Below are 55874 nucleotides of genomic sequence, written 5' to 3'. Positions count from 1 at the left end.
GACGGCCTCGAGGAACTCGGCATAGCCCCAAGGGCCGCCAACATCCTCGGGCGGGCAGCGCCCCACGGCGTCGATGAGGAGCGGGTATGTCAGACCGGGCACGGCATCGGTGATGCGCTCGATCTTGACCGTGTGTTCCCAACCATCCCCGAAGTCGTAGAGGTACCGAAGGGTCTTCGCGCCGGTGTCCTCGATGACGTCCAGGAGACGCGCCTTGCGAGCGTCGAGGGGGCCTTCGCCCCAGTCCGGGTCGGGAATGCCCCAGCCCACATCGCGGGCACGGATCTCGTAGAGATGGCTGTTGGTCCAGCCCATGGCGGCCTGGAGCACAAGGTGTAGGCGATCGAGCCGGATCGTCAGCGGCACCTCGACCCGGCGCAGGACCGCGGGCTTGACCTCATCAAGGGTGATCTTGAGCCGCGCGATGCTGTTGGTGGTCATGCCGCCGCCTTTCGTCGCTCTATCTCCCTGGCCCAGTTCCAGGGCAGCAGCCCATCCAGCCTCGAGACGGGATGGTCGGCAATCCTGGCCAGGACATCGGCGAGCCAGGCGTGCGGGTCGATGTCGTTCAGCTTCGCCGTGGTGATGAGCGAGATCATCACGGCAGCCCGCTCGCCGCCGCGGTCACTGCCAGCGAACAGCCAAGCCTTTCGGCCGAGGGCGATGCCGCGGAGGGCGCGTTCCGCTGCGTTATTGGTCAGGCAAACCCGGCCGTCGCCAAGGAACCCGGTGAACGCCTCCCAGCGCTTGAGGGCGTAGTCCAGCGCCTTGGCCAGATCGTTGTGGCGCGACAGCCTTCCCCTGGTCTCCAGCATCCAGGCATGGAGGTCGGCGACCAGCGGGGCCACCACGGCGGTGCGATGGGCCAGGCGCTCCGCGGCCGGTCGCCCGTTCACCTCGCGCTCGGCCTCGAACACGCGGTCGATGCGCCGCACGGCCTCGGCCGCGAGAGGCGCGCGAGCGACCTCGGCCAGCTCGAAGGCCTTCCGGCGGAAATGCGCCCAACACGCCGCCTCCGTGATCGGTCCCGGCTTGCGGTCGGGCCGGTAGAGCTCGCCGAACCCAGCATAGGCGTCCGCCTGCAGGATGCCCGCGTAGGAGGCCAGGTGGCGCCTGGGGTGCTCGGCCGTGCGGTCGCGGGAGAAATGGAACAAGGCCGCGGGCGGAGCCGGTCCGGCAAAGGGCCGGTCGTCGCGGACATAGGTCCAGAGGCGGGCCGTGACCGTTTTGCCGCGGGCGAGCAGGGGCACGGTGGTGTCGTCCCCGTGCAGGCGCTCGGCGGCCAGGACATGGGCCCCGATGAGGGCGTGGAGGGGCGAGAGGACCGCGGCCGCGGTGCTGACCCAGTCGGCCAGGGTGGAGACGCTCAGCTCCACCCCCTCCTGAGAGTAGGTCTCGCTCTGGCGGTTCAGCGGCAGGTGCTGGCCGTACTTGGCCTCCAGCACCATGGCCAGCAGGTTCGGCCCCGCGCGCCCACGGGCGATCGGGTGGAACGGCGCGGGCGGCTGGGTGATGGTCTCGCAGGCCCGGCAGCTGAACCGCTCGCGCACGGTCTGGACCACCTTCCAGGACCGAGGCACCACCTCCAGGGTCTCGGTGACGTCCTCACCCAGCTTGGACAGCTTGCCCCCGCAGCAGGGGCAGGCAGAGGGCGAGGGCACCACCACCCGCTCGCGCGGCAGGTGGGCGGGCAGAGGGCCCCGGACCGGCTTGCGCGGTGGTGCCCCGGGCTGCCGCTCCCCGCCCTGGCCCTCGGTCCGGGTCGCCTCCTCGGCCATGGTCGCGACGAGGTCGCCGAGTTCCAGCTCCAGCTGGTCGATGAGCTTGCGGCCGCGCTCGGAGGAGGCGCCGAACTTGTCGTGCCGCAGCTTGGCGATGACCAGCTTGAGGTGCGCGATCATCGCCTCGGCGGCGATGCGCGCCTCGCGCTCCGCGGCAAGGGCCACGCGGAGCGCCTCGACATCATCGGCAGGGTCCGGCGCGGCCGTCATGGAGGGAGTGAATCAGACGGCGAAACCCACCGCCAGCACAATCACCCCTGTCCTGACAGGATCAGCCCGCGACCTGCGGCCGGTAGGTGTGCTGCGGGTTCCTCCAGTCGATCCCGTCCAGCATGTAGGCCAGCTGAGAGGAGGAGATGGCGACCGCGCCATCCGCGGGGGCAGGCCACAGGAAGCGTCCCCGCTCCAATCGCTTGGCGTAGAGCGACATGCCGAGCCCATCGTGCCAGACGATTTTGAGAAGGTCGCCGCGCTTGCCGCGAAAAACGTAGAGATCCCCAGCATGCGGGTCACGCCCGAGCGCCTCCTGCACCTGCAGCGCTAGCCCGTTCATGCCACGGCGCATATCGGTGTGACCAACGGCAAGCCAGACCCGAACACCCGATGGAACCGGGATCATCGCCGAAGCACCCCCAGCACGCGCCGCAGCGCCGCCGCGTCCACGTCAGTCCCCACCCGCACACAGGTGCCATCCGGCAGCGCGATCTCGATCTGTGGGTTCGTCGCCATCCCGGGCGCCACAGGCTCGGGCAGCACAGGGCCACTCACCTGTACCGGAAGAAACATCGGCTCCGGCGCGCCACGCACCGCCAGCCGACCCTGGCGCAACTGACGCCGCCAGTACCATAGCAGCCCACGGCTGATGTCGTGTCGCCGCGCCACCTCCGACGTCCGCGCTCCAGGCTGTGCCGCCTCGGCCAGCACGCGAAGCTTGTCCTCGGCACGCCAGCGACGCCGCCGCTCAACCCCGGTGATGATCTCCATCCCGCCCCGTCCTTTGCGTCGCCCTTATGAGCGTCACTAAGGTCAGCGAACATCACCCCTCAAAAAAGGCGGTACTCGGCGGATAGGTACGGCGATTTTCGCGGTCCTGCGGGTGCTTCCGCTCCGGCTACTGAACCAGGCACTGGAGCGAGCCAGCTATCTTGCCGCGCATGACCTGCTGACCGGCTTGCCCAACCGCGGGCTGTTCACCGACCGGCTTCGGCAGGCGTTGGCGCTTGCGCGTCGTGACGCCGAGCCGCTTGCCGTTCTTTGTCTCGACCTGGACCGCTTCAAGGAGGTCAACGACACGCTGGGCCATGCTGCCGGTGACCGCCTGCTCCAGGAGGTCGCGAAACGGCTGTCCGCGGTTGTGCGGGAGAGTGACACGCTGGCGCGACTGGGAGGAGACGAGTTCGCTATCATCCAGCCTAAGGCGCGCCAACCGGAAGCGGCCGATGCCCTCGCCCGTCGTCTCATCGCTGCTCTGGAAGCGCCGGTCGACTTGGGCGGTGATTGGGCAAGTGTCGGGGTCAGCATTGGGATCGCCATGGTCGATCAGAGTGGGTCCGCTGATCTGACCCAGTTGATGCGCGACGCCGATCTTGCCCTCTACCAGGCCAAAGAAGGTGGCCGCGGCGGTTACCGCTTCTTCTCGCCCGAGATGAACCGGAAGCTGCTGGAGCGGCGAGCGCTGGAGGCTGATCTGCGCGTCGCCCTCGCTCGGGGCGACTTTCGCCTTGCCTATCAGCCGCAGGTGAACCTTGAGAGCGGTGCCGTGATGGGGGCTGAGGCGCTCCTGCGGTGGGAAAGGCCAGGCGTCGGCAACATGCCGCCCGATCGCTTTATCTCCGTGGCCGAGGAGACTGGGCTGATCGGGCCCATCGGCACCTGGGCGCTGCAGGAGGCTTGCCGGGAAGCGATGACCTGGCCTGACCACCTCACCATCGCCGTCAACGTGTCCCCTGTTCAGTTCCGTCAAGCCGGCCTGTTCGAGGCTGTCGTCTCGGCCCTGGAAAGCAGCGGCTTGGCTCCTGAGCGCCTCGAGGTGGAGATCACCGAAGGTGTGTTGCTGAACGACACCGATGAGACGCTGGCGACACTGCGACGGCTGCGGAGCTTGGGTGTGAAGATCGCGATGGACGATTTCGGCACCGGCTACTCCAGCCTCGGCTACCTGCAAAAGTTTCCCTTCGACAAGGTCAAGATTGATCGCTCCTTTGTCCGCCACCTTGGGGACGATCGCAGCGCCGAGGCCATCGTGCGTGCGGTGGTGGGCATGAGCCATGCTCTTGGTGTGCACACCATTGCCGAAGGAGTGGAGACCGCCATACAGGCGGACATGCTGCGCCAGAAAGGGTGTGAGGAGGTTCAGGGCTATATGTACGGCAAGCCGATGCCGGCGGAGGCATTCACCGAGATGCTGGTCCGTTCTGCTGAAACCGCCCGCCTGTAGAGGTGGGCCTGCGGAGCATGACGCGCAACATGGGCATGTAGGTGAGCATCTCGTCAGTCCTCTTGAGGTGCTCGTAGGCCTTGGCTTTGCGCCAGCTGCGTCCGATCCAGGCAAACGTTCGTTCCACCACCCACCTGTGCGGCAACACGTTGAAGCTTTGCGGAACCTCGAGTGGCAACTGACCTGGAGCAACCCAGACGCCTTGCAGCCCGGTCCACCAGTGCCTCACGATGGAGAGCTTTCAGCCGAGCATGGAAGCTAGCCAGTTGGTTAGATCGCCCGCAGACCGCCGCAGAAAGGTTTCTGGAACCAGCGGCGCTTCATGCTGCCGGTGTTCGAGCCGCCCAGGATGGAGGCGAGTGGCCTGAAGGCCATTCCGCATCTCGGGTTGGACAAGGTGCTCACGACGCTGCTAGGCGACAAGCTGTGACCGGCGAGGCCCTCAGCCCCGTCCTGCTTGAACCACCGGGCGAGGAGCCGCCCATGATGGTCACCAGCCTGGCACCAGAGGCGGGCGGGGCGTTGCCACCCGCCGCGGGCCTGCTGGACGGGGCGGCGGATCTGCTGCCCCTCCTGGCGCCGGCGTTGCTGGACCGGAGGGCATGCCGGGAGGGCGCGTCGACCACGGCTGGGCTCCTGGCCTGCTGCGCTCCTGGCCTGCTGCGCACAGGGCGGTACCCAGGGCTCGCTGAACCCGATGGCCGCTGGCTTGACCGTGCTGCTGCTGGGATGGCTGGTGCTCTCAGCGGTGGGCTTCGTCGGGGACCAGTTCGCCCGCTCGGCTACGCTGAGCTGGATCACGGTGCTGGTCTTTGGTGCCGGGCTGCTGGCGGTGCTCTGGAGAGTCTGGCGGGAGGTGCGCTCCTTCCAGCAGCTACGCAAGGTTGACGCGCTTCGCGCCCTCCTTTCCCAGGACGACGCACCGGTGGCGCCCGCACGGGCTGTGGCGCTGGCGCGGCTGGGCTTCCTGCACCACTTGCCCGACCTGAACGTGGCGCACAAAGCAGTCGCCGCCGCACCGGATGAACTGAACCGCCCCGGGTTTGTCGGAGGCCCCAACTGTTGAGAAGATGGGGCTATGACAAAGAAGACGTCCAACCGGTTTTCGCCTGAGGTACGGCAGCGGGCTGTGCGGATGGTGCTGGAGCATGGGGGCGACCATGCCTCCCAGTGGGCCGCAATCGGCTCGATCGCGGCCAAGATGGGCTGTACGGCCGAGACGCTCCGGAAGTGGGTGCGGCAGGCTGAGCGCGACGCGGGTCAACGACCTGGCGCGGCGAGCGAGGAGCGGGAGCGCATCAAGGCACTGGAGCGCGAGATCCGCGAGTTGCGCCAGGCAAACGAGATCCTGCGGAAGGCATCGGCGTATTTTGCGATGGCGGAGCTCGACCGCCGACCGAAGCCATGATCGCCTTCATCGACGATCAACGCGAGGTCTACGGTGTCGAGCCGATCTGCGGGATCCTGCGGATCGCACCGTCGACCTATCATGCCCATGTCGTGCGACGGGCCGATCCGGCGCGGGCCTCGCCTCGAGCTCGGCGGGACCTGGTGCTCATGGAGAGGATCCGGCAGGTGCATGCGGCCAACTTTGGGGTTTACGGCGCCCGCAAGGTTTGGCGGCAGCTTGGCCGGGAAGGCACCGTGGTGGCCCGCTGCACGGTGGAACGCCTGGGCGGATAGGCCTGCGCGGCGCTGTCCGCGGCAAGGAGACCAGGACGACCATCGCCGACAAAGCCTTGCCTTGCCCGGCTGACAAGGTGAACCGGCAGTTCCGGGCGCCGCAGCCGAACGCTCTATGGGTATCCGATTTCACCTATGTGGCGACCTGGCAGGGCTTTGTGTATGTGGCCTTTGTCATCGATGTCTTCGCCCGCCGCATCGTGGGCTGGCGGGTGTCGAGGACGGCGCATGCCGACTTCGTCCTCGATGCTCTCGAGCAGGCGCTGCATGACCGTCGTCCGCTGAAGGGCGGTCTCATTCACCATAGCGATCGGGGCAGTCAATACGTTGCGATTCGGTACACAGAGCGGCTACTCGAAGCCGGGATTGAGCCCTCCGTCGGTAGCATCGGTGATTCCTACGACAATGCGCTGGCCGAGACGATTAACGGCCTGTTCAAGACTGAGGTGATCCGCCGACGCGGCCCTTGGCGCAACATGGAGGCTGTCGAGTTTGCAACTCTCGAATGGGTGGACTGGTTCAACAACCGCCGCCTCCTCGAGCCGATCGGCAACATCCCGCCGGCCGAGGCCGAAGCGCGCTACTATGCCGCCCAGCAGGATGTTGCGCTGGCGGCCTGACTCAAGTTCACCAGCCTCCGGCGAACCCGGGGCGGTTCAGAACCCGAAACACCTCGTGCTTGTCCGAGTAAAAAGCAAGCGGCTTGCCGTGTGCCTCCAGGTAGGCCCGCACCGCCACGAAGTAGGAGAACGCCGACTCGCTCGGCACAAACCGCAGCAGCAGAAGGCGGCTGGTGGCGTCGTCCACAAACGCCAGCAAGGTGCAGACGGAGCTGCGATCCTCGAACTAGGCATGCTCGGAGCCGTCGATCTGAACCAGCTCGCCGAGGCACTCGCGCCGACGCCGCGGCTGGTGCGGTGAGGGCAGGCGGGCACGCCGCTCCAGCCACAGCCCATCCGCGACCATCCAGCTCCGCAGCGTTTCCCGCGACGCCTTGCAGCCATGGCGTTCCGCAGGCTTCTCGGCCGCAAGCGTCGGACCGAAGTCGCTGTAGTGCTCTCGCACCAAGCTCATGGCGAGCTGCCGCACCGCGTCGGGCAGACGCCGGTTGCTCGGCGTGCCACGCCGTTTAGAAACCAGGCTTGCGGCACCAGCTTCCCGTATGCCTCGCAGCAAGCGGAATACCTGCCGGCGCGACCGATTCAGCAGAGTACAGGCATCAGCCACCCACGGCCGGCCGGATTGTACACCTAGTAGCACCTCAAGTTGGTCGAACTCGTGTCTGCCCATCGTCACAACCGCCACAGCCAGCCTCCCACGGCAGAACTGCCGGGCAGGGTGCCATCTCTATCTGGCACAGGAGTAACAGCTTAATATTGCGCTTACATACATTGTTATTCACCATTAGAGAAGTCCCAGTTTGTCACGGACAGAGATGTCACAAGGCTGGTTCCGAGCCGCATCAGGTGACCCCAAACATGTGATTCGGCTGTGCCGTTCTTCTCGGAGCCCGACTGCTGCGTGTCTTGGGCGGCATCTGCGCCTGCAGCACCTGGCAGAACTCCAGTGCTTCGGTGAGACGCTTGTTTTCCACGACGTCGCCCTGGGTTGCCCGGGTGATCCGATCGAACGTCCGGTAGGGCAGGGACCTCCCCTGGCATCGGACCTCAACCCGTCCGTCCGGGAAGTCGTATACGGTCACCTTCTGCCGTGGCAGTGCCCGTGTCACCTCGTTCGGCTCCAGCAGAAACATCACACGGTCATACTGCACCGTCAGTGCGTAGGTCACCGTCCGCTCCACTCGCCAAGCGAAACTGTCGCCAAGGTTATCCTGCGGCGCCAAGGGTCGGTGTTGGTCCTTGGCAACCCGCGCCGGCTTGCCGAAGCGCGCGTTGTAGGCTGCCATGAAGTCAGGCAGCCAAGCGTTGCCACGCTCTGGATCACTGATCCCAGCCAGTCGTAATTCCTTCACCAACCGGTCCTGCAGCGTCTTGTGCGCCCGTTCCACACGGCCCTTCGCCTGCGGTGCATTCGCGCACAGGATGTCGATGTTCAACTCGTGCATCGCACGGCCGAATTGCGTCATGCCGTCGCCCCCGGCAGCATCGGTTTTGGCCAGGCGGAATACGGAGTGCTTGTCGCTGTAAAAGGCAATCGGCTTTCCATGCGTCTCCAGGTACTCCCGCGCGGCCTGGAAGTAGGCAAAGGCACTCTCACTGGGCGCAAACCTCAGGTGCATCAGTCGACTGGTCGCGTCGTCCACAAATACCAGCAGCGTGCAGGGAGGGCCTCGGTCCTCGAACCAGTGGTGCTCGCAACCATCAACCTGCACCAATTCCCCCAAACAATCCCGGCAGCTCCGAGGCTGGTGGACCCGCTTGCCGCGATCCCGCCGCTTAACCCAAAGCCCCTCGGCCACCATCCATTGCCGCAACGTTTCGACGCCGATTGGCATACCGTGCAACTCAGCCAGCTTCTCGGCCGCCAGGGTCGGCCCGAAGTCGGCATAGTGCGCCCGGACCAAGCTCAACACCGTTCCGCGGAAGACGCTCCCGTGCGCCCGGTTGCTCGGCCTGCCACGCCGCCGAGAAATGAGCCCGTCCGCGCCCTCAGTTCGAAAGGCGCGCAAGAGCCGATAGGCCTGCCGCCGCCCAGTGCCCATCAGCGCCGCCGCGTCCTCCACAGGCATCCGGCCATCCGCCAGATCCACCAGTGTCTGCAGGCGAGCGAGCTCCTTGCGACTCATCGTGATCACCGTCATCCACCGCCACCCCAGCGCCCAGGAACCACCAGGCCAACAGTGTCAGCTCTATCGGTGAGGCGGGTGACATCTCTATCGGTGATCTACATACATTAGTCGCATAATAGTATTTATGTAAAATTGTTGGGAAATCTCTGGTAAAACCATGCGCTTACGTAGCCTCCTGGCGCGTAGGTTCTGCCCTCAACCCTCCTCAAGAAAGGTGCGCAGTTGCCTGCCCCGGGTCGGGTGCTTCAGCTTCCGCAGTGCTTTGGCTTCGATCTGGCGGATGCGCTCGCGGGTTACGCTGAACTGCTGGCCAACCTCCTCCAGGGTGTGGTCGGTGTTCATGCCGATCCCGAACCGCATGCGAAGCACCCGCTCCTCACGAGCTGTCAGGCCGGACAGCGCCTTTGTGGCGGCGTCCCGCAGCCCGGCTTGAACAGCAACGTCGAGCGGCATTACGGCGTTCTCGTCCTGGATGAAGGCTCCGAGGGTGCTGTCCTCTTCGTCACCGAGCGGCGTTTCAAGGCTGACGGGCTCGCGCGCGATCTTCTGCGCCTTGACCACCTTCTCGACCGGCATACCCATCTTCGCCGCAAGCTCAGCCGGCGTCGGCTCCCGCCCGAGTTCGTGCATCATCTGCCTGGAGGTGCGGTGCAGCTTGTTTACGGTTTCAGTCATATGCACCGGCACACGAATGGTGCGCGCTTGATCCGCGATGCTGCGTGTCACGGCTTGGCGGATCCACCAAGTGGCGTAAGTGGAGAACTTGAACCCGCGGCGATACTCGAACTTATCGACGGCTCTCATCAGGCCGATGTTGCCCTCCTGGATCAGATCCAGGAACTGCAGGCCGCGGTTGGTGTACTTCTTGGCGATGGAGATCACGAGGCGGAGGTTGGCCTCGATCATCTCCTTCTTGGCGCGGTTCATGTCGCGCTCGCCTTTAGCCACGACCGCTTGCACGCGACGGAACTCGGGGATAGGTAGTCCTGCCTCCTCCGCGATGGCGTCGATGGCGGTGCGCGCCTCCTCCAGTTCCGAGGCATGACGTGTTGCGAGAGCCATCCATCCCCTCCCCTTCCGAGAAGAAAGCTGAGCCATCCAGCCCGCCGAAGAGGCGGAGGCGTGGAGAGGTGGCTCGGGGAATTTGGACAGGTTGGATGAGTGGAGTTTCTGCCTGACGGCGGCCAGGATGGCTGCAGATTAGGAGAGACGATGAGCAAGCGACCTCGACGGAACCATTCCCCGGCTTTCAAGGCGAAGGTGGCGCTGGCTGCCGTGAGGGGCGAGAAGACGCTGGCCGAGCTGGCCCAGCAGTTCGACGTGCACCCGAACCAGATTACGACGTGGAAGGCCCAGCTCCTGGAGGGGGCTGCCGGGGTGTTCGGTTCCGAGACCGAATCGGACCTGGCCACGCCGGCGGTGGACGTCAAGACGCTCCACGCGAAGATTGGCGAGCTGACGCTCAGCAATGATTTTTTGTCCGGCGCGCTCAGCAAAGCCGGCCTGCTGAGCGCAAAGCGATGATCGACCGCGAGCATGGCCTGCCCATCGCCAGGCAGGCGAGCCTTCTCGGGATCAGTCGGGGCAGCGTCTACTATCTGCCGCGGCCGGTGTCGGCGGCCGACCTTGCGGTGATGCGCCGGATGGATGAACTGCACCTGGAGTTCCCGTTTGCAGGGAGCCGGATGCTGCGTGATCTCCTGAACAAGGAAGGTGTCGAGATCGGCCGATGCCATGTTGCGACGCTGATGAAGCGCATGGGCATCGAGGCGATCTATCGCAAGCCGAACACCTCCAAGCCGGCGCCGGGCCACAAGATCTACCCGTATCTGCTGCGCGGGATGAAGATCGAGCACCCGAACCAGGTCTGGGCCATGGATATCACCTACGTGCCCATGGCACGTGGTTTCGTCTACCTCGCCGCCGTGCTCGACTGGTTCAGCCGCCGGGTCCTGTCCTGGCGAGTGTCGATCAGCATGGAAGCGGCGTTCTGCGTCGAGGCACTGGAGGAGGCCATGGTCCGGCATGGCCGGCCTGACATCTTCAATACGGACCAAGGATCGCAGTTCACCAGCCAGGCCTTCACCGAAATGCTGCTCAAGGCCGGTGTCGCCATCAGCATGGACGGCAGGGGCTCCTGGCGCGACAACGTCTTCGTCGAGCGGCTCTGGCGCTCGGTCAAGTACGAGGAGGTCTACCTGAAGGCCTATGAGACCGTCGGCGAGGCCCGCGCCTCAATCGGCCGCTACCTGACCTTCTACAACGGCCGCAGGCCTCATTCGAGCCTCGACCGACAGACGCCAGACCAAGCATACTTCACCCGGCTCCCGCAGATCGCGGCGGCCTAAACCCGGCAGGGCTCCACTTATCCCAGCACGAACTGCTGTTCAGACAAACCGAGCCACCTCTGTGGTAAAGGGCGAGAAAATCTTCACGCTTCACGCCCGCTGTCTCTGCAATGCGGAGCAAGCGCCCTTCTGCGCCCATGAGGCGCTTGTTGATCTCACGTAAGCGCTCGACGAGTTCGGATATGCGGTTAGCGTGAAGGTGCACGTCGCCGACGAGCGCCACCAACTCCCCGCGAAGCCGGGTAAATTCGGCCTCATCCATCTGTCCAAGGGCGTGCCCCTCAACATAGGCCGCCATGCGGCGTGCCTGCAGGCCCCGCACCACTTCGGAGGCGGCGTCGATCGCTTCGAAGGCTGCCATGGCCTCGGGCTTGACCTGCTGTTCGAGTACCGAGGGCGTGACCATGCTGCCTACATCGCTGGCATCACCAACCTCATCGTCGTCCGGGTCCGCCGTCTCGTTCGCCACCCCCTCGGCTGCGCCCGCCGTCGCCTCCAGGTCGAGGACGTCACGAAGCAGCATACTTCCGTCCTGAACCGCCCGGTACCAGCCCAGGATGGCGTCGAGTACCAGTGGCGCCTCGCAAAGTCCCTCGATCATGGCACTGCGCCCGCTCTCGATGCGCTTGGCAATGGCGATCTCGCCTTCTCGGCTCAGCAGCGTGAGCGTGCCCATATCCCGCAAGTACATGCGGACTGGGTCGGCGCTGCCCCCGCTTTCCTCCTTGGCGTTCCCTGCCGGCTCCTCATCAGTTTCGGTCGCGGTCACCGTTCCTTCTGTGGGAACCTCCTCGTCCACTTCCTCTTCGTCAGTGATCTCGACGCCTATGGCCGACAGCACGCCCAAAGCATCCTCGATACGATCTGAGGAAAGCTGGTCCGACGGAAGGGCGGCAGACACCTCGGCGTGGTTGACGTGACCCCGGGTTCGCGCAATCGCGATCAGGTGTCGCAGGGCCTGGTCTTCCGCATCAGGCAGTGAAGAAAGAAGTGCCACCTCCCGCTCGTCCAGGACCAACTCGCCGAAGGGCTCCATCACCGCCATGCCCGCTCCCCTATGCTGTTCAGCTAACGCAACCGCATTCCAACCGCATTTTTTGGGAGATTGGGACAACCTGAAGGTTTTTCTATCAGGGACCTGTGATGTCCCTGCAGTCCTGACATCTGAGGCCGTGATCACTCGGCATTGGATGCCCTGGCTGCGCTGCGTCAGGGCCTGAAGGGGCCAACCATGCCATCTAAAGCTAGGAGCGTGTCCCGGTAACGGCTGAATTGGCTCGACAGGTGGGCTGGGTGGTGATTCGCTCGCCGGTATGACGAAGAGCTTTCGGCCCTGGAAGGTGGACGAGGTCTGGCTGCTGCCGCCCTCGGTGCAGGAGTTTGTACCTCAGGGGCATCCTGCGCATCTGGTCCGCGACATCGTGGCGGAGGAACTCGACCTCTCCGCCATCCTTTCGGCCTACACGGAGCCTCGTGGCTATCCGCCGTACCACCCTGCGATGATGGTGGCGCTGCTGCTCTACGCCTACAGCCGAGGCGTCTATTCGTCGCGGCGGATCGCGCGTGCCTGCGAGGAGCGCCTGGACTTCCAGGCGGTGACGGCGCTGAGCCGGCCGGACTTCCGCACCATCAGCGAGTTCCGCCGGCGCCACCTGACGGCCTTGGCCGACCTCTTCGTGCAGGTGCTCACGTTGTGCCGACGTGCCGGCCTGGTCGGGCTCGGCCATGTCGCGGTGGACGGCACCAAGCTGCGGGCCAATGCTTCCAAGCACAAGGCGATGAGCTACGCCCGGATGGGCCCGGCCGAGGCCGAAATGGCGGCCGAGGTCGAGGGCTGGCTGGCGCAGGCGGAAGAGACGGATGCCGAGGAGGACGCCACTCTCGGGGCCGAGCGGCGCGGCGACGAGATGCCGGCCTGGATGCGTGACAAGGCGCGCCGCCTGGAGCGGATCCGTGCCGCGAAAGCGGAACTCGAGGCCGAGGCGCGGGCCGCAGCCGCCGCCAAGCCGGATCCGGGAACCAAGGCCGATGGCTCGCCGAGTGGGCGTCGCGGACGCAAGCCGAAGCACCCGCCGGGCGAGCCCAGGCCCACTGCACAGCGCAACTTCACCGATCCGGAGAGCCGGATCATGAAGGGCCGCGACGGCTTCGTGCAGGCCTACAACGCCGGGGCCGCCGTGGATGCGACGGCGCAGGTCATCGTGGCGCATCACCTGACCAACAACGCCTCCGACCAGGACGCCTTGGGACCGCTGCTCGGCGCCGTCACTACCAACACCGGCGTTACGCCCGCCGAGGTCTCCGCCGACAGCGGCTACTGCTCGGAGGCCAACCTGGCCGACCTCGACCGGCGCGGCATCCGCGGCTACGTCGCCACCGGCCGCGCCAAGCACCCCGATGGCGGCGAGGACCGTCGCCGAGGCCCACTGGTCTCAGCCATGCGGCTGCGGCTCAGACGCGCCGGCCGTCGCAGCCGCTACCGGCTACGCAAGCAGGTGGTCGAACCCGTGTTTGGGCAGATCAAGGCGGCACGAGGGTTCCGACAGCTCCTCCTCCGCGGCCTTGAGAAGGTGAAACACGAGTGGGCGCTGGTCTGCACCGCCCACAACCTCACCAAGCTCGCCAAGGCAGCAACAGGATGACCCGCACTGCAAGCTGGCGCACTACGGGCGCCCCTCAACGCTCCACAGTGTCAGCTCGAAATGTGGTTACCGAGACGGGCTCCTAGGCGGCACTGGCGACTTCCCGTTATCAAGCCGCCTCAACGAGGCCTAATCAAAGCGGTGTATAATCTTGATCTCTACTCCCGCAGCAGCCTGACGGTTATGCAGGCTCTGCTGCTTCTTGCGACGACGCAGCAAAAAGACAGGCCGGCGAGGCTGGTGGGGTGCCTCAAGCCGGCCCTGCCCGCCGGCTCTGGGGGCAGACCACGGCTGGTGACTGACTTTACGGGAATATTGCAGTCAGGGCGACACGGGTATTTCCTGGCCGATCAGCATCAGATTTTTACCCGAGGCTGTTGAAGTGGCTATGACGCGGCGAGGGGGTAGACAGAGGAATCGGGCTGAATCAGAGTCTTGGCGTGCCCTGCCCTCTGCATAATTGCCTGTGACAGCCCGGCCCCTACGCTCACACCAGCAGCAGCTTGCCGGCGTGATTGAGGCGATCGTCACGGGCGAAACCTCAGCGCGCGACATTCTGGCTGCGGTCACGCCCGGCGGTGGCAAGTCGCTGCTACCCGTGATCGCCGCAAGCCGGCTGGTCGCAGCCGGTGTCGTCGATCGAATCTGCTGGGTGGTGCCGCGCGACAGCTTGCGGCTTCAGGCGGAGGAAGCCTTCGCCGATCCTTTTTGGCGCGATGCGCTCCGCCATGGTCTGTCCGTACGCGCCGCCGACAACACACCAGACCCGAGCCGGGGTTTATCCGGTTACATCACCACCTACCAGGGCATCGCGGCGGCGCCGGATCTGCACCTGGCCGAGTTTCGCCGCCACCGCACTCTGTTGGTGGTGGACGAGGTGCACCACCTCCCTGCGCTTGCTGACATTGACCCGGTCACTGCCGCACAGTCCGAGGAGGATGAGGGCCAAGCCAGCGCCTGGTCGCGCGCCATCCTTCCCCTGCTGGAATGCGCCCGCGTGCGGCTTCTGCTTTCCGGTACGCTGGAGCGCGCCGACGGCAAGGGCATCCTCTGGCTGCCCTACCGTAAAGGTCCCAAGGCCCGCACGCGGGAGGTGGCACTGGACGCGGAGGGCTGGGCCGTGGTCGGCTACTCCCGCGCCCAGGCGCTTGCCGAACGCGCCGTGCTGCCCGTCACCTTCGGCGCGCTCGACGGTGAGGCCAGCTGGCGCGACGAGGACGGCAACGAGCTAGGCCCGCATCGCATCTCCGGCTTTCACCCGGACGAGACAACGCGCCCTGCCCTCTTCACCGCGCTCCGCACCGGGTTCGCCGAGGCCCTGCTACGCGAGGCGTTCGTGGCTATCCGCAATCTACGCGCGCGGCGCCGTCAGGCGCGTGGGTTGGCGCCCGGCGAGGCGTCGCGGGGACTGGGTAAGCTGCTGGTTGTGGCACCCGACCAAGCAACCGCGCGGTACTACCTCGCGGTGGTGCGGCAGTGGGTCCCGGCGTCACAGGCCGAGATCGTGGCCCAGCTCGCCACCTCAGATACGCCGCGGGCACACGAGCTGCTCGCCGCTTTCCGGCTGATGCCGGAGCCCTCGGTTCTGGTGACAGTGGCCATGGCCTATGAGGGGCTGGACGCGCCAGAGGTCGCAGTGGTGGCCGCCCTTACCCACATCCGCTCACGTCCTTGGCTGGAGCAGATGGTGGCGCGCGCGACGCGCGTGGACCCGAACGCTGGGTCCTACGAAACCCAGCAGGCCCTCGTCTTTCACCCGGACGACCCGCTGTTCAGCCTGTTCCGCCGACGTATGGAGACGGAACAGGGCACCATGGCGCGCCGCCCAAAGCCTCGTCGGGGGCAGTCCACGCTGCCCGACTGGCTGCTGGATCAGCTTCCCGCCCCGAAGGAGGGCATCGTGCCGCTCTCATCCAACGCGCTCGCCATGCGGTTCGACCGTCTTGCGCCCGGGCCGGAGCTGGCGATGCGCCGCCCTGAGCAGGAGGAAGTGCAAGGCGAGCTTCTGGAGGTGCCCTCCGTTGTCGAACGGCGCCTGCGCAACCGCCTTGGCGAGATGGTGGCGGCGCAGGCCGTGGAGGACGAGGCGTCTTTGGCCGGGCCGCACCGTGGCGTGGCAGGGGCCGGGCTTTATCACCGGTACAACGCGGCCCTGAAGCGGGTGACTGGTGACAAGGCGCGAGCTGCCATGACCTTGGCCGAGTTGGAGGCGGCGGTAGGTTGGCTGGAGCGCAACCGATTAGCTGACCACCTACACCTGCTTGACGACGATCCCCGTTATGCTTGGTCAGCGCGCAAGCGCGGAGAATGGAAGCCGCCGGTCGGACGTCCAGCGAGGCTGAAGCCCGAAGTGCCCCCCTCCTGCGAGATAGGATAAAGCCGACTTTTATAGAAGAGAGTCCCCCTCCCTTCTCAGATATTAAAAGAATTCAGTGTTAATGTTAGGAACCAAGCCGCCGGGCACATTATTTTTTCATTATTTTATATAACACCCCTTTACGTAAGTCCGGTGTTTGGCAGCCTTGTTCGAGCGCCGCCGGGGCGGCAAGCTCCTCCTGGAAGGCCCCGTCGAGGTCGGGCGAACGGGAAGGTGAGGATGCTCAGCGACGTGACTTCCGGGCCTAGCGCCACCCCGATGCGCCCAACAATCGCTGGAAACTCAGGGCTATGAGCAAGCTGCCCGCTGCCGCATCGCCCGGGAACGGCGCCGCCGTTGAGGCCGCGGCACAATGGGTGGCCGAGCCGACGGAGCAGGGTCTCGCTGCCCTGCTGGCGACGGAGGAGTACCTGAAGCTTTCCTTCGCGCCCGCCACGCAGCGCGCCTACAGCACGGATTGGAAGGACTTCATGGCCTTCTGCGCCGCGATGGGCTTCATCGCCATGCCGGCCACCCCGAAGACGGTCAGTGCCTACCTCGTGCATTCGTCCAAGACCCGCTCGCCCGCGACCGTCCGGCGCCGCCTGGCGGCGATCCGGTTGGCGCACCGTCTGGCCCGGGTCGCGGTGCCCACCGAGGATGCCGAGGTGCAGACCACCCTGCGCGGCGCGCATCGCCGGCACGACCGCCCCACCCAGCAAGCCGCCGCCATCCGCCTGGCCGAGCTCCGCCGGCTCCTGGCAACCTGCGAGGACGACGCCGTGGGGCGGCGCGACCGCGCCCTGCTGCTGCTCGGCTTTGCCGGCGCGCTGCGGCACTCGGAGATCGTCGCGCTCGATGTCACCGACGTCGTGCAAAAGCCCGACGGCCTCCGCCTGCGCATCCGCCGCTCCAAGACTGACCAGGAGGCCGAAGGCGCCGAGGTCGGTATCCCCCGCAGCAAGCATCCCGCGACCTGTCCGATCCGGGCTCTCGAGGCCTGGCTGGCCGTGCTGAAGCACCGTACCGGGCCACTGTTCCGCGCCGTGCATCAGAGCGGCGCCATCGGACGTGACCGCCTGAACCCGGCCTCGGTGCGGTTCGTCCTGCTGTCCCGGGCCGGCAAGGCGGGGCTACCGGTGGAGGGAGCGAGCCGCCTCACCGCGCACGGCTTGCGCGCCGGCTTCATCACCGAGGCCTACGACCACGGCCTGCGCGACCGCGACATCATGGGGCACAGCCGGCACCGCGACGTGAAGACGATGCACGGCTACGTCCGTCTCGCCCGCCTCCTCACCGACAGCCCGGCGGGCCAGGTCGGGCTGTGACGGCCTTCCGCTTTCCCTGGGACGAGGCGCCGGTCCGGCCGTCCCGCCCTCGGGAGGCGAAGCCGAGCGTCCCCAAGCGGCCGCGCGGGCGTCCGAAGGAAGCTTCAACCGACCATCCCGGGGCGGATGCGCCGGCGGCTGCGCCGAAGGACCCGGAGCGGCAGGGGACGGCGACCACGACCGGGGACGTGGCCGTTCATCACACGGAGTGGCTGCCGTTCCGGCTGACCGTCCATGGGCCGGCCGAAGCGGTGGCGGCCTTCGCCGCCGCAGCGGCGGGGTCTGGCGTCACGCCCTGGCAAGTCGACTTCGCGGCGCTGGAGGAGGACGTGTTCCATCGCCTGGCCTCCCTCTACCCCCGCACCGGGCGGCTGTCGCTGGAGGGCTGCCGGGTCTTCGCGGCCCAGCTGCGTGAGCGCGCCGAGGATCGGCACCGGCAGGTCCTAGTGGCGGCCGAAGAGAGCCGAGCCCGGCCGCTGGACCTGCATGCTCTGCTTCCTGTGCCGGCAGCCGTCCTGGCCCTAGGCGCGGACCATCCCGATGCCCGGCAATGGCTCCGATCCCACTGGGGCACCGAGGAGCTGCGCCGGGTGGAGAGGCTGTCCGGTTCCGCAGGGCGGCGACCGAAGGGGCAGGCGGAGGTGGGGTTGGCTTCTTCGCAGCCGATGCAGGGCCCGCCTCGGCGGTGCGTCGGCTGGCCAGGGCCTGGCCCAACCTGCGATTGGGCCTACGGCATGCCGTCGGCACCTCTGGATGAACGTGGCTGGGCGGGATGGCGCCGGCTCCGCCTCGATTGTGCAGCTCGACGGCTACGAGGGGCCGATCGACTTCGTGCTGGATCTGGCCCGCGCCCAGAAGGTGGACCTCGGTCGCCTGTCGATCGTGGCGCTGGTGGACCAGTACGTCGCCGCGGTGGAGGCGCCGGGGGCAAGGGCGACGCTGGCGGAGCGGGGCGACTGGCTGATCGCCGCCAGTTGGCTGGTGCTGCTCAAGTCGAAGCTTCTGGTCCAGACCGAGGACGAGCCAGAGGTGCCGGAAGCGGAGCGTCTGCGAGAGGGGCTGGTCCGCGCCCAGCAGCGCCGGCAGGCCCGGGAACTGACGGGCTGGCTGGAGCGGCGGCCGCAGCTGGGACAAGAGGTCTTCGCCTGCGGGGCCCCGGAGGCGGCGCCCGCCTCGAGCAGTGGAGAGAGCGGCGACCTGCTGGATCTGCTGCTGGCGTGCTTCGACCTGATGGACGTGCCAGCACGGACGAAGCGGGAAGTAGCACAGCCCTATGCGCCACCCCTGCTGGACGTCTGGACCTTGGCCGAGGCACTGGAGCGGCTTCGAGCGCGGTTATCCGAGCAGCCGGAGGGGGGGTGACCCCGGGTCATTTCTTCCCGACACCGGCAGAGAAGCCGTATCGGTCCTGCGCGGGAGGTCGGGGATCGCCGGCACCTTCATCTCGGCGCTGAAGTTGACCAAGCAAGGCGTCTCCGCCCTCGAGCAGGACGCGGCCTTCGCCTCTATCGGCCTGAGGGCATACGGGCAGGAGGTGGAGCGCGCGGCCTGACTGGCCACGAAGCATACCCTCGTCTTCGCTCCCTGTTCGCACCGCCTGCCACCATGAGGGCAGCCTTTCCGAGGAACACCGCATGTCCCCAGTCACCGTCGTAGAAGCTATTCCAGTGGTCGGACCACTTCTGGCCGCCCTCGGTCCTGTCGGGCTGCTCCTCGCGATCGGCTTGGCTCTGCTGGCGCTCGTGCTGGCGCGTCGGGCGCTTTCTCGACCGAGCACCCGCCCCGACCAGGTGGCCGCAGTCAGTCGACAAGAGGTGGTGTGGCGGCCGAAGAGGGTGCTGAACGGGGGCGAGGCCGCGGTCTACGCCAGTGCGTGCAGCATCACGACCCGCATCGACCCGACATGGCGGGTGTGGCCGCAGGTCAGCCTGGGCGAGGTCTTGCGGACCGAGGGACGCTCCGACGCCGACCGTGAGGCATTCCGCTGGATCAACAGCAAGCGCGCCGACTTTCTTGTGGTGGACGGCGAGGGGTGGCCCGTGGCGGTGATCGAGTACCAAGGGAGTGGGCACTACCAGGGCAATGCAAGCGAGCGGGATGCCGTGAAGCGGACGGTTCTGCCCCGCGCGGGCATCCGCTACATCGAGGTAGCAGCTCCGCTCAGTAGGCGGCGGTCTCAGCTCGACGCGCTCCTGGACGAGGAACTACGGGCGGCCAGACCATGAGGGAGGCGTCATCAGGCTCCTGCTCACACCAACACAACTCTATCGCGCGATCCACCGCCGGTTGCGAAGCATCCGCGACACCATTCTCGCGCTCTTCAGGTTGGGGCTGGTTTGCCTTGGTCTGAATGCTCTAGGGAAGCCAGAGTTCGTGCCTGCATAGGAGTTGCAAGTGCCCAGAAAGCGCGTGTCCACGCCAAGTAGTCCTCAGCGCAGCGAAGATCCGAACACCGGCAACGACCCGGTGCTCGCTCTTTACTGGAACTACTTCTCCGTGGCCCGACGCGCGTTCGAGATGGTTGAGGAGGCCGAGCGCGCCACCAGGAATGCTAAGGCCAGCGAACGCGAAGTCCCCTTTGCAAGATATCAGGCCTTTCTTCCGATGTGGCTCGCTGCGTTGTTCACCACCTGTGAGGGCTACCGCGCAATCGGTAGCAAAAGGCCGGCCCTTGAGGCTCAGATGGACGAGATCATGGAGCCGCTACGCACGGTTTGGCTGCACACGGTAAACTACCACGATGATGCCACTCAGAAGCAAGGACGCGCTCCATTTTACGAACGTAGCGCCGGCTTGCTGCAGAAGGCGACGGATCTGCACAATGCGCTGATCGGCTTCTTCCATGAGCACGTCGTGGCTTTCTCAAAGCAAGCAGCGGGTGATATCCACAAGCACTGATCGGCTCCCAGTAAGACGGGAATGGGCCACTCGTCAGCGGCCTGGCGGCGTGCCTCCGTAGATGAAAAAGACACGCCCGTTTGGTCCGCGTCGTGCAACGCATTTCATGTTGCTCCAGGTATCGCGCTCCACGGTCTCCTGCATCACCCAGCCGCGCGGCCCGGTAGGGGTCTCGACTGGTAGGAAGCCGTTGCGGGCTGGTCCCGTCACGGCCACCCAGGAGGAGACGTACCCCATGCGTTGCGCGGAGGTCGTTGGCTCCTGGAAGACGAATGTCTGAGCGGACGGGCCGCCCCGGATGCCCCAGCACCGAAGGCCGGGCGCGTTCACGGCGTCGGGCACCGGGCGACCGATGGCCTGTTGCGCTGACGCCCCAGAAGGGAAAGCCACGAGCAGCGCTCCTGCCACGACATACGCCAACAGCGTTCGTACCCGCATCATGACATTCTGGGCGCACGGCGCCGGCGTTCGAGTTCAAAGGCAGCCGCATCGGAGCCGTTCATCATGAAGCTCGCAGCATCCTCTCCAGGTCGCAGATTGCCGAGTGGTGCATAGCGCTCCCACCGCTGAGCAGCGCGCGCCCGCTGAAAAAAGGGAAGCTGGCGATCATTCCCCGGAGGGCCGCCGGAAACGTGCTGATCTATGCGGAAGGCCAGCATATCCAGGACAAGGCAGTTTCGGACATCTTGTGGACGCTTGCCCGGTGCAATGGCCGACAGGTAGCACTCGTCGATCGCCGCGATGACACCTGCCATTCCTTGCCTGTCCGAAGCGAAGGTGTAGCGGTCCACGACGAAGTCGATCATGGCGGCGGCAGCCGGAGTAAGACCCTCGCGCCCTGTTGCCATTCGGCCCGGCTGGACGCCAGTGACGAGCGGGACCGATGGACTGCTCGTCTGACAAGCCGTCAAAGCAAGGGAAAGTAGGAGCACGCTCGCGAGCCGTTCAAAGCTAAGACCGGTTTTCATCGGTGCCCCCACTCCGCTTGAAAGGTATGCTTGGCACGTCAGTTGCACCGGTGGCATCATACGCCGATGCCTCCCGCGTGCGATCGTCCGGTAGCGACGTAGGTGCTGCCGGCTTGAGTGCCTCGAACTGCTTCGATCCGCCCGCATAGAAAACGATGCTTCCATCGTGCCGGCAGGCCGTGCGGACGTAACCGAGTAGCCGATTGACGTCCTTGTAAACCTTCTCCGCATGGCCGCGGAACGTCAGCATCTGCCGGAAACCAGTGCTCCAGCTCGGCCGCACGAACAGTTCATACTCACCGTCGTCACGCATCAGGACAGCAACCTGCTCGATCGCGCCCCCTTTCGCTATCGAACTCGCGATCTCGTACTCACGGATCGTCGGTCGTGCACGGTCAAGCCGCGGGATAGTATCCTGTGAAGGTGCGGGGGATGCTTCAATGCACGGCGGCGGCTCACTGATCTCCGGGATCTCGTTCGCAGGCTGTCGCGCTTGCAGACGCCAGTAGCCGTCTACCAGCCGGGCGAGCGCTGTGTAGCTCAGATCATCTCCCTGCTGCCGGAACATGACATCGCCGGGGCCTAGCGCTCCAGCCATGAGGATGGCGAAGCCGCTGTCGTCGTCATAGTTCCAGATCAGATGAGTTGATCCGATCAGCTTGCCGACTGCTTTGAAGAACGCGGCCACTCCAGCAGGAAAATGCTCACCTTCGAAGGAATGGCCGAATGCCGGAGCTGCGTCGAGGGTAGCACTGGGCTTCACGAGTATGTCTCGGCAACCCGCAGCGGCCAGGATGTTGAAGCATCCCGCATGATCGGCGCGCTCGTGTAAGATCATGGCCCTCGCGCAAAGCGAGTGTTCGATGACGGCGTCGAGCACGAGCGTAGCCATACTGGCCATATCCGCGGCGGTCCCCGTCACATGGGATAGCTCCCGATCCAATCGACTCTGAGATTGGTACCGCCGAACCTCACGAACGAGACGCTCGTTCTCTTCCTGAACCCGCTGCAGATCTTTGCCGAGCTCGTTGCACATCCGCCGGTAGTAGATGAGTTCCTTCTCGGCCGCGGCGCGGACAGGCGTGTTCATCAGCCCACCCTCGAATACGTTGCCAGAACTCCAGTCCAGTCCAGGGGATGGCTTCTGCCGCAGAGTGGCGCAATCTCGACCCCCGAGTAGAAGCCTAGAAAGGGTGTATCATCCGGTAGCACCTCGGCCACGACATCGGCCTCTTCCACCAGCGCCCCGCTCATCGCACTCGCCCGGCCGGCGCAGTCGATGTACAAACGTAGGAATGGCTGACGTCCACCCTCACAGCGCATCGGCGCTGCGGCGACGCGGTTGCGCGCCATGTCCAGCATCATCGCTGGATCGTTCTGCATGAGCTGCACCAGAGCGCCTTCGTAGAAGTCAGGCTCGAACAGGGTGACGCTGCCCTTCTCACGATCCGCGGTGACAATCAGGCGGTTCACGTAGTCGTCCGGCGTGCCGCTCTCCCACTGCTCGCCCAGCTTGAGGCCGAGCGTCATGATCCGGCTTGGATGGCTTGCGGTGTCCGTCAGCGGTGCGTCGAGGTGTTCCTCCACGACATCGAGTGCGCGTCGGCCATCCAGGGTGAAGATCTCAGCACCCACAATGTGGGTCACTCTCATGAGGGAACTGATGGGCCGGGCGGCACGCAGGATGATGGCGTCAGCGGTCACGCTCCTCGGGAACACCAGGGCCAATGCAGCGTGGCGCTTCACCTCCCCGTTTAGAAGGATCCAGCCGTCCGTCAGGTTAAGGTCGGTCAGAAGACCACCCCCCATTGTGGCCATGGCACCGGGCCACTCGGCCTGGAAGCCTTGCAGCAGGTGTCCGGCCGAGTGCAGTCGGCGCGGCTGGAAGGAGAGCACGCTATCGTACAGCAGCAACACCGCTGCATCGGAAGCATGCTGGTCACGAACCAGACGGCCTAGTTGATGCCCGGCCTCAAGATCACCGTGCGCGAGCAGATCGACACATTGCAGCTTTGGGGAGATCTCTGGAGCAAGAAATGCAACCATGCCGATCTCTGAACCGGAGCAGCTACTGCCATCTGCGACGATGATGCCGGCACACGCGCCGCCAACGACACAACCCCGCGGATACATGCTCGCGATCGTTTCCAAAACGACTTCCGGTGTATGCTTGCCGCCACCGAGAACGAGTAGGATAGATGGACATGCGGGCATCGCTCGCCGTAGTTGCTCGCAACAACTGAGTGTCACGGATCGCGTCGAAGCACCTCGTGCGCTGACGACAACGACGCTGCTCTCCTTCCAATCTTGTTGGGAAGGCCTGCTTTGCCAGCTTCCTGACTTTTCAGTATTTTGCTCCATCTTGTGGACTCGGTTCACAGAGAAGATACCTCCACCTCGTACCATTAATGATACAAGCGTCTTGTCCTGTGATAAGATTGCTTTTTATCACGTTAGGTCCAACTTACCATTAACTGTTGCCTATAGGTTCTACGCTGCGGTAGTCATTCACACCGAGACCGGCGCGTTGCCTCCCCGAGCAGACCAAAGGCACATGGCATGTTAGCACCGGCTAATGGTGAAAAACTACCGGAAATCACGATGTTACAGGTTGGTCGGCCGGTTACATCAACCATGGTGCCCAGGGGCAAACTTAGCAGGGACTCGTTCCGAGCGAACCGCCCTGGACCATCGCTGCGCGACGCGCAGCGCTCACTGCATCTACTCCATTCGAAGAAGGTGCGTGTCGGCGTCGCCTAGAACACTGCTCTGATAAGGAAGACGGCACATGCACCTGTCGAGCAGCCCTCCAGACATTCTTGCACAGCCCTCCGCAGCGTCGCAGATTATCGTGCTCGGGCTTTACAATCTCGAGGAACTGGACCGGAAGGTCGCGGACGCTTGCAATAGAATCCGGCTGCTGGATGATCGCTTTCAAAGCGGCATTCGAATGGTGACGGAGGCCAGTAGCCGAGGCGATCTGGGTACTTGCGAGCGGCTTGAGCGCGAGTGTGCTCGGTTGGTCGAGAGCATCCTCAAGGCCCTGCTCGAGTTGGGATCGACGAGAGCTGCGTCTCTCATCGGCCTCGGTTTGAAGGCGTCGACACTCGCTCACTTCTTGCCTCGTTTCCATGACGAAGTGGCTGAGGAGCATCTGCTGCTGATGGCGGCATTCGCCGACGAGGTGCTGGCACACTACTCAATGGTGGCCGCACGCGGCGAGGAAGATGAAACCTCCTTGAGGCTCGAGAGCGATGACCTGCGCACGCTTACGACCTCGATCCTCGACTACATCACCATGCGTGAATCGTTACTGCTGTCGCTAGCGACCGCTGCGCAAAGCCACGCCTCCAGTTCCGTGTCCGAGATGCCGGGTGAGGCAGAGTACCTTAACAGGGAAGAACAGTTTGCAGTGCAGTTGAGCCAGTTGGCTCATCAAGACGTTCGCAGCGTTTCCGAGTTGCTCGCCTTGGCCGGCATCATCGCCGGGCTAGCACGGCAAGATCCGGGAGCAGCGATCTCAAGCTTTGTCATCATCTTCGGCCTGAAGCTCTGCGACACGGTACTTCTCCAGCCTGTCATCTGAGGCGCAAGGGCGCGCGCCGTTCGCGCCACCAACCGGCAACATGGCGTCGTCAAAGATTGGACGAGGCTCATGAAGCGCATTCTTCTGGCGACGTGCATCGTGTCGCTGCCCGCCTACGTGATGGCGAACCCTCTTTGCGGCATGCCGGTGTCGGCGGAGGGACCGCCGACCGCTGCAGCGGCACCCCTGCTCGCCCTGCCGCAGCCGGTTTTGGGAACGGTGCCGGCGATCGCCCGTCTGCCAAGCGCTGAAGCTCCCGCAGCGTCAGCGGCTCAACCGCCACGGGTCGAAGGCTTCGCCGTCCCGCCCTCGTTGTCGCTGAGCGTTCCGGTACTGCGGCACATCGTGGCTTCCGGCGCTTCGATCCAGGAACTGGGTGTGCGCGATGGGCTCCAAATGGTGGTGGCGCGTTCCGGAGCCGAGTTCATGCTGCTCAGCGTCGCCCCGTCGGGTGAGGCGATGGTCGCCGGCATCCCTGCGGACCTGTCAGTGGCACGGCTGCGTGAGGTCGCTGGCGTCGGTGTCACCGAGCTCGGGGACCACCACGGCCTGCGCAGCTTTCTCGTCCGCAGCGGCGACGCCTTTCAGGTTTTCTACGCCACCCCAAATGCCGAGCGGGTCATCCCCGGGGTGATGTGGGACGCGACGGGCAAGAACCTCACACGCGAGCAGGTCTCGTCGATCGAGGGCGCTATTCCCACGGTCACCATCGGCGACGTGTCCAGCACCGCAACCCCGGCTGCCACCGCAACCCCTCGCCCAGCCGCGCCCCCGGCCACCCGCGTCGCCGTGACGGTGCCGTCGCGGGGGGCACTGGCGATCGCCGAACGCACTGCGGCCGGGTCGGTGGGTAATCCGTCGGCCCCCCATGTCTGGATGTTTGCCGACCCGCAGTGCGGCTACTCGGTTCAGGCCATGCAGCGCCTGCAGCCGCTGGTCGCCAGCGGCAGGGTGCGGGTCTCGGTGGTGCCGGTGGCGATCCTCGATCACCAGAATGCCGGGCGCAGCACGGCCGACAGCTTGGCCATGCTGAGCCGCCCCGCCGAGCAGATGGTGCAGGCCTGGAGCCGCAGCGACCTCCGGGCCCCTCCCACGTCGGAAGCGGCAGCTCGGTTGCGGGGCAACATGGAGGCGGCACAGTCCATCGGCCTTCGGGGCACACCGACGCTGGTGTGGCGTCGGGCGGACGGAAGCGAAGGGCGCCAGGACGGCATGCCGTCCGACCTCGACGCCCTGGTTGCCTCGATGCAGGGGGGCTGAGCGTGTCGATCGACCTCGGCCCAGGCCAGCGGGACGCTGCCAAGGAGCTCCGGCGGCGGATGAGCTGGGTGCTGGCGGGCCCCCGGTGGGTGCTCCGCCGATCCAGCGAAGCGGCCGGCACCCGGGAGATCCGCGGCGGTGCGAGACTGATCCGTCACCTGACGGCAGTGCTGCGTCGCGGGCAACCGGCAGGGGCGGGCCCCGTCGCCGATGAGAACGGGCGGCTGGACGCTGCGGCGACCGCCTTCGTCATGGGGATCTCCGAGAATGAACTGCGGAGGATCTGGGCTGTCCGGCGCAAGCATTCGGCGCGAGTGGCCTGGGGCTGCTTCGCAGCCGGCTGGGGCTTCCTGGCGCTCTGGGCGTGGCAGGCAATGGGTACGCCCTGGACACAGGAGCGGGTCTGGGCAGCCGTGCAGTTCCTGCCGTTCTGCGCCGCCTTCTTCGTCCTCTCGTTCCGCAGCGCCTGGCAGAACTGGCAGCTACGGACGGGGCAGCTAGGCTCGGCCGGCGACTACCTCCGCACGGCCGAGCCCTTCTGGCCGAGCGCGGGTTAGAACGTACCCGGCGGGGCGACGGTGGAGCCACCGGCTGCCCCGGTCGCCCAGGGGGCGCGTTCGTAGTCCGGCCGACCGGCCAGGACACTGGGATCGTGAGGCCTGACGATCGTGCCATTGCGGTTCAATACGGGAGGCGCCCAGGTGGCGTTCGCTGAGCCGGGCGAGGCGAAGGGATCGTGGCTCGGGTGCCGGACGGTCGGGGCGGCCGGGGCGGTGTAGCTGCTGACCGAGCGAAGATTGCCCCTGCTGCATGCGCCAAGGGCAAGTACAGCGAAGAGGAGGAGGGTTGAAGAGCGGCGCATGGGTCCATCCTGGTTGATGGCCTATGCTGCCGTTAAGCGACGCGAACGAGGCGGCCTAGTTGCCGCCTCGCCTGAGGCGCTCGTTCTCCCTCTGTAGGTCAGCCATTTGCGCTGACATACGGGCGAAAGCCAGTTCCAAGGCTTCGAGTTCGTCCGTTCTATCTCTCAGCATCGCGTTGGCTCCACGCTCAGCCCGCTCCAGGGAAGCGAGTTCGGTCTGACGTTCGGCCGTGTGCGCCTCCAGATCAGCAACCCGGGCGAGAAGCTGGTCGCGCTCGATCGCCAGCGAAGTGCCGTGCGCGCGCAACTGCTCGATGGTTCTCTCTTTCGAGCGCACGGAGGCTCGCCACTCTTCAATATTGGCGAGAACCTCCGCCTCAGCATACATCGGCCCTGCAGCCGGTCGCCGCCTATCGAGGAAGGCCGTGAGCATACGGCTGCGAGCCTGCTCCGCCTGAACCGACATACGGCCCAGAACGTAGCCAGCGCCTCCGCTTATCCCTCCGCCTTCCTCGTCATGCATCCTTAGCTATCCTGCCTGGGCTCGGACACGTCCGTGGCCGCTCGAGTTGTAGAGTCCATGCCATCTCCGTTATCGGGCCGCCCAGGACCTGGCAACCGCCTCGATGAAGCAGTTGGATCCCTTCCTTTAGCACCGTCCGCGATGGCTGCTGCCCCCTCTTGAATCTTGGTAAGCGCGCCAGCCGCTCCAACCAAGGCGGCATCCCGGCTGAAGCCGTCCATGTCGACCCGGTTGGCCGGCAGAAAGCCGATTAAGCGTGGGACGTGGTGGGGCACAAGCGAGATCATTCGAAAGGACATTACAGCCAGCACGACATGACAAAGAACAAAAATGCACATCAGGACGATTACGCCGATGACGTTGGTGACTACCCAGCCGTTGCCCAGCACGAAGCCGGCCGCCACTCCGAACCCCTGCCGCAACAGCCACGACATGCTGGCGAAGATGAAGTAGCCCAAGAACAGCCCCAGCAGCATCAGGACAGGCCGGAACAGGACGTTGAAGGCCAGCGAGTAGCCCTCGGTCGCCTTTCCATGCAGGCCCTCGCCCCGCATGGTCATGTGCGCCAGCATCCACAGCGGTACGGCGATCACGGCCTCACACACCAGGATCAGCCATCCCGCCACCCCCGCCAGCCAGATCAGGAAGGGGATCATCGGCAGCACGTAGGCGATGGTCAGGCCTGGGAGCAGCAGCCCGCTGGCGAGGGCGAAGATGACGGGAGAGAAGAACTCTAACGCCTTGCCAATCCCCGCCGAGGTAGCGCCGAACAGCCCTCCAACCAGGGGAATACCCCCTGTGGCAGTGGTGGTGGCCTCGGCTCCGCCTACCGCGACGCCGGCTGCGCCCAACGCCCCGAGCCCGGCCGTGATCATCGCATGCCCCACTTGCATCAGGCTGCCGAAAGGATCCGTCCAGACGCTCACCCCCGGGGCGAGGAGGTAGCTGGTGATGATCCCCAGGAGGGATTCACCCAGGTTCATGTATCGGAATAGGCGGTCGATCAGCCCGGCGCCGTCCTCGGCGGGCGAGGCGCCGGCGAAGAGGGTGGCACCGCCGATGGGCGTGTTCACCTGGTCGACCGTGGCGACGTGGGCCGTCATCCGGTTCATGAAGGTCTCCACCGACGCGGTGAAGGGCAGCAGGTCGGCCGTCAGCGCCTGCCCAAGGCCCTGGCCGGTGGGCTTGGTGACGGAGGGGACCGCACTCATCAGCGACAGGGTGGCTCCGTTGAGCCGGCTGAACTCGAGGTAGTAGGCGCCGGCCGAGCTCCAGCCCAGCGCCGCGAGGCGGGTCTGGCTGGCGTCGGCGTTGGCCCCGGTGCCGCGGGCGTCGGCCATGGTGTTGCGCAGCTGGCTCATGGCTTGGCTGGCGGCGGCGGTGAGGCGAGTGGTGTAGTCGGCGGTGGCCGCCATCAACACGCCCTGCAGAGGCTCCAGCGCGTTGGCCCGCCGGGTGGCGTAGAGCAGCTGGGCGGCCTGCTGGACCTGGGGCCGGATGCTGGCCTCAATCACAGCGGTCAGGATCTCTCGCTGCTTGGTGCCCATGTCGAGGCTGACCCCAGCCACGGCGCCGTCGTTGCCACCTGAGACCTGAAGGGTGACGGAGCCGCACACCGGCGCACCGGACTCGTTCCCTGCAGAGAGGCGATAGGTCCACGTCTCGTAGGTGACGGAGCGGGTGTTGCGGGTCGCGGCGTAGCGGGTCACCACCGGGGTCGGAGCGGGCACGAGGCCGGGGTTGTTGGAGGCGGCATTGACCAGGGCACGGCAGAACTCGTTGCGGATCAGCCCCGCCACGATGGTCCGAGTGCCCGGCACGATGGGGTCGGCGATCACCCGGGCATCGGCGCCGATGGCCTGCACGGCACTGGTGTAGACGGTGCGGGCCATGCCGATGCCCCACATGGACGCCTGTACCACCGCCGCCTGCCCGGCACTGAAGCCGGAGGACAGGGGGAACATGAAGATGGCGGCGAAGCCCAGGCGCAGGGCGAACATGCCGCTCATGCCATCGGTGAGGAGACGCCCCGTCTCAGCGCCGCGCCACATCTGCATCAGCAGCGAGTAGATTAGGAACACCATGGCGATGGTGGACACGAAGCCGGTCAGGTAACGGACCAGAGTGCCGACGACGGTAGCGGCGTTGCCGGTGCTAACGCCGCCGGAAGCGCCGCCGACGGGGAACACGGATCGAACTACGGTGGCAGCCCAGTCATCGCCGGGGTCGAGGGCCGACCAGCTCATGTCCACGCCCGTCTGGGCAAGGGCGGGGCTGGCGAGGAGCAGCGTCGGAAGCAGCAGTCCTAGGAACAGTGTGGGCGGTGGGTGGCGCATCGCATCCTCGCGGGCGGGGTTCCCCACGAGGATGCGACCGGGCGACGCGAACGGCGCTTAGGGGCCGGGGGACGGGCCGGAAGAAGCCGAGGCCGAGGCGCGGGGTTCGCCCTGGAAGGCGGTGCGGACGGCCTCGGTGGCCCGCCGCACGAGGTCGGAGAAGCGCTGGCCGAGTTCCTCCATCACGTTCCTGCCCTCCTGACGGGCCGGCACCTGGGAAGCAGCCTCGCCAATCTGGGCATCCAGGCGCTCGAAGCGGCCCGCCAGGACCCCTGGGTCCGGGCGCTTGAGCAGCACCGCCTCGGCAGCCTGACGGTCGGTGCCATACTGCTTCACCGCCGTCAGGGCGGCGTCGTAGGCGGCGGCGACCCCCTTCTCCTGGACGAGCGCGTTGTTGAACTGCGTGCGAAGTTCGGCGTGGCGGCCGCCCTCGCGCATTTCGGACAGCACGCCCTGGATCCCTTGGGGGTCGGATCGGGCGGCCTCGTTGATGAGGGCCATGACGCCGGCACCGGCCCCCTGGACGAAGCCTCGCAGCGCCTCGACCGCCTTCTGGCCGGACTTCTCGGCCAGATTCAGAGCGGTTTCATGGCTGAACCGGCTGACCACACGCTCGATACGCTCTCCGATGGGGGTCGGGGGCTGATCCCACGGCAGGCGGACGTCGGGGCGCGGATCGGCCATCATGACGACCGCGCGGCCAATAACGCCGCCGTTCCGGGCACCCGTCGTAGACTCCGGCGTCTGCGGCGAGGAAGTTGCTGCAGGCGCCTGGGCCTCCTGAGGTCGGGACAGACCAGCGGCCTGCTGTGGAGGCGCGCCGGGCATGGTGGCTCGGACGGCGGGCTGTGATGATCCTTCCCCGGGCGACTTGGCAGCCTGAACCCGTTCCTCGGGCTTCGGAGAGGCGACCGCCGCCGGGGCCTGCGCCACCTCGGCCACGCGCGGCGGCGAGGTATCGGCCGCCGGGCGCGGCGGGACTGGCGGCGGGCCGAGCAGGTTCACCTTGCGCTCGAGGTTCTCGATCTTGTCCAGCACGGCGTGCCGGTTCTGGTCGCCACCTTCGCGACCGACCTCGACGGCGAACCGACGGATATCGCCCGCCAGCTTGGGATCGTTGAGCTTCGGAACCTCCCGGAGCAGGTCGTGGATGCGCTGGTTGGTCAGGCCCGGAGCCGTCGTGGCCAGGTGCTCCAGCTCCGAGCGCAGCCGATCAGGCATGCCTGCCGCCGGGCCGGCGAGGCGGGCGAAGTCCTGGTAGACGTAGGCCACCCGGGTGCGGAAGGTGGCGTCAGTCAGCGCAGCGGCATTCTGGCTGTTCATGGCCAGGGCTTCGATCTGCTGGTTCAGCCTCGGATCGTGGGCTGCGATCGCGTGCCGGTGCTGATCCATGCGCTCGATCAGCTCCCGCAGCGGGTCCTTTCCCGTATGCGAGGGTGGTGGCGCCTGCGGCGCGGCGGACATGGTGGCGGACATCCTGGGCTTCCTCAGTTCGCTGCGATGGTGGGAGAGGGCATGGGCGTGAAGCCGGTGAAGCCACGCTCGACATCCACCGCGAGGTTGGCGGCACCGACGGCCGCGGACTGCTGCTGTTGGCGGAGACTGGCGAGCGCGAGGTAGTTCGACAGCGCCAGTTGCTGCGCGATCTCCCGATTGACCGCGGCGGGCGTCATCGCCTGCAGCGAAGCCGCCCAGCCCACGTCCGAAAAGCGACGCTCCACTTCCAGGGCCAGCACCTGCATCCAGGAGCCGGCGGCCGGCGGCTCGACACCGCGGGCCCGAAGTTGGGCCTGCTGCGCCTCGTTCAGCGTCACGGTGGGCGCCTGCAGCGCGATCTGGTGGCTGAACACCGACCGGGACAGCGACATGCGGGCGTCGTAGGCACGGCGCCGTGCCGCAGCATCCTGCCCTTCCACCGACGTCAGGTGGTCACCGCGCAGGGCAGCCGGGACGACGGGCTGCACGACGTTGGTGGCATAGTCGTTGGCCGCGTTCACTTGATCCCCATCGGCGTAGACTTCGCGCACGAAGCTGACCGCGCGCACGTCGGCGTTCGGACGCGGGGAGAGGGTGCAAAGCCCGGCCGCCGCCTCGTCCTGGTCGCAGTAGCGGGACAGGTGCGTGGCGTTGGACGCCGTCATGGACTGCGCCTGGCCGAACCAGGCGGGCGTGTTCGGTCCGCCCTCGCCCCGGACATCCATCACGTCGGCGATCGCCGTGGCGATGCGCGCTCCCTGGATCTGGGACTGATTGGTGGATTGACCGCTGTCCAAGGCGAGACAAGCCTGCGGTGAGGCCGTGTGCTCGTCGCGGATTTCGGTGTTGCGGAGATCGCGGGCGACCCGCGCGTTCGCCATGTTGGAGGCGTCGGCGATCTGCTGGACAGCACCGATCTGGGCACGCTGGTAGTTGGCCGTCTGGGTAAATCCATCGCCGAGGCGGTCGTTCAGCTGGCTGCCGACGCCGGTCAGGCGATCACTGATGAGCGTCCCTATATTGGTGATGTTGTCATAGACCTTGTCGACCGCGCTGGTCATCGCGTTCTGGGCCTGCTGGAGCAGGAAGTGCGTGATGGCGTCGAAGGTCGGCCACTCGGCATGGGCGAGCCTCGGCGCCACGACGAGCAGGCCGCCCGTCATGACGAGGACGGCGGCCGTGGACTTCAAGCGGTTGCGCATGGGCTATGTCCTTCCTCGCGTTAGCGGCCCACGCCGGGCAGCGTGTAGCCGGACGGCGGCAGGGGAGAGCCATTGACGTAGAGGCTGCCGGTGGTGTTGGCGCCGGTGCCGATCGAGCCGATGGGGGGGCCGCCGCCGCCGAAGCTCAGGCGCGGGCACATCACGCCGCCGCCGAAACCCCCGAATCCCAGGTTGAAGCCCGATACCGTGAGACCGCACTGCGCCGAGCCCAGCGCCGACTGCCACGCTTGGTTCACGGCGGCGCAGAGTTGTCCCTGCACGGCGTCGAGCAGAGAGGTCGGGTCGAGCAGATTGGAGATGACGTTGAGACCGACGCCGCGGAAGAAGCCGTCCAGGCAGGAGAGATTCCTCACACTGTTCGGCGGCCGGATCGCGGCGTCGTCGGCCTGCACGCGCGCGGAGATCGCGTCGGCGGCCGCCTGGGTGAGAGCAGCGCAACCGACGCTTCCGGTGCTTTGCGCGTGCGCCAGGACAGGCACGCTCAGCAGCGCCATGGTCAGGGCTGCGCGACGAACGAGAAGAGTGACCCGACGCATCACGCAGCCTCCTTCGCGGGTTCGCCACAGGCCGCCAGAAGCGCCTGAAGGCGCCCCGGAGCGAAGATGCGGCCGAGCAGGTCCTGGCGATGCAGGGCGTCGAGAACTGTGCGGATGAAGCGGCCCGCCTCGGTGGTGTCGCTTCTCAGCAGTAGGGCCTGAGCATTGTCAGCCGCGCCGCCGGCCGCCCCATCGAGCCATTCCACCAGCCGAAGCATGCGGGCGACGCCGAGCTGGGCCAGCACCTCCCGCGCCGTCGCACCATCGTCCTCGCCGATCCCCCAGCCGATCTGCTCGGCACTGGCCGTCCCCAGGGCCTGCCCGAAGTCGCTGAGGAGTGCCCGCACCTCCGGGGTGTCCTCCACCGGGCGAAAGACCGGCACCTCCGCTCCCGATAGGCGGGGCTCGGTTCGCTGGAGCCAGTCCAGCACGTCTGATCGTTCCAGGTCGGGCATCGCCGGGCTTCCTTCCACTCGTAGGAGGGGCAGGGTGTCGGCGGTCGACGCGAACGGCGCGGGCTTAGCGCGAGATGGTGAGGGTGTTGCGGAGCAGGGTCATCCGCAGTCCGAGAGGGCGGATGGCGTCCTGCAGGGCACGGTTCCAGGGCTTATCACCGACCCAGGACACCAGCGCATCCGGGTCGATGTCATCTGCGTAACGCACTGAAAAAGTGGCTGGAACGATTTGACGGGCGGCGAACGACAGCGGAACGTCCGTCCCGAATCCTCGCGCTGCCGTGAAGGACACGCTAGCTCTAGCCGTCCGGCGGGGCGAGGGCTTTGTAACTGTTCGATTCTCCGTCATATCGGCGGGGGAACCGTCCGCCGGCCGCCCGGTGATGACAGTCTGTCCCTGTGGCGGCCCGGAGGGCGAGAGACGAAAGTCGACTGAGAGTGGGTGGGGAGCGAGCAAGTGTGTCGTGAAAAGCAACGCTGTTGTCAGAGCCATCGGGGCCTCCTTCGTCCGGAGGACGCTGGACTGGATCGGCGCGAACGACAGGGCCGAACCGCCAAGTTTCTGAGCGCGCCGACTTCCAGGACCTTTCGGGCACGAACGAACAGGACCGTGAGATGCGATTCGGGCTGGGTGGAGACTGGGGCATGAGCAGGAGGAAAGCGGAGGCTCCCGAGGTCGAACGGGAAAAGGACACGCTCCTCGTTGGGGTCGGCAAGCGGGTGCGTGAGCGGCGAACCGGCCTGAGACTGACGCAGATCCAGGCCGCCGATGCCTGTGACGTACCGCAAACCCTGATCTTCTCGGCCGAAGCCGGCCTGCAGAACCTCACGCTGAAGACGCTGGGCAAGCTGGCAAAAGGTCTGAACACGACCGTGCGCGACCTCATGCCGGTCACGCCTGAGGTTTTGGAGCAGGAAAGACCGCCGCCACAGACTTTGGCCGAGGCTGTCGAGAAGCTGGACCGAGTGACCCAGGAAGCGGCTCGCCTGGCCCAACTCGTCTCGTTCCTTCTGCGGCACTCCCAACAAGCACCACACCAACCCCCTTCGGCCGGGGAGCGCGGTCAAGAACAGTAAGGTTCACCGCACACAACAAGGCAACAAACCACCAGAGCGAGGTTTTTCCTCTTCACACCGTTATAAACGGTTGCAGCACCTCGCCGTGATGAGTAATCATCGGAGCACGGAAGGTGGAGAACCGCTGTGTTCCTGTTCCATGCCCCAGTTGTCGCTCCGGTCCTGCCCATCTCTTCCCTGGCGGGGGAAGCGGTTATGCAGGTCGGGTGGCGTTACGATACGGCGTTGGCAGGCATGGTGGCCAAGGGGCACGGCGTCGCGGCCATCGCCACCTTCCTCGGGGTCGACACTGCCTTCGTGCTGGAGCGCATCCTCGTGCGGGGGTTGGCGACCCCACACGACCGGCCGCTCCGCACCCGCCGGCACCCGAAGGCTTGGCCGGCGGCTCACTTCCGGCGTCTGATCGACTGCTGGTTGGATGGTTGGAAAGCGGCAAGTGCCGCCGAGGCTCTCGGTCGGAGTGTGAATAGCATCTACGCGCAGGTGCGACGTCTGGGCTTGCCCCGCCGCCCGCGCCGCGAGTTGCACCAGCCCGCGCGTGACACGGTCGAGCGGATGCAGAGGGAGTGGGGCTCCCTCGGGCACACCTACCGTGATGTCGTCACCCCCCCCGATCAGACTCTGGTTCAGATCATCACCAGGGCCAACGGCGAAATCCTGCGCATCGAGCGCAAGAAGAACCGCAACGAGATTCGTTGGACGCCGGCGCTCGACCACGAGATCTCTGAGCGCAGCTGGGCGAACCAGCACTACAAGGCGATCGGTAAGGCGCTCAGCATCTCCCACCGCGCCGTTCGCACGCGCCTGTCCCTGATCGGCATGCCGTCCCACGAGCGGGAGGACTTAGTCGAGCACTACGATCCGGCGCTCGGCAGGGAGAGACTGCGCCGTTCCGGCTACCGGTGGCGGGAGTGCAGCTTCCGCAAGGGGCAGTTTTTCTGGTCGGCCCACTATGGGGAGACGACCAGCAAGCTCGCGAAGAAATCGAAGGCTTACCAGAAAGCTTCCCTGACCGCCTTCTAAACCTCTCGGCTGACACTAAGCGCGAGACACGCGGGCAAAAACAGTCGGAACCGGACATGAACGATTGCAGCGAGACGCCATCGGCGTTGGCTAGCGATGACGCGCGCCCAGACGATACGGAACACCACGAGGCGGGAATCGACGATGCCTCGATGGACGCATTGCTGACAGAGCTGTCGCAGCAGGCGTGGTCGTCCGTGAGCATAGCCGTCATCCTTCGGGATCTGCGCGGCGAGTAGCGCATCGCGGTGCCGTTCGCGCCGGCAGCACGAACAATGGGTGCCGAGATTGAGGAACACCCGATGCAGAACGAAGCCGCTGCCGTCACGCGTCGCCTGAGCGACCCCGACTTTCAGGGCAAGGTTGTCACACGGCTGATCGGTGCGGTGATCGCGCTGACGCTGGTGACAACGGCAGCCCTGGCGCACTCCTTCTGGCTGCAAACGCGGCCGAGCGAGACGCGCTACTTCCTCGTGGACGGACGGAATCCGCCCCGGCCGATCCTTGGCCTGGAAAGCCCGGTGGTTGACGACACGCAGCTGCTGGAATGGACGGTGAGATCCGTCCTTGCCGCGTACAACGTCAACTATCACGACTACGCCACGCAGCTTAACGCTGCGGGGCGGCGCTTCTCGCTGAACGGCTGGAACACCTTCGCGCGCAGCTACATCGCTTCGGGGAACTTCGAAGCCATGAAGCGCGGCCGACTGACGTGCTTCGCGCAGACACAGCGTGCCGCGGTCATCACCGACCCCAAGATCATCAGCGGTAGGCTGGCCTACGAGATCCAGTTTCCCATCGTGCAGACCTGCGAAAACTCGCAGCAAACCAGCCAACAGAACCTCACGATCACGGCGCTCGTCGTTCGCACCAACGACGAGGATCGTCCCGACGGGCTCGTAATCGACCAACTGGTCGCGACTGCCCGATGATCGCAGCAGGAGCGAACGCCGTGAGACCGCGCACCATCGTCATCGCCCTGGCCAGTGGGGCGTGCCTTTCCGGCGCCGCCCTCGCCCAGGCGCCCAATCCCTCGCAGCAGCCCGTCGACCGGGGCGCGGTGCGCCAGCGCATGCTGGAGGACGCCATCCCGCTCACGCCCGAGATGATCCGTGAGCTGGCGCGTCGCTACGGCGAGGTGCAGCGCGCCCAGGAGGAGAGCACCGCGCTGATCGCGTCGCCGGTAAGCCGGCCGGTCAACGTCACCTACCAGCCCGGCCAGCCCACCTCGATCGTGCAGACCGTGCGCGGCTATCCCACCGCGCTCAGCTTCTTCGACGCCACCGGGCAGCCCTGGCCCATCGCCTGGGACACCAACTCCAACAACGCCAACGTGTCGGGTGGCGGCGGCGGCGGCGTGGGCGGCTGCTCCACCTCGCCCAATGCCGGGCCGGCCGGGCCCGGTGGCCCGGCCGCTGAACTCGCGGGCTTCCACGTCTGCGTGCCCGTGCGGGGCTCCAACACTATCCAGATCACCCCGATGTCGATCTCGCCGCGCGGCGGCCTGCTGGTGAACCTGCAAGGCGCTCCCAAGCCGATCTCCTTCCTGATGGTGTCCGGGCAGACGCGCTACGACGCCGACGTCAGCGTCCACGTCTCGAGCCGCGGTCCCAACGCCCGCATTCAGATCGACACCCGCCCCAACGCTCCGGTGACGGGCGCGCCCTTCCTCACGGCGATGCTGTCGGGCGTGGCGCCGGCCGACGCGGTACCCCTCGCGGTCAGTGGCGTGTCGCCCGACGACGTGCGGGCGTGGCGCCTCGGCAGCCAGATCTACCTGCGCACCCGGCACACGCTGATGTCGCCGCCCTGGGACGCGTCCCAGTACGGCGAGGGCGGCACGACCGTGTACGCGCTGCCGGCGACGCCGGTGGTCCTGCTCTCGGTCAACAACCGCACGGTCTCGGCCGAGCTGCGGGAGGAGCGCTGATGTCCGGCACCACCACGCGCCGCGGCTTCCGCGGTCCGTTCAACAAGGCGGCCAGCGCCGGCCCGATGCGGTTCGTGGTCATCGGCGGCGTCGGCCTTGCCATCACCGGGGTCGTCGTCGCCGCGACGATGGCCGGCAGCGATGCGCTTCCCGAGAGCCGGGCGGCGCGGCAGGGCACCGTCAACCAGCTGCCCGGCGGCACCAACTCCTCGCCCTACCAGGCGCGGCTGGCTGTGGCCGAGAACCAGCGGCAGGCGGAGCAAGCGCAGGCCCGGGGGCAATCCTACACCCCGCCGATCGCGGCCAGCCAGCGAGCGCCCGATATGGCGGCGCTGGTGCCGCCCCCGGCGGCGCCGACCACCGTGGCCGCCGTGACGGCGCCTCCTCACCCAGCGATGCCGACGCAGGCGAGGCCGACGACTCCAACGGCCCCGCCCGCTGCTCCGGTGCTGTTCGAGACGCCCGCCGCTCCGGCGCGCGTGCAGCCGGCGGTCGCGGCGGCCCCACAGCAGAACGCGATCCGCACGGTGTCGCAGACCACGACGCAGCAGCAGCAGGTCGAAGACCCGGCATTCCGCGACGCGCTGAACCGCCTCATGGGCGGCTGGCAGGGGCGCCCGGGAAGAACCACCGTGACGCTTACCCCGCCGAGCTCGGCCTCGGCCGCTGAGGGCGATGAGGGACGCCGCGGCGCCCCGCCGGCGCCTGCCCTGGCCCGTCAGGTCTCGGCGGGCGAGGTCGCGCCGGCCGCCGCCACAGTGCCGTCCCCGCGCTCCTCCGCACCGTCGCAGGGCCGCGTGCTGGTGCCGGCAGGCCGCGGCATCTACGCCCATACCGTGCTGGCGGTGAACTCGGAGAGCGGCGGTCCGGTGGTACTGCAGGCGGACACCGGCCCGATCGCCGGTGCCCGGCTGATCGGCACCTTCACCAAGCCGGGGACGATCAGCCGCCTAGTGGTCCGGATCAACACCGTACAGTTCCAGGGCATGGAGATCCCCGCCGAGGGGTTGGTGGTGGCGCCCGACACCATGGAGACGGCCGTGGCGTCGAGCGTCGATCAGCGCCTGGGCGAGCGCTTCCTCCTGCCGGCGGCGGCAGCGTTCATCGCCGGACTGGGACAGGCGGTGGCCACCACGTCCAACACCTTCAACCAGGTCAGCCCGTTCGGGGGGCAGTCCTACATCACCCGCCTCAACCCCGAGCAGCAGCTGGCCGTCGGTGCGGGGGCGGCTGCGGCCCAGGTCGGGAGGGCGCTCGAGCAGTCCGCTCCGCGCGGCCCGCTCGTCCACCTGTCCGCGAATGCGCCAGTTGGCGTGATGTTCCTGTCGAACCTCACGGCGCCGAACTGAGGTCAGAAAAGGCGCGGCGCCGTTCGCGCCGCGTCCGCCCATCCTGTCGGTCTCAGACAGGTAGGGCACCATGGACACCCACGTCCCCGACAACACGCTGATCCCGCCGCTGTCGACGCGGCGCCCCAGCATGGCGCTGCCGGGGGAGGAGGAAGGGGAACTGCCCCCCGCCTCCCCCGCCGCCGCTTCCGCCCCTGCCGCGCCGCCTCGCAAGAGCCGCCACGGCATGTTACTCGGCTCCGTCGCGGTCGCCGTGGTCGTGGTGGGCGCTGGGGTGTTCCTCGTTTCTCCCTACAACACGATCCTGCCGCTGAGCGTGCAGAACGCGGTCGCAACCGCGCGCGAGAGCGCGGGGACCTCAGTGCGCCACGCCGCGGAAGCGGTCGGGCTGATGGCCCCGGCGGCCCAGATGGCTGCAGCGCCTCCTCCCGCTTCCGTGCCGGCCCCGGCCGCTCGCGAGCCGGCCCCGCGCACGTCGCGCGAAGCACAGCTGGACGAAGTGATGGCCTATCGGCAGCGCCAGGGCGCTCCGGACCTGACCCGGCCGTCCGGCACGGCGGATCAGCCGCGCACCGAGCCGGTCCCGCCAGCGGCCGATCGCCGTCCCATCGAGCCCACGCCCCTGGCGCGCCGCCTGGGCGATACCCAACAGGCACAGCCGGCGCCGCTCGCTCGACGCGTGGATGAGCCTCCGCGCCCTGCCGAACCGGGTCAGCCGGCCCAGCCCCCGGTGGCAACCGCGGCGGCCGCGACGCCGATCGCGCCTGCCGCGGCCGTGCCAGCTCCTGCTCCGGCAACTGCCGTCGCGGCAGTGAACGCTCCAGCGGTCGCGTCCCCGGCTCCTGTCGAGGCGGCCAACCCGGCTTCAACGTCCGCTGCGGGGGTTGCTCCTGTGGTGGTCGTGCCGCCGCCGACGCCCGCCACACCGGCACCGGCCGATCCAGTCGCGGTCGCTGCCAGCCTGCGTCCCGCCCCGATGAGCACGCCGCAGCAGGTCGATGTGCTCGGCCTGGTAACGCAGATGGCGGTGATCATGCGCAATCGGGAGGAGCGTGATCGGCAGATGCAGACCGACCTCGCGGCCATGCGCGACCGGTTGGAGGCGTCCACAGCCGACTTCGGGCGCCGCCTCGCCCTCGCCGAGGCACGCGGCGCGATGAACGCGGCCATGGGTGCGGCCGCCGCGCCGCCCCCTGTGCCGGCCAGCGCCAGCCCTCCACCCGCGCCTCCCGCCCCCGCCGCCACACCGGTCGCCGCCCGGACGCAGGCCCCCGCCCAGGCGACGAACGACGGCGTGCGCCGCCGCTACCGAGTCCAGGCCGCCTCGCCCGGCCTCGCGATGCTGTCGGAGGTCGATCGGACCGGAGATAGCGGCGCGCAGTTGCAGGTGGCCGTGGGCGACGAGGTGCCGGGCTACGGCAAGATCACGGCCATCGCCCAGCAAGGCAGCAACTGGGTGGTCCGCGCCGAGCGCGGCGCCATCCAGTAGGGCGCGCCGTCATGCAGGGCTTCGTCGACTTCGCGGCCGAGATCGGCATCGCGCTCGCCTACCTCGTGCCGGCCTTCGCCTACCTCGCGGCGATCGGCACCTTCCTGTTCGCCGGATGGGGCTTCTGGCAGCAGGCCCAGCCGGCGAACCCGTTCCGCGGCAAGCCGTGGATCCCGGTGCTGTCGCTGATCCTGAGCGGCGTGTTCGCAGCCTTCCCGCGGATCCTGACCCTGGCCAGCAACTCCGGGGGCGGCTCGGTCACCGTGGGGACCGGGGGCGCCTTCGGCTACGTCCCGTCCGTCGGCGCCGGCGGCGTGCTCGGCGCAACGCCGGCCGAGACCATCGTGAACGTCGTGCAGGTGTTCCAGGGCTTCTTCCAGGCCTTCGGCGCCATGATGGCACTGCTGGCGGTGTTCGCCTGGTGGAGCGTGGTGCGGGGTGCCAGCCGCCGCGGACAGGGCGGCTGCCTCGTGCAGTTCGCCTTCGGTGTGGCCCTCATCAACGTGCTGCCGCTGTCGCGTCTGCTGGCCACGATGTTTCGCGCGAACACCTGAAAAAAGATCGGCGCCGCGCGCGCCGATTTCCCGGAATCTCCCTTCAGAGGCGCCGCACGGTTCCTCGGCAACAGGAAAGCGAACTCCGTGAAGTCCATCAGCCCCGTCATCGTCTCCACCCGCCGCCGGTCGCTGAAGGCCAGCGCCGCCATGCTGGCCACCGGCGCGGCCCTGCTCACCTCGGGCGAGGCGTTCGCCCAGGCGGCCGGGACCGGGATCGGCGGGCAGGTCAGCACCATGGCGCAGGAGGCCACCACCGCTGGCGGCAACGTCGGCTCCATGGCCATGTACCTCGCCGCGCTGCTCTGCCTCGTTGGCGGCGCCTGGGCGCTCTGGCAGTCCCGGCAGCCCCAGCAGCGCGAGGGCGGCATGCTCTCCAAGGGGATCGCCGGCCTCGTGCTGTGCGGGCTCTTCGCCGCCGGTGGCACCTGGATCGGCAAGGCCGCGCAGACGACCAGCGGCGGCGCGGCCACCATCACCGGCACCAACGCCCCCGTCACCTTCGGGAACTGATCCCGGTGCGCTACCTGCCGCTCCCACTGTCCGCCCACCGCTCCGCCTGGGGCGTGGATACGGCCGGCGTGGAGCGGCAGTGCCGCGCCGCCGCCGCCGACGCTCCCTGCCGGTTCTGCGGTGCCTTCGCCGCCGGCCGGCAGGAGGTGGTTCACCTCGACAGCGACCATGCTAACCACGCCCCGGCGAACCTCGCCGCCGCCTGCAGCCTCTGCCACCTCGCTCAGCACCTCGACGTCGCCGCCCGCCAGCGGTCCCTCGTGCTGGCGTGGCTGCCGGAGGTGAGCCAGGCGGCAGTGTTCATGCTGACGCGCTCGGCCCATCTCGCCCTGCTCGACGCCGGTGCCGACCCCACGCTGGAGGTGCCCCCCGCCAGGGGCACCGATGCCACGGTGGCCGCGTGGCGGGCTCTCAAGGCCCTGCTCGGCCGGGAGGAGCAGGCCAAAGCGCGGCTGAAAACGTCCGATCCCGGCGTGCTCGGTGCAGCTCTGCTGGCGCTCACTTCCGGTGCCTACCGCGGCCGCGCCAACCTGCTGGGAAGCGTCCGGCTGGTGCCCACAGGCCGAATGCTGGTGGGCGGCGAGGACATCTACCCCGGCCTGCTCCGCGCCTGGGCCGGCCGGGCTGAGCCGAAGGCTTCCGCCCCCCTCCCCGCCTCCACCCCCGCAACTCCGGGGAGGGCCGCATGATCGGCGCCATCTCCCGCCTCCTGGCGGGCTTGTCCCTTACCCTGAAGCAGCCGATCGGCACCTTCTGCGACGTCGAGACCACGCACGGCGATGCGCTGGTGACCAAGCATTCCGACTACCTCACCGTCATCCGCATCGAGGGCATGCGGCGAATGGCCACCCGCGCCGACGTCGAGCGCATCGCGCTCGCCCAGCGGATGGACCTATCCGGCGCCCTGGAGGACCCGGGTCACGCCATCATGGGCTGGTTCATTTCCGACCCCGACCAGTCGGCCGTCGAGATCGACCGCCTCAACCTCGCCTCCTGCCGCACCATCGCGCGCGAGCTCGGTCTGGACGTCGGCGACGTGCTCAACGAGCGCGCGGCGCTCTGGCCCAAGGTCATGCGCTGGGAGGCGGCCTATTACGTGCTGTGGACCCGCCGCTCCGTCCTGACCAAGGAGGAGCGCAAGCAGATGGGGGAGGAGCAGTCCGCCCTGGCGAAGGCCGGGCCCCGCGCCGGTGACAGCCAGCGCTACTATCTCCGATCGGAGGTCATGGCAGCGCGTCACAACGCGTTCGTGCTGCGCGTCGAGGCCGCGTTGAAGGCCAACGACATCGCCACCCGCAGGCTGGGCGTGCACGAGGCACTGAAGCTGGTGCGGGAGGCGGTGTACCGCGAGACCTCCGGGTCGGACTGGAAGGCCACCCTCATGGGCGACCGAGTGATGCCGCGGGCGACCGAGGACGAGGCCCGAAAGGTGGACGCCGCGCCCGGCATGCTGTGGCCCGCCATCCGCGAGCAGATCTTTCACGCCGACGCCGAGACCCAGGGCGGCCAGCGGGTCCGGATCGGCGACAACGATTACGCTCCCGTGGATATGGCCGTCGGCCCGGAAGACCCCCGGCCCTTCGTCGAGCTGTCGGCCCGGCTCGGACAGGACCGCATCCCCTGGCGTGGCTCGATCCTGATCGAGGGCGGCGGGCGATCGGCGATGCTGCTGAAGTCGCTCGGCGCCACCCTGTTCTCGATGTTCCCCGGCAATGCCGACGTGCGCCGCGCCTTCGAGGCGTTGAAGCAGGAGCGCGACGTCAACAGCCATATTGGGGTCAAGCTGAGGGCCTCCTTCGCCACCTGGGCGCCGACCGGCGACACCCAGAAGCTCCGCCGTCGCGCCTCCACCCTGACGCAGCGGCTGGAAGGCTGGGGCAACTGCAAGGCCACCAGCATCGCGGGCGATCCCCTGGAGGGGGCGTTGAGCAGCGTCCCGGCCCTGGCACTCGCCTCGACCGGCACGCCGGGCATCGCGCTGCTGGGCGACGCCTTCGCCATGCTGCCCTGGAACCGCTGCGCCTCGCCCTGGGAGCAGGGATCTGTGCTGTTCACCCGGCCCGACGGCGCGATCTGGCCCTACGAGCCCGCCGGCAGTTCCAAGCGCCCACTCGTGTGCGACATCTTCGTGGCCCCGCCAGGCTCCGGGAAGTCGGTGCTCGCCAACACGATCAACCTCGGCCTGTGCCTCAGCACCGCCGTGCTGGGCTCGCGGGGTGCGAAGCTACCGCTGATCGGCAAGGCCGATATCGGACCCTCCGCCCAGGGGTTCGTGCGGCTGGTGCGAGAGGCGCTAGGACCGGAGCGCGAGCACGAGGCCATCTTCGTGACGATGCAGTTCCGGGCGGGCTACGAGTTCAACATCTTCGACCTGCAGGTGGGCTGCACCTATCCGCTGCCCATGGAGAAGGCGTTCCTGCAGAACTTCCTGTCCTTGGCCACCATGCCGCCGGGCCAGAACACGCCCTTCGAGGGCCTAAGCCAGCTGATCGGCTACGTCATCGACGAGGCCTACCGCCTCTGCACCGACGTGCCCGGCGGCTCCCCCAAGCCCTACCGGGCCGGTGTCGAGCCGACGGTCGACGCCGCGCTGTCGCGGCACGGCATCGTGCTGGAGCACGCCGAGCCGTGGTGGCGTGACGTGGTGGATGCCCTGGTCGACCGGCAGGATTGGCGGCTCGCCGAAGTGGCGCAGCGCCACGCGGTGCCGACGCTCGAGGATCTCGTGATCGCGGCCAAGGGTGATCAGGTGCGCGACATCTTCGACGAGTTGAAGATCGCCACCACGAGCGAGGACGCGATCGGCCTGTTCGAGCGCTACATCTACGACTTCATCAAGAAGTTCCCGACGCTGAACGCCCCGACCAAGCTGGATTTTGGCCCGGCGCGGATCATCGTGCTGGATCTCGCCGCCGTGGCGCCGACCGGCTCGGCGGTGAACGATCGGCAGCCGGAGATGATGTACCTGCTGGCCCGGCATATCCTGGCGCGCAACTTCACCCTGCACCCGGACTACGCCGAATACGTTCCGGAGAAGGTGCGCGATCACCAGCGCGCCCGGTTCCAGGAGATCATGGAATCGGTGAAGCGGCTCGACTACGACGAGTGGCACCGCACCAAGGGCAGTCCCCAGGTCCGCGATCAGGCAGCGCTGGACGTCCGCGAGGGGCGCAAGCACAACCTGCAGCTGGGTTTCGCGTCGCAGCGGCTGAGTGACATGGGCGAGGAGCTTGTTGGCCAGTCCACGGGACGGTTCATCCTCAAGACCGGCGACGAGAAGGAGTGCAACGAGGTCATCGAGCGCTTCGGGCTGAGCAAGGCCAGCGCCGACGTCGTGCGCTTCGCCCTGCAGGGCCCGGGTCCGAAGGGTGCGCCGTTCCTGGCGGTGCTGCTGGCCGGGGGCGCCAAGTACGAGCAGATGCTGGTGAACTTCCTGGGGCCGGTGGAGCTGTGGGCGCTGAGCACCACGCCCGGTGACACGGCGCTTCGCAACCGGCTGTACGCCGCGCTGGGGTTCAAGGAAGCGCTGCGCCGTCTGGCGCGGGTGTTCCCGCGTGGCTCGGCCGTGGACGAGATCGACCGCCGCAAGAACGAGCGCCTGAAGCGGGGCGAGTTGGACGCCCGGGCAGAGGCCGGTGTGGTGGACGAACTGGCCACCGAACTGACCGATGGCCGAGGCCTGGGCATCGTGCTGCGCGACGTGGCGCAGGACAACGAGACGCCGCGGCGGATGATGGCGGCCGAGTAGGGCAACCGGAGGGATGGGAAGGTGTGTTCAAGATGAACACACCGCCTAGTCTGCCACGATGTAGGACATCTTCGTGCAGCTCTACGACGACCTTCTCGAACACGACGTCGGGAACCCCGAGCGCGACCTGTTGGCGCCGGCCGCCGAACGGCTCTCGGCCTTCGCGCCTGCCTTCGCTCACTACCGCAGCCTTGGCACCGCCCCTCCACCCGGCCCCGCCGAGGACTTGTGGACCTAGTACGCCCTGAGCCGCGTCCACGAGCTCCTCGTCCTGGGCTTGCAGCCGCCGCCCAGCGGCGACGATCGACTGAGCGGCTGGTTCGTGCCCGGCCTCACCCCGCAGGCCGAGGTTCGGTTCTGCGGCGCCCTCGGCATCGAACCCACAGCGCGCGACCGCTTCACCCCCTTCTTCCACGAGGTCGTCGGGGTCGTCGAAGATCCGACCGTCGAGGAGCCCGTGGTGGACGAGGTGTTATGGCCGGCCCTGCGGTTCGGCCACATGCTTTTCGCCCGAGCCGGCGTGCGTGTCCGGTGCCAGCCGGGGATGCTCGATTCCCACCTCGCCACCAGCACCACGCTCTACTTCGCTCGGCGGCGCCGGCACCGGCGCACTGAGGACCTTAGCCTGGGTTGGGGGTCGAACTCGCAGTGGCGCACGGCCTTCCGGCGCGACTACGCCGAGGGCGGCCGCCTGTTCTACAACGTGGACGCCCACGACGTGCTCGGCTCCCGCGCTGGCACTTCCGGCCCGCCGGTCGACGAGGACCTGACGGACGCCGAGCGGGTGGAACTGGTCACGCACCGATGCTTGGTGCGGACCACCAAGCCGGACGGCGACCGCTGGCCGTACCGCGAGCGCTACGTCGAACCCGACCCACTGGCGACTTGATGGCCTTCGCAAGAGGCGCATCCCGTTCGCGCCGAATGCCCGCACTCTCCGCTGCGACGAGGTGGAGATCCCCATGGCAAGCACACGACTGAGGTTGGCGGTGGCACTCGCGGGGCTCGTGGCCCTGGCCGGCTGCGCCGGCACAGGCCCGACCACCGAGATCGTCACCACCGGCATGCCCAATCCCGAGGTGGCCCTGCGCCGCTCGATGGAGCAGGTGGGACAGCAGATGGCCCAACTCGGCGGCCTGAACCGCCCGGCGTTGGCCGCTGGCCAGGGTCCGGTAGTGCCGGAGGAGCTCCGGCGTCCGGTGGCCTTCACCTGGAACGGGCCGTTGGCCGAAGGCGTGCGCAAGCTGGCCGGGACCATCGGCTACACGGTGGTCGTGTCCGGGGTGGAGCGGCCGCAGCCCGTGGCCGTGGCGGTGAACCTGCCCTCCACCACCCTGGTGGACGCCTTTGCGGCCCTGGGCGAACAGGCCGGCGCCTACGCCACGGTGCAACTCGATCCCGCCAGTCGCACTGTGCAGGTGGTCCACCATGTCTGAGCCCCGTCGCTCCGGCCTGCGACCCGCCCTGCTGGCCGCGACGGCGCTCGCGGCCCTGGCCTTCGCGCCGGCCGCCCGCGCCGAGGGCTCGGTCAGCTTCCTCGCGAGCCCGCCCATGTCGGGACAAACGCAGTACGAGGCCGCCTCGCGCACCCTGGCCGACCAGATCAACCAGCCCATCACCGGCGCCAGCACCCTGCCGGTGGTGGAGGGGGTCGAGGCGCCGCCTTCGTTGGAAGCGCTGCAGGCCGCCCGCTCCGGCGATCAGGTGGGCGACGGCCTCGAGACCGGGCGCGCCGAGGTGCTGCGCCAGGCCGCCACCATCTATGGCGCCCAGGGAGGTCTGGCGGCCCGCTCCTTCGGCATCAATGAGATGCTGCGCCGCTACGAGGCTCAGCTCACCACCACCTACGACTTCCGCCCCTTGGTGCTCTCGGTCGGGGGCGGCCAGACGCTGATGCGCCCGCCGATCGTGTCGGAGGCGCAGATGGCGTTCGCGCTGGGCGAGAACGGGCAGGTGGCCCGCGAAACCAGCTGCATCTTCGAGATCACGCGCGAGGCGCAGCTGACCTCGGCGCCGCCGGACTGGCGCTCCTACCTCGTGCGGTCCTGGGGCATCCCGGCGCGGCCGGCCGACGCCGCCCTGCCACGGACCCGCGAGGAGGTGCGATACTGGGATCGCTGGGTGGCCGAAGGCTGGGCCCAGGGCGAGAAGCAGGCAGTCAACATCTTCCTGTCTGACCTCGGCCGCCTACAGCGCGACCTGATCGGCATGGCCCGCTTCCGGGTGCTGCTGCGCGCCGGTTTGGTGGAGGAGCCGCGGATCGCCTTCGAGAGCAGCGCCGCGGATGGCGGGCGCTCGCGTCTTGCCATCGGCGACCGTACGGTGCGGATCACCGACCAGCCGGGGCTGCAGCGCAACTCACGCCGCTGGCAGCCAGGGGCGGGCTGCCGATGAGCACTGTTCTGGAAGCGCGCCGCGGTGACGCGGCAGCGGCCACCGAGGGCTGGCCCGAGCAGGGTCTTCGCTGGGTCGAGGATCCCCGCAAGTCAGCGCCAGGGCTGGACGCCCTGCTGACCTGGGCCCACCGCCAGGGCGCCTCGCGGATCTCCTTTCAGACGGGCCACCCGGTCTGGATCATGGTTCACGGGCGAAACCGCAGAGCCACGAGCAATCCGCTGAGTGAGGTGGAGGTGTCCGTCGTCACCAACCACCTCTACGGCGCCGACGGCACCGCCCGCTTGCAGGGCGGATCGGACTTCGACGTGTCCTACGCCGTGGCAATCGACCGAACGGAGCGGCTGCGCTTCCGCGTCAACGCGACGCCCATCCACACCAGCCGCCGCGGCGGGGCGAATCTTGTGCTGCGGCCCATTCCGGACATGCCCCCGGACCTCGATGCGCAGCTCGTGGAACCGGAGATCCTGGAGAATTACCGACCGCGAGGCGGTTTCGTGGTGGTCAGCGGCTCCACCGGCTCTGGCAAGAGCACGCTGATCGGCGGCTTCACTGTGGCCAAGCTGAGAGACCCGAACGGCCACTACAACATCGTCGAGGGCGCGGCGCCTATCGAGTTCCTGTTCGACCGTTTGCAAGGTCCGACCTCGACCATCGCGCAGACGGAGATCCCGCGGGACCTGCCGACCTTCGAGGCCTTCATCCGCGGCTGCTGGCGGCGGGAAGCCACCGACATCATCGTCGGTGAGAGCCGCGACGGGGCGACGATGTCCGCGTCGCTCAACGCTGCCATGGCGGGCTCGACGGTGACCACCACCATCCACGCCGACGACCTAGCGCTGACGATCCAGCGCATGGTGGCGCTGTGCCCTGGTGACGAACGCGACAACCTCGTCACCTCAATCGCGCAATCGCTGCGGCTCATCATCAATCAGCGGCTGGTGTTCTCGACCGACGGCAAGCGCACCGCGCTGCGCGAGTACCTCGTTTTCGACGCTCCGCTTCGGCGGCACCTGATGCAGACCTCACCCTCGGACTGGCCCGACCTGATCCGGACTACGCTGGAAACCCAGGGCCAGTCCTATCACCAAGCCATCACCCGCGCGCTGGAGGAGGGCCGGATCAGCCCCGCCGTCGCCGAGGGTGAGATGAGGAGGATCGGCTGATGTGGCGCAACACTGCCCTGCCCATTCGCTTCCTGATGCTGGACGCACGCGCCCTGCTGCCGGTGCTGTGCTTCGTCACCTACTGGAGCTGGACCACCTTCTATATCGCTCTGCTCGGGACCGCGTTCTTCGGCGCTCTCTCGTTCTTCGGGCTGACCCTGCCAGCGCTATTCCGCATCGTCCGGGGTTGGCTCGTCGGTCGGCTCCGACCGGCGGTGCCAGCCTGGAAGCGCCGGAGGCTGGCATGAGCAGCTCTCTGGACCTCGGCGTGGTCGGGCGCACCCTTCAGCGGCTGGTGGAGCGTGACGGGCGCCCGCTGCTGCTTCGCGACGAGGCCACCGGCCTTGATCACCGGTTGCCCGCCGCACTGGTCGCCGCCCCGGAAGGCTTGATGCCTAACTTCCTGGCGGCGGCGAACGTCGTGTGGCGGGCTGCGACGGGCCGGCACCTGGGGATCGAGCAGGAGCACGATCCCGACGCGTTGCTGGGCTACCGGGTGAAAGGCATCCGCGGCGAGCCGTTCTCCGTAGTCATGCTCTCGGCCATGGAGGCCATTGAGCGGACCGGCACGCCGTCGGCTCTTCCGGTCGCGGACTTTGCCAAGCTCTGGCAGCAGCTGCGACCGCTTGGCGCTATGAGCGAGCGCGACGCCGCTCCCGGCCGTCCGCAGGGGCCAACGCCATGAGGGCGCTGCTTCTCGCAGTGATGGCCGCCGTGTCGGTAGCCGCAGCACCCGCCAGGGCTTCGGTGTCGGACGGCACCGTGTCGGCCGTGACGGAATGCATCCAGGCCGCGGCGGCACTGCACCGGGTTCCGCCGGGCGTGATCGTGGTACTGCTTTCGGTGGAAGGCGGCTCAATCGGACGGGTGAGCCAGAACACCAACGCCACGGTGGACATAGGACCGATGCAGATCAACCAGATCCATCTGCCGACTATCGCGCGGCGCTGGAACACCACACCCGCAGCGGCGCGCGAGGCGCTGCTGAACAACTTCTGCGCCAACGTCGAAGCGGGAGCGTGGATCCTGCGGCGTGAGATCGACGGCGCCGACGGTGACTTCTGGGAGGGTGTGGGCCGCTACCATTCGCGCACCGAGGTCTTCAAGACGCGATACCTGCGTAAGGTACTGGAGCACGTTATGCGGCTGCAGCGCATCGTTTTGCCAACGGATCGCTTAGCGGCACGCCAGTAAAGTCCACTAAGATAACTACGAGCCGTTCTCGTAGACGTCGAGGCTGGCAGGCCATTAGGCTGATGGCATGGCGGATGACCTATCCACACTCGCACAACGTCTGGTCGATTGTGCAGCTGCAGCGCTGGCCGAGCAGGATGGCAGCCCATGCACGCCATCCGTCCTACGGCACTACAGCGAGGTTGGGCAGGTTGTGGCGGCTGCCGTGCTCCAAGCCCTGCTTCCTGCTCGCAGGATGAAGGGAGAGGTTATATTGGAGGGGCCGGATCTAGGCCGCATCACTGTCGACCAGCTTTTCTTTGCCGTCGAGCGGATTGAGGTGCCGAACGAGCGCGGAAAGAGGAGGCGATAGGGCTCCCGCAAGTCACCCTATCCCGAATCAGTCTCGTCAAACCGTTCGCGCCGCTCACCACCATAGTCGCCGGGTTGCCACTGGAGCCACCCGATGCACCTTCCGTCTCCCCTCACCGATCCGCCGCCGTCACTCCACAGCGGTGATGCCACCGTTGTCCGCGACCTGTTGCTGCGCCACCTCGGCAACTGGCAGGTGGCATCCGACGGCGAGCCCCTGACAGGCCGGGCCACCCGCCTCTTAGGCGCGGCGGCGGCGGTGCTGACGTGGATGCGGGACCGCGAAGTATTGCGGCTCGACGCGGCCGCCGTGCGCTTGGCGCTGCAGCTGCGCTCGGTCGCCACCCTCGCCAACCGGCGCGCCTTCCTCTTGCCGTGCTGGGCCACGGGTTGGTTCCGTGAGCAGCCGATGCCCAACATGCCCGAAAGTCTGGTTTATCCGCTGAACGCCTATCTAGCGGATCTGCCGGGCTACGACACGGCGCTTTCCTACGAGGGCCAGCAAGGCAGCGAGGCCCGCCGGCAGCACGCCATGGTGCTGTTCGTGGCCCTACCCTCCTGGTCCGCCGGGAGCCTCCCGTCGTGAGCGCGGGAAAGGGTATGGGGCGCTCGGGCTGGGCCTCGAGCGACGACTACACCTTCCTCAGCCTCGCGGTGATCGTGGTCGGTCTCGCCTTCGGCGGCTGGATGCTGTGGAGCTACCACCACGCCGAGGTGGTGGAGGCAGTGGCCACCCTGCAGCTGTGGAAGATGTCGGCGCTGTCGCTGGTGACGGACGAACTCCGGGACCTGTCGAGGATGGTGACGACCGCCCGCTACGAAACGGTGACCTTCGACGAGCTCGTGGCGATGAGCGGTCGGGTCAACACCCTCATCCGCATCCCTGCCGCGGCGTTGATCGGTGCCCTGGCCGTCCTGTGCTTCGTGTGGGCCCCGCCCGCCCGCTTCCGGCGCCGGTTCGATCTCGACGGGCTGGCGCGGGAGCAGGCGCGCTTCTTCCGCGCGGCCGGCGCTTACCTCGGCCGCGGCTTACGGCTCGTCGCACTTCCCACGGGAGCCCCCCGCCCGGCCGATCCGGCCCTCCATCCCCACGAATGGCTGCTGCGGCTGCCGGTCGAGGAACAGAAAATGGAACCGGCGGTCGATCCGGTGCCCTCGACGCAGCCGGCCACTTCCGAGGCGGAACAGGCCGGGGGCACGGTCGAAGCCAAGCCCAAGCGGAAATGGCGCAAGCTTCAGGAGGCTTCGTCCGAGTACGATGCCGATCGGGTCCGAAAGGGGCTCATCGCCCAGCTCGGTCCGGTCTGGCGAGGCGCAACTGCCGCCCGCCCGCAATCCCGAGTGATGTTCGCCGCCTTCGGCCTGCACTTGGCGGGCCGCCGCGAGGAAAGCCTCGCGCTGCTGGGCGACCTTGCCGAAGCCTTGGCGACTGACACGGGCCACGGACCGGCCGGGCCCGACGCCCCACTGCAGGTGCCGCCCTCGGTGCTCGCGGCCGCGGACGCGCTGATCGCGGACGGAACGATGGTCAAGCCGGCCGAGGCCATCACCCGCCACCATGCTTTCGAGACCACCGCGCTCATGGGACTGCTGAATGCCGCACGCCTGAACGGCGGCGTGCTGGCGCCGGCGCAGTTCAACGGGCTCAAGCTGCTGGATCGGGGCCTCTGGTACGCCCTGCACTCCCTCGGCTTCCCCGGCCATGGGCCGGGGCAGAACGCCCAACCGAACCCCCGTGTCGAGGCCATCGGTGCCCGCGCGCACTGGGATGCCGAACGCCAGGCGAAGTGCCCGCTGTTCGAGCCCGAGGTGGAATCGGCCCTGCGCGCCGTTCGCGCCGCAATCCTGCAGCATCGCGAAGATCAGAAGGAGCAGCCGTGATGGCCAGCAGCGACGTGCGAGACCGTGAGGAGCGGGGCTTTTCCCGTGAGATACCCTTCGGCGCCTGGGCGGCAGGGCCGGACGGGATGCACATCTACGTCCACCTGGGCAAAGCGCCGAGCCGCGAGCCGCGCCGGGCCGTGCTGCCCTGGCTGGCCGGAGCGGCGGCCGTGATCGTGGCGTTCTGCGTCGGCCACTTCACCGCGTCGCCGTCCGGCGGCCGCGCGGCCGATGCCAGCCTGCGGGCGTCGCCCTCGATGGCGGCACGGGCTGTCCCGCCCCTCCCCGAGCCCGTTGTTCAGATTCCGCTCGCACGCGGGGCCGAGGTGCAGCTACCGCCGCTTCCGCAGATCCCCCCGGTGCTGCAGCAGCAACTGGCACTGCCCCCGCGCGTCGTCCCCCCCTCCCCGGCCCCGGTGGTCGCCGGCTCGCCGGGCACGCCGTCCCGCAACGCCTTCGGCCTCGAGCGCTGAGGTCGAGGCGATGATCCAGCGCGAGATCTCCGGGCCGCAGAACCAGTTCGAGCGCGGCAGCGGCATGGGCTACCGCGACGTTCGGCCCTTCACTGTCCGCCTCGCGGAACTGCTGGGAAGCCAGTTCTCGGGTCTCGCGCTGGCCGCGGCGGCCGGAGTGTCCTTCTTCTACCCGGCGGCCATCGACTTGCTGCTGCCGACAGCCGCCATCTACGCGGCCTGGGTGATGCGGCGGAGGGTGAAGCTGCCCCTGCGCCTGCCACGGAGCGCGGATCAGTTGGACTGGAACTACCCGAGCCCGGTGGACCGCAAGCCACAGCGGGCGGCGGGCTCGATCTTCCTCGGCATCGACCAGGTGACGGGACAGGAGCTCTGGATCACCAACGAGGATGGCCGGCAGCATGGAACCATCCCCGGCACCACCGGGGCGGGTAAGACCACCGCCATTCTGAGCCTGTTGGCCAACTCGCTGACCCACGGCTCCGGCTTCGTGCTCGTGGACGGCAAGGCCGACAACAAGTTGTACGGCGAGGTGGTGGCCCTGGCGCGACGCTTCGGCCGCGAAGACGACGTGCTGGTGCTGAACTTCCTCGTCGCGTCGGGGATCAAGCAGAGCAACACGTTCAACCCCTTCGCCGGCGGTAATGCCGACGCCATCCGCGAACTGCTGGTGTCGCAGCTGGGCGAGCAGAAGTCGGACGACAGCAACGGGGTGTTCCGCGCCCGCGCCGTGGCGCTGATCGGCACCATCACCCCCGTGCTGGTGTGGATGCGCGACCAGATGGGCATACCCATCAACATCGAGACGATCCGCTTCTCGCTTGAGCTGCGCTCCATCGACATGCTGGCCTCGCATCGCATCTTCCTGGTGCGCGATGCCATCGGCGGCAACGTGACCGAGATCTCGGTCCCGACCATGCCCGAGGACATCATCTACCCGCTCAAGGCCTACCTGGGCGAATTGCCGGGCTACGATACCTCGCAGCCCTACAACAAGCAGAAGGGCGAGGAGCCGTCCAAGCAGCACGGCTTCGCGCTGTTCTACTTCACCGGTGTGTTCTCGCAGCTGTCGGTATCGCTCGGGCACATCTTCAAGGTGCTGTCGGGCGATATCGACATGCGCGACGTGGTGCTGAACCGCCGCATCCTGGTGGTGAACCTCCCGGCGCTGGAGAACTCCGACGACACCCTGGCCGCACTGGGCAAGATCGTGGTGGCCTCGCTGCGCGGCATGCTGGCCCAGCTCCTTGGCGCCAAGCTGGAGGGGGACAGCAAGGAGATCTTCTCGCTTAAGCCGGGCATGGGCGAGGGGCCCTTCCACGTCGTGTTCGACGAGGTGGCGTACTACGCCACCAATGGCATGGACCGGATGCTGGCGATGGGGCGCGGCCTGAACATCATGTTCTGGCTCTGCTTTCAGGAGGTTTCGGGCATCTGGGCGCGGCTGGGCGAGAAGACCGCCTCCCTGCTCGGTAATGCCAACCTGACCATCGCCATGCGGCAGCAGGACGCCAACCGCACGCGGGAGTGGATCGAGAAGACCGCAGGTGAAACCGAAGTGACGCAGGCCACCTCCTTCGTGGCGGGCGAGGCCGGGCAATACCGCGAGAGTTCCTCGGCCGAGGTCCGCAAGGTGAACCGGGTGGCGTGGTCCGATCTGCAGAAGCTGCTGGAAGGCGAGGCCATCGTGATGCTGGGTGGGCGGCGCGTGTACGCCAAGCTGTTCCACGCCGACGTCAAGGCGGATGGTCCGATCCGCCGGAACCGGCCGCTGATCCTCACCGGCCTCGCCAAGGACGGGCAGGAGCCTGGCGGCCTGGTGAAGAACGTCGTGGTGCGGCTGGAGAGCGGGCACGTTCCCCCGCGGCTACCGGTCACGGAAGATCCGGTGCTGCGGGCCATGGTGGATGCCTTTCGCACCAGCGACGCCGAGACGGCAGAGGGTCGGATCGCTGCGGCCATCGCCGCGGCCGGCGCGACGCCCCTCCCGACGCCGGCCAACGATGTCCTGCCAGAGCCGCCCGTCACGAGCAGCCAGCCCATGATGGAGGCGGTGAAGCCGGTCCAAGCCGGCGATGGAGCTGCGAGCCGGGCCCCGGCTTCGTCGGCGAGGATCGTCGCCGGGGATCGCGGTCTCTCGGCGTCGGTCACCGCCATTGAGGTGGCGCACGGCGCCTCGCCGGCCACGGCCGAGCGCATTGGCTGGGATGTCGCTCGCAACGTGATAGAGGCCGGCACGCTCGACCTTCCCGACCCACCGGCCATGACGGCCGAGGAGTTGGCCGCACGGCTGAACCTGCTGATCGGGCGCTTGGCGGCATGACCGCGACCGACCTTCCGGGCACTCGTCGCGTCCTCGCTGCCCTCCACCACCCCGCGACGCTGGCCGACCTGATGGCGGCGAGCGGCCGGTCGGCCGGCGAGGCTGCGCGGATCCTGCTCTGTCTGATCCGCGACGGTAGGGCCGTTGCCTACTGCCTCGACCACTTCATCCTGCCCGGAACTCTTCTCGACCATTGCGACGAGCCGACCCGGGAGGATTGGTCGGCCAGCCGCCGCGTCATGGCGGCGCTGACCCAGACATCGACCGCGGCCGAGCTCGCGGGGCGCACGGGAATGCCAGAAGCCGAGGTTCGGTCCGCCATCTTCGGCCTCACCCGCCTCGACGCCGTAACGACCGTCAGGCCCGAAGGGAAGAGTTGGTGTCGTAGCGAAGTACCCCAGCGAGCGCATCGCGCCGGCGGCGGACCGAGCACATTGCCGCCCAGGCCGCGGCGATGATCCTGCTCGAGGTGCCCCGCACGAGTGGCGAAATAGCCAAGGCCATCGGTTACGGCGCTGCCGTGATGAACGATCTCGTGCAGGCCCTTATGCACAGCGGCAAAGTGCTGCGTGTCGAACGATCGCGCTACGTCCGTTCCACCACCCCGAGGGCCAGCTTCCTTCGGGCATTGCCATCGCAGCGGCGTGCGGACGGTCAGCGCCTGCAGCCCGTCCGCGACGCGATCCTGGCCAGCCTGAGCGAGCCGAGGCAGGCGGTGGAGATCGCCCCCATGGTCGAGCGCACCGTGCCCAACGTCACCGGGCACCTTCGGGCGATGCTGCGGTGCGGCCTTGTCGAGCGGGTCGGCTACGGGCGCTACGCCCGCCCCGGTACGCCGGGTCTGCCGCCAGCGGGAGAGCGCTGCTTTCTCCGACCGGGAACACCGCCCGCCAGGGTCAGCGTCTGAGGTTGGACAGAAGGGGTTTCCTGCGCCCATCTAACGAGATGCCGTCTCCCGTTCA

General features: G+C 67.5%; 54 protein-coding genes, 3 pseudogenes and 1 other annotated feature (1 of these 58 running past the window's edge). Of the genes and pseudogenes, 39 read left to right on the top strand and 18 right to left on the bottom strand.

Annotated features, from left to right (window positions below; genetic code table 11):
- From D9599_RS22985 to tnpA, 4 genes are all read right to left on the bottom strand, one after another.
- On the bottom strand, positions 1 to 441 hold the 5' portion of the coding sequence (locus tag D9599_RS22985; protein ID WP_198383636.1) for a plasmid pRiA4b ORF-3 family protein. Its footprint begins 159 nt before the window's first position; the window shows 441 of its 600 coding nt (coding positions 1-441); the start codon lies at positions 439 to 441; its stop codon lies beyond the left edge, outside the window.
- A complete protein-coding gene (gene tnpC, locus D9599_RS22980) occupies positions 438 to 1991 on the bottom strand; it encodes an IS66 family transposase (protein WP_198383635.1) in 1554 nt (517 codons plus the stop codon). The genes D9599_RS22985 and tnpC overlap by 4 nt, the downstream gene beginning before the upstream one ends.
- A 61-nt stretch (positions 1992 to 2052) precedes the next feature.
- A complete protein-coding gene (tnpB, locus tag D9599_RS22975; protein WP_198383634.1) occupies positions 2053 to 2400 on the bottom strand; it encodes an IS66 family insertion sequence element accessory protein TnpB in 348 nt (115 codons plus the stop codon).
- Positions 2397 to 2765 (bottom strand): IS66-like element accessory protein TnpA, encoded by a 369-nt coding sequence (tnpA, locus tag D9599_RS22970; protein ID WP_198383633.1) that lies wholly within the window; start codon positions 2763 to 2765, stop codon positions 2397 to 2399. Before tnpA ends, tnpB begins: the two co-directional genes overlap by 4 nt.
- A gap of 112 nt (positions 2766 to 2877) precedes the next feature.
- Between tnpA and D9599_RS22965 the strand changes: the two genes are divergently transcribed.
- On the top strand, positions 2878 to 4218 hold the full coding sequence (locus tag D9599_RS22965) for a bifunctional diguanylate cyclase/phosphodiesterase (protein ID WP_198383632.1): 1341 nt from the start codon (positions 2878 to 2880) through the stop codon (positions 4216 to 4218).
- On the opposite strand, the gene D9599_RS32010 is transcribed toward D9599_RS22965, so the two are convergent.
- The gene (locus D9599_RS32010) at positions 4175 to 4447 is read right to left on the bottom strand and encodes a transposase (RefSeq protein WP_198383631.1); all 273 of its coding nucleotides are present in this window, start codon (positions 4445 to 4447) and stop codon (positions 4175 to 4177) included. The genes D9599_RS22965 and D9599_RS32010 overlap by 44 nt on opposite strands.
- 45 nt (positions 4448 to 4492) lie before the next feature.
- Between D9599_RS32010 and D9599_RS22955 the strand changes: the two genes are divergently transcribed.
- The 3 genes and pseudogenes from D9599_RS22955 (at position 4493) to D9599_RS22945 (ending at position 6521) form a co-directional block, all read left to right on the top strand.
- Entirely contained in the window at positions 4493 to 4648 is a 156-nt protein-coding gene (locus tag D9599_RS22955) for a YcjX family protein (protein WP_309228689.1), read from the top strand.
- A gap of 267 nt (positions 4649 to 4915) precedes the next feature.
- Positions 4916 to 5284: a hypothetical protein gene (locus tag D9599_RS22950; RefSeq protein WP_198383629.1), complete on the top strand. Its 369-nt coding sequence runs from the start codon at positions 4916 to 4918 to the stop codon at positions 5282 to 5284.
- 12 nt (positions 5285 to 5296) lie between these two features.
- Positions 5297 to 6521 (top strand): annotated as a pseudogene (locus D9599_RS22945) (IS3 family transposase).
- Positions 5581 to 5697, top strand: a sequence feature (AL1L pseudoknot). (Overlaps the previous pseudogene by 117 nt.)
- A gap of 16 nt (positions 6522 to 6537) precedes the next feature.
- On the opposite strand, the pseudogene D9599_RS22935 reads toward D9599_RS22945, so the two are convergent.
- From D9599_RS22935 to rpoD, 3 genes and pseudogenes are all read right to left on the bottom strand, one after another.
- A pseudogene (locus tag D9599_RS22935) lies at positions 6538 to 7206 on the bottom strand (helix-turn-helix domain-containing protein); the annotation flags it as partial.
- 157 nt (positions 7207 to 7363) lie between these two features.
- Positions 7364 to 8662, bottom strand: coding sequence for an ISNCY family transposase (locus D9599_RS22930; RefSeq protein WP_198383626.1), 1299 nt, complete (start codon positions 8660 to 8662; stop codon positions 7364 to 7366).
- Between the two features lie 183 nt (positions 8663 to 8845).
- Positions 8846 to 9754: pseudogene (gene rpoD / locus D9599_RS22925) on the bottom strand (RNA polymerase sigma factor RpoD); the annotation flags it as partial.
- A 108-nt stretch (positions 9755 to 9862) separates the two neighbouring features.
- On the opposite strand from rpoD, the gene D9599_RS22920 reads away from it, so the two are divergent.
- Positions 9863 to 10998 (top strand): IS3 family transposase gene (locus D9599_RS22920; RefSeq protein WP_198383624.1). Its coding sequence is split into 2 segments (ribosomal slippage): positions 9863 to 10130 and positions 10130 to 10998, totalling 1137 coding nucleotides; the frame shifts between segments, so codons are not numbered across the junction.
- Here the strand turns inward: D9599_RS22920 and D9599_RS22915 are convergent.
- Complete coding sequence (locus tag D9599_RS22915) at positions 10967 to 12043, bottom strand: RNA polymerase sigma factor region1.1 domain-containing protein (protein ID WP_198383623.1); 1077 nt, start codon at positions 12041 to 12043, stop codon at positions 10967 to 10969. The genes D9599_RS22920 and D9599_RS22915 overlap by 32 nt on opposite strands.
- Before the next feature lie 268 nt (positions 12044 to 12311).
- On the opposite strand from D9599_RS22915, the gene D9599_RS22910 reads away from it, so the two are divergent.
- The 6 genes from D9599_RS22910 (at position 12312) to D9599_RS22885 (ending at position 20222) form a co-directional block, all read left to right on the top strand.
- Positions 12312 to 13640: an IS1182 family transposase gene (locus D9599_RS22910; RefSeq protein ID WP_198383622.1), complete on the top strand. Its 1329-nt coding sequence runs from the start codon at positions 12312 to 12314 to the stop codon at positions 13638 to 13640.
- 466 nt (positions 13641 to 14106) lie between these two features.
- Positions 14107 to 16017: a DEAD/DEAH box helicase family protein gene (locus D9599_RS22905; protein WP_198383621.1), complete on the top strand. Its 1911-nt coding sequence runs from the start codon at positions 14107 to 14109 to the stop codon at positions 16015 to 16017.
- A gap of 290 nt (positions 16018 to 16307) precedes the next feature.
- Complete coding sequence (locus D9599_RS22900; RefSeq protein ID WP_198383620.1) at positions 16308 to 17324, top strand: tyrosine-type recombinase/integrase; 1017 nt, start codon at positions 16308 to 16310, stop codon at positions 17322 to 17324.
- 753 nt (positions 17325 to 18077) lie between these two features.
- Complete coding sequence (locus tag D9599_RS22895; protein WP_198383619.1) at positions 18078 to 18686, top strand: segregation/condensation protein A; 609 nt, start codon at positions 18078 to 18080, stop codon at positions 18684 to 18686.
- A gap of 272 nt (positions 18687 to 18958) precedes the next feature.
- Positions 18959 to 19549 carry a DUF2726 domain-containing protein gene (locus D9599_RS22890; protein WP_198383618.1) on the top strand — a complete coding sequence of 197 codons (591 nt, stop codon included), beginning with the start codon at positions 18959 to 18961 and terminating at the stop codon, positions 19547 to 19549.
- A gap of 169 nt (positions 19550 to 19718) precedes the next feature.
- Positions 19719 to 20222 carry a hypothetical protein gene (locus tag D9599_RS22885; RefSeq protein WP_198383617.1) on the top strand — a complete coding sequence of 168 codons (504 nt, stop codon included), beginning with the start codon at positions 19719 to 19721 and terminating at the stop codon, positions 20220 to 20222.
- 437 nt (positions 20223 to 20659) lie between these two features.
- On the opposite strand, the gene D9599_RS22880 is transcribed toward D9599_RS22885, so the two are convergent.
- The 3 genes from D9599_RS22880 to D9599_RS22870 form a co-directional block, all read right to left on the bottom strand.
- Entirely contained in the window at positions 20660 to 21028 is a 369-nt protein-coding gene (locus tag D9599_RS22880; RefSeq protein ID WP_198383616.1) for a hypothetical protein, read from the bottom strand.
- A gap of 145 nt (positions 21029 to 21173) precedes the next feature.
- Entirely contained in the window at positions 21174 to 22280 is a 1107-nt protein-coding gene (locus tag D9599_RS22875; RefSeq protein ID WP_198383615.1) for a hypothetical protein, read from the bottom strand.
- Positions 22280 to 23404, bottom strand: coding sequence for an FIST C-terminal domain-containing protein (locus D9599_RS22870; RefSeq protein ID WP_255531640.1), 1125 nt, complete (start codon positions 23402 to 23404; stop codon positions 22280 to 22282). Before D9599_RS22870 ends, D9599_RS22875 begins: the two co-directional genes overlap by 1 nt.
- A gap of 574 nt (positions 23405 to 23978) precedes the next feature.
- Here D9599_RS22870 and D9599_RS22865 point away from each other — a divergent pair.
- From D9599_RS22865 to D9599_RS22855, 3 genes are all read left to right on the top strand, one after another.
- A complete protein-coding gene (locus D9599_RS22865; RefSeq protein ID WP_198383613.1) occupies positions 23979 to 24776 on the top strand; it encodes a hypothetical protein in 798 nt (265 codons plus the stop codon).
- A 69-nt stretch (positions 24777 to 24845) separates the two neighbouring features.
- A complete protein-coding gene (locus tag D9599_RS22860) occupies positions 24846 to 26036 on the top strand; it encodes a hypothetical protein (protein WP_232480796.1) in 1191 nt (396 codons plus the stop codon).
- A 2-nt stretch (positions 26037 to 26038) separates the two neighbouring features.
- Complete coding sequence (locus D9599_RS22855; RefSeq protein WP_198383612.1) at positions 26039 to 26593, top strand: hypothetical protein; 555 nt, start codon at positions 26039 to 26041, stop codon at positions 26591 to 26593.
- Positions 26594 to 26953: 360 nt separating this feature from the next.
- On the opposite strand, the gene D9599_RS22850 is transcribed toward D9599_RS22855, so the two are convergent.
- Genes D9599_RS22850 through D9599_RS22825 form a run of 6 tightly spaced genes read right to left on the bottom strand, consistent with a single transcriptional unit; the run spans position 26954 to position 33447 of the window.
- Entirely contained in the window at positions 26954 to 27421 is a 468-nt protein-coding gene (locus tag D9599_RS22850) for a hypothetical protein (RefSeq protein WP_198383611.1), read from the bottom strand.
- A gap of 2 nt (positions 27422 to 27423) precedes the next feature.
- Positions 27424 to 29757, bottom strand: a complete 2334-nt coding sequence (locus D9599_RS22845) for a DotA/TraY family protein (RefSeq protein ID WP_198383610.1) — start codon at positions 29755 to 29757, stop codon at positions 27424 to 27426.
- Positions 29758 to 29814: 57 nt separating this feature from the next.
- The gene (locus D9599_RS22840; protein ID WP_198383609.1) at positions 29815 to 31233 is read right to left on the bottom strand and encodes a hypothetical protein; all 1419 of its coding nucleotides are present in this window, start codon (positions 31231 to 31233) and stop codon (positions 29815 to 29817) included.
- Positions 31234 to 31244: 11 nt separating this feature from the next.
- Positions 31245 to 32435 (bottom strand): hypothetical protein, encoded by a 1191-nt coding sequence (locus tag D9599_RS22835; RefSeq protein WP_198383608.1) that lies wholly within the window; start codon positions 32433 to 32435, stop codon positions 31245 to 31247.
- A 20-nt stretch (positions 32436 to 32455) separates the two neighbouring features.
- Positions 32456 to 32992, bottom strand: a complete 537-nt coding sequence (locus tag D9599_RS22830) for a hypothetical protein (protein WP_375373065.1) — start codon at positions 32990 to 32992, stop codon at positions 32456 to 32458.
- On the bottom strand, positions 32992 to 33447 hold the full coding sequence (locus D9599_RS22825) for a hypothetical protein (RefSeq protein ID WP_198383607.1): 456 nt from the start codon (positions 33445 to 33447) through the stop codon (positions 32992 to 32994). Before D9599_RS22825 ends, D9599_RS22830 begins: the two co-directional genes overlap by 1 nt.
- 615 nt (positions 33448 to 34062) lie before the next feature.
- Here D9599_RS22825 and D9599_RS22820 point away from each other — a divergent pair.
- From D9599_RS22820 to D9599_RS22700, 25 genes are all read left to right on the top strand, one after another.
- Positions 34063 to 34524, top strand: a complete 462-nt coding sequence (locus D9599_RS22820; protein WP_198383606.1) for a helix-turn-helix domain-containing protein — start codon at positions 34063 to 34065, stop codon at positions 34522 to 34524.
- A gap of 126 nt (positions 34525 to 34650) precedes the next feature.
- The gene (locus D9599_RS22815) at positions 34651 to 35547 is read left to right on the top strand and encodes a hypothetical protein (protein WP_198383605.1); all 897 of its coding nucleotides are present in this window, start codon (positions 34651 to 34653) and stop codon (positions 35545 to 35547) included.
- A 56-nt stretch (positions 35548 to 35603) separates the two neighbouring features.
- The gene (locus tag D9599_RS22810) at positions 35604 to 35786 is read left to right on the top strand and encodes a hypothetical protein (RefSeq protein ID WP_198383604.1); all 183 of its coding nucleotides are present in this window, start codon (positions 35604 to 35606) and stop codon (positions 35784 to 35786) included.
- Positions 35787 to 35849: 63 nt separating this feature from the next.
- Positions 35850 to 36479 (top strand): DotI/IcmL/TraM family protein, encoded by a 630-nt coding sequence (locus D9599_RS22805; RefSeq protein WP_198383603.1) that lies wholly within the window; start codon positions 35850 to 35852, stop codon positions 36477 to 36479.
- 20 nt (positions 36480 to 36499) lie between these two features.
- Positions 36500 to 37477 carry a DotH/IcmK family type IV secretion protein gene (locus D9599_RS22800; RefSeq protein WP_309228688.1) on the top strand — a complete coding sequence of 326 codons (978 nt, stop codon included), beginning with the start codon at positions 36500 to 36502 and terminating at the stop codon, positions 37475 to 37477.
- Complete coding sequence (locus D9599_RS22795) at positions 37477 to 38826, top strand: DotG/IcmE/VirB10 family protein (RefSeq protein WP_198383601.1); 1350 nt, start codon at positions 37477 to 37479, stop codon at positions 38824 to 38826. Before D9599_RS22800 ends, D9599_RS22795 begins: the two co-directional genes overlap by 1 nt.
- Before the next feature lie 70 nt (positions 38827 to 38896).
- On the top strand, positions 38897 to 40315 hold the full coding sequence (locus tag D9599_RS22790) for a hypothetical protein (RefSeq protein ID WP_198383600.1): 1419 nt from the start codon (positions 38897 to 38899) through the stop codon (positions 40313 to 40315).
- 11 nt (positions 40316 to 40326) lie between these two features.
- The gene (locus D9599_RS22785; protein WP_198383599.1) at positions 40327 to 40869 is read left to right on the top strand and encodes a hypothetical protein; all 543 of its coding nucleotides are present in this window, start codon (positions 40327 to 40329) and stop codon (positions 40867 to 40869) included.
- 87 nt (positions 40870 to 40956) lie between these two features.
- Positions 40957 to 41382, top strand: a complete 426-nt coding sequence (locus D9599_RS22780) for a hypothetical protein (RefSeq protein ID WP_198383598.1) — start codon at positions 40957 to 40959, stop codon at positions 41380 to 41382.
- A 5-nt stretch (positions 41383 to 41387) separates the two neighbouring features.
- On the top strand, positions 41388 to 42071 hold the full coding sequence (locus tag D9599_RS22775) for an HNH endonuclease (protein WP_198383597.1): 684 nt from the start codon (positions 41388 to 41390) through the stop codon (positions 42069 to 42071).
- Entirely contained in the window at positions 42068 to 45130 is a 3063-nt protein-coding gene (locus D9599_RS22770; protein WP_198383596.1) for an ATP-binding protein, read from the top strand. Before D9599_RS22775 ends, D9599_RS22770 begins: the two co-directional genes overlap by 4 nt.
- A 73-nt stretch (positions 45131 to 45203) precedes the next feature.
- Positions 45204 to 45368: a hypothetical protein gene (locus D9599_RS22765; protein ID WP_198383595.1), complete on the top strand. Its 165-nt coding sequence runs from the start codon at positions 45204 to 45206 to the stop codon at positions 45366 to 45368.
- An 84-nt stretch (positions 45369 to 45452) separates the two neighbouring features.
- Positions 45453 to 46019: a hypothetical protein gene (locus D9599_RS22760; protein ID WP_198383594.1), complete on the top strand. Its 567-nt coding sequence runs from the start codon at positions 45453 to 45455 to the stop codon at positions 46017 to 46019.
- A gap of 73 nt (positions 46020 to 46092) precedes the next feature.
- Positions 46093 to 46566, top strand: a complete 474-nt coding sequence (locus D9599_RS22755) for a DotD/TraH family lipoprotein (RefSeq protein WP_198383593.1) — start codon at positions 46093 to 46095, stop codon at positions 46564 to 46566.
- A complete protein-coding gene (locus tag D9599_RS22750; protein WP_198383592.1) occupies positions 46559 to 47524 on the top strand; it encodes a type IV secretory system conjugative DNA transfer family protein in 966 nt (321 codons plus the stop codon). The genes D9599_RS22755 and D9599_RS22750 overlap by 8 nt, the downstream gene beginning before the upstream one ends.
- A complete protein-coding gene (locus D9599_RS22745) occupies positions 47521 to 48690 on the top strand; it encodes a type IV pilus twitching motility protein PilT (protein ID WP_198383591.1) in 1170 nt (389 codons plus the stop codon). The genes D9599_RS22750 and D9599_RS22745 overlap by 4 nt, the downstream gene beginning before the upstream one ends.
- Entirely contained in the window at positions 48690 to 48938 is a 249-nt protein-coding gene (gene icmT, locus D9599_RS22740) for an IcmT/TraK family protein (RefSeq protein ID WP_198383590.1), read from the top strand. The genes D9599_RS22745 and icmT overlap by 1 nt, the downstream gene beginning before the upstream one ends.
- Positions 48935 to 49375, top strand: a complete 441-nt coding sequence (locus D9599_RS22735; RefSeq protein ID WP_198383589.1) for a hypothetical protein — start codon at positions 48935 to 48937, stop codon at positions 49373 to 49375. The genes icmT and D9599_RS22735 overlap by 4 nt, the downstream gene beginning before the upstream one ends.
- Entirely contained in the window at positions 49372 to 49884 is a 513-nt protein-coding gene (locus D9599_RS22730; RefSeq protein WP_198383588.1) for a lytic transglycosylase domain-containing protein, read from the top strand. Before D9599_RS22735 ends, D9599_RS22730 begins: the two co-directional genes overlap by 4 nt.
- 445 nt (positions 49885 to 50329) lie before the next feature.
- Positions 50330 to 50821: a hypothetical protein gene (locus D9599_RS22725; protein WP_198383587.1), complete on the top strand. Its 492-nt coding sequence runs from the start codon at positions 50330 to 50332 to the stop codon at positions 50819 to 50821.
- Positions 50818 to 52116, top strand: coding sequence for a hypothetical protein (locus tag D9599_RS22720; RefSeq protein WP_198383586.1), 1299 nt, complete (start codon positions 50818 to 50820; stop codon positions 52114 to 52116). Before D9599_RS22725 ends, D9599_RS22720 begins: the two co-directional genes overlap by 4 nt.
- Positions 52113 to 52589: a hypothetical protein gene (locus D9599_RS22715; protein WP_198383585.1), complete on the top strand. Its 477-nt coding sequence runs from the start codon at positions 52113 to 52115 to the stop codon at positions 52587 to 52589. Before D9599_RS22720 ends, D9599_RS22715 begins: the two co-directional genes overlap by 4 nt.
- Positions 52590 to 52599: 10 nt before the next feature.
- Positions 52600 to 54912, top strand: coding sequence for a type IV secretory system conjugative DNA transfer family protein (locus D9599_RS22710; RefSeq protein ID WP_198383584.1), 2313 nt, complete (start codon positions 52600 to 52602; stop codon positions 54910 to 54912).
- A complete protein-coding gene (locus tag D9599_RS22705) occupies positions 54909 to 55370 on the top strand; it encodes a hypothetical protein (protein ID WP_198383583.1) in 462 nt (153 codons plus the stop codon). Before D9599_RS22710 ends, D9599_RS22705 begins: the two co-directional genes overlap by 4 nt.
- A complete protein-coding gene (locus D9599_RS22700) occupies positions 55367 to 55819 on the top strand; it encodes a hypothetical protein (protein ID WP_198383582.1) in 453 nt (150 codons plus the stop codon). Before D9599_RS22705 ends, D9599_RS22700 begins: the two co-directional genes overlap by 4 nt.
- The last annotated feature ends 55 nt before the right edge of the window (positions 55820 to 55874 follow it).

The organism is Roseomonas sp. KE2513 (assembly GCF_016107305.1).
In the GTDB taxonomy this organism is placed as follows: domain Bacteria; phylum Pseudomonadota; class Alphaproteobacteria; order Acetobacterales; family Acetobacteraceae; genus Roseomonas.
The sequence above is the reverse complement of the archived record's forward strand: the minus strand, read 5'-3'. Positions and strand labels throughout refer to the sequence as shown.

Excerpts from the sequence above, each read along its gene's own strand:
- tnpC (WP_198383635.1), bottom strand. The coding sequence starts at position 1,991 with ATGACGGCCGCGCCGGACCCTGCCGATGATGTCGAGGCGCTCCGCGTG.
- tnpB (WP_198383634.1), bottom strand. The coding sequence starts at position 2,400 with ATGATCCCGGTTCCATCGGGTGTTCGGGTCTGGCTTGCCGTTGGTCAC.
- tnpA (WP_198383633.1), bottom strand. The coding sequence starts at position 2,765 with ATGGAGATCATCACCGGGGTTGAGCGGCGGCGTCGCTGGCGTGCCGAG.
- D9599_RS22950 (WP_198383629.1), top strand. The coding sequence starts at position 4,916 with ATGGCCGCTGGCTTGACCGTGCTGCTGCTGGGATGGCTGGTGCTCTCA.
- D9599_RS22930 (WP_198383626.1), bottom strand. The coding sequence starts at position 8,662 with ATGACGGTGATCACGATGAGTCGCAAGGAGCTCGCTCGCCTGCAGACA.
- D9599_RS22915 (WP_198383623.1), bottom strand. The coding sequence starts at position 12,043 with ATGGCGGTGATGGAGCCCTTCGGCGAGTTGGTCCTGGACGAGCGGGAG.
- D9599_RS22910 (WP_198383622.1), top strand. The coding sequence starts at position 12,312 with ATGACGAAGAGCTTTCGGCCCTGGAAGGTGGACGAGGTCTGGCTGCTG.
- D9599_RS22900 (WP_198383620.1), top strand. The coding sequence starts at position 16,308 with ATGAGCAAGCTGCCCGCTGCCGCATCGCCCGGGAACGGCGCCGCCGTT.
- D9599_RS22895 (WP_198383619.1), top strand. The coding sequence starts at position 18,078 with ATGAACGTGGCTGGGCGGGATGGCGCCGGCTCCGCCTCGATTGTGCAG.
- D9599_RS22890 (WP_198383618.1), top strand. The coding sequence starts at position 18,959 with ATGTCCCCAGTCACCGTCGTAGAAGCTATTCCAGTGGTCGGACCACTT.
- D9599_RS22880 (WP_198383616.1), bottom strand. The coding sequence starts at position 21,028 with ATGATCGACTTCGTCGTGGACCGCTACACCTTCGCTTCGGACAGGCAA.
- D9599_RS22875 (WP_198383615.1), bottom strand. The coding sequence starts at position 22,280 with ATGAACACGCCTGTCCGCGCCGCGGCCGAGAAGGAACTCATCTACTAC.
- D9599_RS22870 (WP_255531640.1), bottom strand. The coding sequence starts at position 23,404 with ATGCCCGCATGTCCATCTATCCTACTCGTTCTCGGTGGCGGCAAGCAT.
- D9599_RS22865 (WP_198383613.1), top strand. The coding sequence starts at position 23,979 with ATGCACCTGTCGAGCAGCCCTCCAGACATTCTTGCACAGCCCTCCGCA.
- D9599_RS22860 (WP_232480796.1), top strand. The coding sequence starts at position 24,846 with ATGAAGCGCATTCTTCTGGCGACGTGCATCGTGTCGCTGCCCGCCTAC.
- D9599_RS22850 (WP_198383611.1), bottom strand. The coding sequence starts at position 27,421 with ATGCATGACGAGGAAGGCGGAGGGATAAGCGGAGGCGCTGGCTACGTT.
- D9599_RS22845 (WP_198383610.1), bottom strand. The coding sequence starts at position 29,757 with ATGCGCCACCCACCGCCCACACTGTTCCTAGGACTGCTGCTTCCGACG.
- D9599_RS22840 (WP_198383609.1), bottom strand. The coding sequence starts at position 31,233 with ATGTCCGCCACCATGTCCGCCGCGCCGCAGGCGCCACCACCCTCGCAT.
- D9599_RS22835 (WP_198383608.1), bottom strand. The coding sequence starts at position 32,435 with ATGCGCAACCGCTTGAAGTCCACGGCCGCCGTCCTCGTCATGACGGGC.
- D9599_RS22830 (WP_375373065.1), bottom strand. The coding sequence starts at position 32,992 with ATGCGTCGGGTCACTCTTCTCGTTCGTCGCGCAGCCCTGACCATGGCG.
- D9599_RS22825 (WP_198383607.1), bottom strand. The coding sequence starts at position 33,447 with ATGCCCGACCTGGAACGATCAGACGTGCTGGACTGGCTCCAGCGAACC.
- D9599_RS22820 (WP_198383606.1), top strand. The coding sequence starts at position 34,063 with ATGCGATTCGGGCTGGGTGGAGACTGGGGCATGAGCAGGAGGAAAGCG.
- D9599_RS22810 (WP_198383604.1), top strand. The coding sequence starts at position 35,604 with ATGAACGATTGCAGCGAGACGCCATCGGCGTTGGCTAGCGATGACGCG.
- D9599_RS22805 (WP_198383603.1), top strand. The coding sequence starts at position 35,850 with ATGCAGAACGAAGCCGCTGCCGTCACGCGTCGCCTGAGCGACCCCGAC.
- D9599_RS22795 (WP_198383601.1), top strand. The coding sequence starts at position 37,477 with ATGTCCGGCACCACCACGCGCCGCGGCTTCCGCGGTCCGTTCAACAAG.
- D9599_RS22790 (WP_198383600.1), top strand. The coding sequence starts at position 38,897 with ATGGACACCCACGTCCCCGACAACACGCTGATCCCGCCGCTGTCGACG.
- D9599_RS22785 (WP_198383599.1), top strand. The coding sequence starts at position 40,327 with ATGCAGGGCTTCGTCGACTTCGCGGCCGAGATCGGCATCGCGCTCGCC.
- D9599_RS22770 (WP_198383596.1), top strand. The coding sequence starts at position 42,068 with ATGATCGGCGCCATCTCCCGCCTCCTGGCGGGCTTGTCCCTTACCCTG.
- D9599_RS22755 (WP_198383593.1), top strand. The coding sequence starts at position 46,093 with ATGGCAAGCACACGACTGAGGTTGGCGGTGGCACTCGCGGGGCTCGTG.
- D9599_RS22750 (WP_198383592.1), top strand. The coding sequence starts at position 46,559 with ATGTCTGAGCCCCGTCGCTCCGGCCTGCGACCCGCCCTGCTGGCCGCG.
- D9599_RS22745 (WP_198383591.1), top strand. The coding sequence starts at position 47,521 with ATGAGCACTGTTCTGGAAGCGCGCCGCGGTGACGCGGCAGCGGCCACC.
- icmT (WP_198383590.1), top strand. The coding sequence starts at position 48,690 with ATGTGGCGCAACACTGCCCTGCCCATTCGCTTCCTGATGCTGGACGCA.
- D9599_RS22735 (WP_198383589.1), top strand. The coding sequence starts at position 48,935 with ATGAGCAGCTCTCTGGACCTCGGCGTGGTCGGGCGCACCCTTCAGCGG.
- D9599_RS22730 (WP_198383588.1), top strand. The coding sequence starts at position 49,372 with ATGAGGGCGCTGCTTCTCGCAGTGATGGCCGCCGTGTCGGTAGCCGCA.
- D9599_RS22725 (WP_198383587.1), top strand. The coding sequence starts at position 50,330 with ATGCACCTTCCGTCTCCCCTCACCGATCCGCCGCCGTCACTCCACAGC.
- D9599_RS22710 (WP_198383584.1), top strand. The coding sequence starts at position 52,600 with ATGATCCAGCGCGAGATCTCCGGGCCGCAGAACCAGTTCGAGCGCGGC.
- D9599_RS22705 (WP_198383583.1), top strand. The coding sequence starts at position 54,909 with ATGACCGCGACCGACCTTCCGGGCACTCGTCGCGTCCTCGCTGCCCTC.
- D9599_RS22700 (WP_198383582.1), top strand. The coding sequence starts at position 55,367 with ATGATCCTGCTCGAGGTGCCCCGCACGAGTGGCGAAATAGCCAAGGCC.